At 44.7% G+C, this 54975-nt stretch carries 53 protein-coding genes (1 of these 53 only partly in view); 28 read left to right on the top strand and 25 right to left on the bottom strand.

Going from position 1 to position 54975, the window contains the following annotated elements; genetic code table 11:
• Positions 1 to 26: 26 nt before the first annotated feature.
• A complete protein-coding gene (rodA, locus tag MD588_RS11710; RefSeq protein WP_265697448.1) occupies positions 27 to 1109 on the bottom strand; it encodes a rod shape-determining protein RodA in 1083 nt (360 codons plus the stop codon).
• A 78-nt stretch (positions 1110 to 1187) separates the two neighbouring features.
• Entirely contained in the window at positions 1188 to 1655 is a 468-nt protein-coding gene (locus MD588_RS11705; RefSeq protein WP_265697447.1) for a hypothetical protein, read from the bottom strand.
• A 325-nt stretch (positions 1656 to 1980) separates the two neighbouring features.
• Between MD588_RS11705 and MD588_RS11700 the strand changes: the two genes are divergently transcribed.
• Both MD588_RS11700 and MD588_RS11695 read left to right on the top strand, forming a co-directional pair.
• Positions 1981 to 2406 (top strand): outer membrane lipoprotein, encoded by a 426-nt coding sequence (locus MD588_RS11700; RefSeq protein ID WP_265697446.1) that lies wholly within the window; start codon positions 1981 to 1983, stop codon positions 2404 to 2406.
• 205 nt (positions 2407 to 2611) lie between these two features.
• Positions 2612 to 3274 carry an alpha/beta hydrolase gene (locus tag MD588_RS11695; RefSeq protein ID WP_265697445.1) on the top strand — a complete coding sequence of 221 codons (663 nt, stop codon included), beginning with the start codon at positions 2612 to 2614 and terminating at the stop codon, positions 3272 to 3274.
• Between the two features lie 282 nt (positions 3275 to 3556).
• On the opposite strand, the gene MD588_RS11690 is transcribed toward MD588_RS11695, so the two are convergent.
• Together MD588_RS11690 and MD588_RS11685 are read right to left on the bottom strand one after the other, a co-directional pair.
• A complete protein-coding gene (locus tag MD588_RS11690; protein WP_265697444.1) occupies positions 3557 to 3937 on the bottom strand; it encodes a PH domain-containing protein in 381 nt (126 codons plus the stop codon).
• Positions 3938 to 3982: 45 nt separating this feature from the next.
• Positions 3983 to 4654 carry a 3'-5' exonuclease gene (locus tag MD588_RS11685; protein WP_265697442.1) on the bottom strand — a complete coding sequence of 224 codons (672 nt, stop codon included), beginning with the start codon at positions 4652 to 4654 and terminating at the stop codon, positions 3983 to 3985.
• Between the two features lie 245 nt (positions 4655 to 4899).
• On the opposite strand from MD588_RS11685, the gene MD588_RS11680 reads away from it, so the two are divergent.
• Complete coding sequence (locus tag MD588_RS11680; RefSeq protein WP_265697441.1) at positions 4900 to 8133, top strand: ImpA family metalloprotease; 3234 nt, start codon at positions 4900 to 4902, stop codon at positions 8131 to 8133.
• Between the two features lie 112 nt (positions 8134 to 8245).
• Here MD588_RS11680 and MD588_RS11675 read toward each other — a convergent pair whose 3' ends face one another.
• Together MD588_RS11675 and MD588_RS11670 are read right to left on the bottom strand one after the other, a co-directional pair.
• On the bottom strand, positions 8246 to 8668 hold the full coding sequence (locus MD588_RS11675) for a DUF3859 domain-containing protein (protein WP_265697439.1): 423 nt from the start codon (positions 8666 to 8668) through the stop codon (positions 8246 to 8248).
• Positions 8669 to 8803: 135 nt separating this feature from the next.
• Positions 8804 to 9238, bottom strand: coding sequence for an Hsp20/alpha crystallin family protein (locus MD588_RS11670; protein WP_265697437.1), 435 nt, complete (start codon positions 9236 to 9238; stop codon positions 8804 to 8806).
• Between the two features lie 254 nt (positions 9239 to 9492).
• Between MD588_RS11670 and MD588_RS11665 the strand changes: the two genes are divergently transcribed.
• Together MD588_RS11665 and MD588_RS11660 are read left to right on the top strand one after the other, a co-directional pair.
• A complete protein-coding gene (locus MD588_RS11665; RefSeq protein WP_265697436.1) occupies positions 9493 to 10557 on the top strand; it encodes an ethylbenzene dehydrogenase-related protein in 1065 nt (354 codons plus the stop codon).
• Between the two features lie 96 nt (positions 10558 to 10653).
• Positions 10654 to 11388, top strand: coding sequence for a hypothetical protein (locus MD588_RS11660; protein WP_265697434.1), 735 nt, complete (start codon positions 10654 to 10656; stop codon positions 11386 to 11388).
• 55 nt (positions 11389 to 11443) lie between these two features.
• Here the strand turns inward: MD588_RS11660 and MD588_RS11655 are convergent, their stop codons facing one another.
• Complete coding sequence (locus tag MD588_RS11655; protein ID WP_265697433.1) at positions 11444 to 11599, bottom strand: hypothetical protein; 156 nt, start codon at positions 11597 to 11599, stop codon at positions 11444 to 11446.
• Between the two features lie 218 nt (positions 11600 to 11817).
• On the opposite strand from MD588_RS11655, the gene MD588_RS11650 reads away from it, so the two are divergent.
• Positions 11818 to 12588 (top strand): Mut7-C RNAse domain-containing protein, encoded by a 771-nt coding sequence (locus tag MD588_RS11650; RefSeq protein ID WP_265697432.1) that lies wholly within the window; start codon positions 11818 to 11820, stop codon positions 12586 to 12588.
• A 165-nt stretch (positions 12589 to 12753) separates the two neighbouring features.
• A complete protein-coding gene (locus MD588_RS11645; RefSeq protein ID WP_265697430.1) occupies positions 12754 to 13047 on the top strand; it encodes a DUF3622 domain-containing protein in 294 nt (97 codons plus the stop codon).
• A gap of 152 nt (positions 13048 to 13199) precedes the next feature.
• Here the strand turns inward: MD588_RS11645 and MD588_RS11640 are convergent, their stop codons facing one another.
• The gene (locus MD588_RS11640) at positions 13200 to 14306 is read right to left on the bottom strand and encodes a M20/M25/M40 family metallo-hydrolase (RefSeq protein ID WP_265697429.1); all 1107 of its coding nucleotides are present in this window, start codon (positions 14304 to 14306) and stop codon (positions 13200 to 13202) included.
• Positions 14307 to 14648: 342 nt separating this feature from the next.
• Between MD588_RS11640 and MD588_RS11635 the strand changes: the two genes are divergently transcribed.
• Positions 14649 to 15410 carry a VIT1/CCC1 transporter family protein gene (locus tag MD588_RS11635; protein ID WP_265697428.1) on the top strand — a complete coding sequence of 254 codons (762 nt, stop codon included), beginning with the start codon at positions 14649 to 14651 and terminating at the stop codon, positions 15408 to 15410.
• A gap of 123 nt (positions 15411 to 15533) precedes the next feature.
• On the opposite strand, the gene MD588_RS11630 is transcribed toward MD588_RS11635, so the two are convergent.
• Both MD588_RS11630 and MD588_RS11625 read right to left on the bottom strand, forming a co-directional pair.
• Complete coding sequence (locus tag MD588_RS11630; protein ID WP_265697426.1) at positions 15534 to 18218, bottom strand: alpha-amylase family glycosyl hydrolase; 2685 nt, start codon at positions 18216 to 18218, stop codon at positions 15534 to 15536.
• Between the two features lie 163 nt (positions 18219 to 18381).
• Entirely contained in the window at positions 18382 to 19854 is a 1473-nt protein-coding gene (locus MD588_RS11625) for a helix-turn-helix transcriptional regulator (protein WP_265697425.1), read from the bottom strand.
• Positions 19855 to 20089: 235 nt separating this feature from the next.
• Between MD588_RS11625 and MD588_RS11620 the strand changes: the two genes are divergently transcribed.
• Positions 20090 to 20752, top strand: coding sequence for a DNA-methyltransferase (locus tag MD588_RS11620; RefSeq protein ID WP_265697423.1), 663 nt, complete (start codon positions 20090 to 20092; stop codon positions 20750 to 20752).
• 68 nt (positions 20753 to 20820) lie between these two features.
• Here the strand turns inward: MD588_RS11620 and MD588_RS11615 are convergent, their stop codons facing one another.
• From MD588_RS11615 to MD588_RS11605, 3 genes are all read right to left on the bottom strand, one after another.
• Positions 20821 to 21105, bottom strand: coding sequence for a hypothetical protein (locus MD588_RS11615; protein WP_265697422.1), 285 nt, complete (start codon positions 21103 to 21105; stop codon positions 20821 to 20823).
• 137 nt (positions 21106 to 21242) lie between these two features.
• On the bottom strand, positions 21243 to 21410 hold the full coding sequence (locus MD588_RS11610; RefSeq protein ID WP_265697421.1) for a DUF1737 domain-containing protein: 168 nt from the start codon (positions 21408 to 21410) through the stop codon (positions 21243 to 21245).
• A gap of 365 nt (positions 21411 to 21775) precedes the next feature.
• Positions 21776 to 22012, bottom strand: coding sequence for an RNA recognition motif domain-containing protein (locus MD588_RS11605; RefSeq protein WP_265697420.1), 237 nt, complete (start codon positions 22010 to 22012; stop codon positions 21776 to 21778).
• A 266-nt stretch (positions 22013 to 22278) separates the two neighbouring features.
• Between MD588_RS11605 and MD588_RS11600 the strand changes: the two genes are divergently transcribed.
• The 4 genes from MD588_RS11600 (at position 22279) to MD588_RS11585 (ending at position 27160) form a co-directional block, all read left to right on the top strand.
• A complete protein-coding gene (locus MD588_RS11600) occupies positions 22279 to 22500 on the top strand; it encodes a DUF7661 family protein (protein WP_265697419.1) in 222 nt (73 codons plus the stop codon).
• A 220-nt stretch (positions 22501 to 22720) separates the two neighbouring features.
• A complete protein-coding gene (locus tag MD588_RS11595) occupies positions 22721 to 24937 on the top strand; it encodes a TIM-barrel domain-containing protein (protein WP_265697418.1) in 2217 nt (738 codons plus the stop codon).
• A gap of 262 nt (positions 24938 to 25199) precedes the next feature.
• Complete coding sequence (locus MD588_RS11590) at positions 25200 to 25877, top strand: TIGR00153 family protein (protein ID WP_265697417.1); 678 nt, start codon at positions 25200 to 25202, stop codon at positions 25875 to 25877.
• 17 nt (positions 25878 to 25894) lie between these two features.
• A complete protein-coding gene (locus MD588_RS11585; protein WP_265697415.1) occupies positions 25895 to 27160 on the top strand; it encodes an inorganic phosphate transporter in 1266 nt (421 codons plus the stop codon).
• Between the two features lie 122 nt (positions 27161 to 27282).
• On the opposite strand, the gene MD588_RS11580 is transcribed toward MD588_RS11585, so the two are convergent.
• On the bottom strand, positions 27283 to 27633 hold the full coding sequence (locus MD588_RS11580; protein WP_265697413.1) for a hypothetical protein: 351 nt from the start codon (positions 27631 to 27633) through the stop codon (positions 27283 to 27285).
• Positions 27634 to 27805: 172 nt separating this feature from the next.
• Entirely contained in the window at positions 27806 to 27967 is a 162-nt protein-coding gene (locus MD588_RS11575; protein ID WP_265697412.1) for a CCGSCS motif protein, read from the bottom strand.
• A 175-nt stretch (positions 27968 to 28142) separates the two neighbouring features.
• Between MD588_RS11575 and MD588_RS11570 the strand changes: the two genes are divergently transcribed.
• From MD588_RS11570 to cutA, 4 genes are all read left to right on the top strand, one after another.
• Complete coding sequence (locus tag MD588_RS11570; RefSeq protein WP_265697411.1) at positions 28143 to 28553, top strand: ACT domain-containing protein; 411 nt, start codon at positions 28143 to 28145, stop codon at positions 28551 to 28553.
• Between the two features lie 14 nt (positions 28554 to 28567).
• The gene (locus MD588_RS11565; protein ID WP_265697410.1) at positions 28568 to 29203 is read left to right on the top strand and encodes a LysE family translocator; all 636 of its coding nucleotides are present in this window, start codon (positions 28568 to 28570) and stop codon (positions 29201 to 29203) included.
• 455 nt (positions 29204 to 29658) lie between these two features.
• Positions 29659 to 31680, top strand: coding sequence for an alpha-amylase family glycosyl hydrolase (locus MD588_RS11560; protein ID WP_265697408.1), 2022 nt, complete (start codon positions 29659 to 29661; stop codon positions 31678 to 31680).
• A gap of 118 nt (positions 31681 to 31798) precedes the next feature.
• Entirely contained in the window at positions 31799 to 32125 is a 327-nt protein-coding gene (gene cutA, locus MD588_RS11555; protein WP_265697407.1) for a divalent-cation tolerance protein CutA, read from the top strand.
• A 50-nt stretch (positions 32126 to 32175) separates the two neighbouring features.
• Here cutA and MD588_RS11550 read toward each other — a convergent pair whose 3' ends face one another.
• Positions 32176 to 33822, bottom strand: coding sequence for an electron transfer flavoprotein-ubiquinone oxidoreductase (locus tag MD588_RS11550; RefSeq protein ID WP_265697406.1), 1647 nt, complete (start codon positions 33820 to 33822; stop codon positions 32176 to 32178).
• Between the two features lie 290 nt (positions 33823 to 34112).
• Here MD588_RS11550 and MD588_RS11545 point away from each other — a divergent pair, with 290 nt between their 5' ends.
• Both MD588_RS11545 and MD588_RS11540 read left to right on the top strand, forming a co-directional pair.
• A complete protein-coding gene (locus MD588_RS11545; protein ID WP_265697404.1) occupies positions 34113 to 34862 on the top strand; it encodes an electron transfer flavoprotein subunit beta/FixA family protein in 750 nt (249 codons plus the stop codon).
• Positions 34862 to 35791 carry an electron transfer flavoprotein subunit alpha/FixB family protein gene (locus MD588_RS11540; RefSeq protein ID WP_265697403.1) on the top strand — a complete coding sequence of 310 codons (930 nt, stop codon included), beginning with the start codon at positions 34862 to 34864 and terminating at the stop codon, positions 35789 to 35791. Before MD588_RS11545 ends, MD588_RS11540 begins: the two co-directional genes overlap by 1 nt.
• Before the next feature lie 9 nt (positions 35792 to 35800).
• Here MD588_RS11540 and MD588_RS11535 read toward each other — a convergent pair whose 3' ends face one another.
• The gene (locus MD588_RS11535) at positions 35801 to 36766 is read right to left on the bottom strand and encodes a LysR substrate-binding domain-containing protein (RefSeq protein WP_265697402.1); all 966 of its coding nucleotides are present in this window, start codon (positions 36764 to 36766) and stop codon (positions 35801 to 35803) included.
• Between the two features lie 108 nt (positions 36767 to 36874).
• On the opposite strand from MD588_RS11535, the gene MD588_RS11530 reads away from it, so the two are divergent.
• Positions 36875 to 38260 carry an MATE family efflux transporter gene (locus MD588_RS11530; protein WP_265697401.1) on the top strand — a complete coding sequence of 462 codons (1386 nt, stop codon included), beginning with the start codon at positions 36875 to 36877 and terminating at the stop codon, positions 38258 to 38260.
• An 82-nt stretch (positions 38261 to 38342) separates the two neighbouring features.
• Here the strand turns inward: MD588_RS11530 and MD588_RS11525 are convergent, their stop codons facing one another.
• Positions 38343 to 38747 (bottom strand): SPOR domain-containing protein, encoded by a 405-nt coding sequence (locus MD588_RS11525; protein WP_265697399.1) that lies wholly within the window; start codon positions 38745 to 38747, stop codon positions 38343 to 38345.
• A 253-nt stretch (positions 38748 to 39000) separates the two neighbouring features.
• Here MD588_RS11525 and MD588_RS11520 point away from each other — a divergent pair, with 253 nt between their 5' ends.
• The 4 genes from MD588_RS11520 to MD588_RS11505 all read left to right on the top strand — a co-directional run bounded on the left by MD588_RS11520 (position 39001) and on the right by MD588_RS11505 (position 42093).
• Positions 39001 to 39384 (top strand): LexA family protein, encoded by a 384-nt coding sequence (locus MD588_RS11520; protein WP_265697397.1) that lies wholly within the window; start codon positions 39001 to 39003, stop codon positions 39382 to 39384.
• Between the two features lie 6 nt (positions 39385 to 39390).
• Positions 39391 to 40695, top strand: coding sequence for a Y-family DNA polymerase (locus tag MD588_RS11515; protein WP_265697396.1), 1305 nt, complete (start codon positions 39391 to 39393; stop codon positions 40693 to 40695).
• Between the two features lie 166 nt (positions 40696 to 40861).
• Positions 40862 to 41728 carry an alpha/beta hydrolase family protein gene (locus tag MD588_RS11510; RefSeq protein WP_265697395.1) on the top strand — a complete coding sequence of 289 codons (867 nt, stop codon included), beginning with the start codon at positions 40862 to 40864 and terminating at the stop codon, positions 41726 to 41728.
• 143 nt (positions 41729 to 41871) lie between these two features.
• Positions 41872 to 42093, top strand: a complete 222-nt coding sequence (locus tag MD588_RS11505; protein ID WP_265697394.1) for a hypothetical protein — start codon at positions 41872 to 41874, stop codon at positions 42091 to 42093.
• A gap of 91 nt (positions 42094 to 42184) precedes the next feature.
• On the opposite strand, the gene MD588_RS11500 is transcribed toward MD588_RS11505, so the two are convergent.
• From MD588_RS11500 to MD588_RS11480, 5 genes are all read right to left on the bottom strand, one after another.
• Entirely contained in the window at positions 42185 to 43129 is a 945-nt protein-coding gene (locus MD588_RS11500) for a YeiH family protein (RefSeq protein ID WP_265697456.1), read from the bottom strand.
• Between the two features lie 139 nt (positions 43130 to 43268).
• Positions 43269 to 43592, bottom strand: a complete 324-nt coding sequence (locus MD588_RS11495) for a YdbL family protein (protein ID WP_265697393.1) — start codon at positions 43590 to 43592, stop codon at positions 43269 to 43271.
• 18 nt (positions 43593 to 43610) lie between these two features.
• Entirely contained in the window at positions 43611 to 43826 is a 216-nt protein-coding gene (locus MD588_RS11490; protein ID WP_265697391.1) for a YnbE family lipoprotein, read from the bottom strand.
• Positions 43827 to 43874: 48 nt separating this feature from the next.
• Complete coding sequence (locus MD588_RS11485) at positions 43875 to 47177, bottom strand: intermembrane phospholipid transport protein YdbH family protein (RefSeq protein WP_265697389.1); 3303 nt, start codon at positions 47175 to 47177, stop codon at positions 43875 to 43877.
• 270 nt (positions 47178 to 47447) lie between these two features.
• Positions 47448 to 47795, bottom strand: coding sequence for a hypothetical protein (locus MD588_RS11480; RefSeq protein WP_265697388.1), 348 nt, complete (start codon positions 47793 to 47795; stop codon positions 47448 to 47450).
• A gap of 356 nt (positions 47796 to 48151) precedes the next feature.
• Here MD588_RS11480 and MD588_RS11475 point away from each other — a divergent pair, with 356 nt between their 5' ends.
• The 3 genes from MD588_RS11475 to MD588_RS11465 all read left to right on the top strand — a co-directional run bounded on the left by MD588_RS11475 (position 48152) and on the right by MD588_RS11465 (position 50851).
• Entirely contained in the window at positions 48152 to 48817 is a 666-nt protein-coding gene (locus MD588_RS11475; RefSeq protein WP_265697386.1) for a hypothetical protein, read from the top strand.
• A gap of 240 nt (positions 48818 to 49057) precedes the next feature.
• Positions 49058 to 49840, top strand: a complete 783-nt coding sequence (locus tag MD588_RS11470) for a DUF4344 domain-containing metallopeptidase (protein ID WP_265697385.1) — start codon at positions 49058 to 49060, stop codon at positions 49838 to 49840.
• A 117-nt stretch (positions 49841 to 49957) separates the two neighbouring features.
• Positions 49958 to 50851, top strand: a complete 894-nt coding sequence (locus MD588_RS11465; RefSeq protein ID WP_322784247.1) for a LysR family transcriptional regulator — start codon at positions 49958 to 49960, stop codon at positions 50849 to 50851.
• 148 nt (positions 50852 to 50999) lie between these two features.
• Here the strand turns inward: MD588_RS11465 and MD588_RS11460 are convergent, their stop codons facing one another.
• Together MD588_RS11460 and MD588_RS11455 are read right to left on the bottom strand one after the other, a co-directional pair.
• On the bottom strand, positions 51000 to 53693 hold the full coding sequence (locus MD588_RS11460; protein ID WP_265697382.1) for a bifunctional acetate--CoA ligase family protein/GNAT family N-acetyltransferase: 2694 nt from the start codon (positions 53691 to 53693) through the stop codon (positions 51000 to 51002).
• A 183-nt stretch (positions 53694 to 53876) separates the two neighbouring features.
• Entirely contained in the window at positions 53877 to 54386 is a 510-nt protein-coding gene (locus tag MD588_RS11455; RefSeq protein WP_265697381.1) for a DUF2301 domain-containing membrane protein, read from the bottom strand.
• 150 nt (positions 54387 to 54536) lie between these two features.
• On the opposite strand from MD588_RS11455, the gene MD588_RS11450 reads away from it, so the two are divergent.
• Positions 54537 to 54975, top strand: the 5' portion of a protein-coding gene (locus MD588_RS11450; RefSeq protein ID WP_265697380.1) for an SPOR domain-containing protein. It continues 137 nt past the right edge of the window; only the first 439 of its 576 coding nucleotides appear in the window; its start codon is at positions 54537 to 54539; its stop codon lies off the right edge, out of view.

Below are 54975 nucleotides of genomic sequence, written 5' to 3'. Positions count from 1 at the left end.
GGAGGGTCGCGTTTTTATTTTTGAGGTTATTTTTTCTTGTACGGTTTGTATAGGCACAGCGACATGATGATACCAAAGCACACGCCTTGGGTGATCATCGCGGTCCCCCCGTAGCTGAAGAAAGGTAACGGGCTTCCCATGACAGGTAATCCCCCGCTAACCATGCCCACATTAATAAACGCATACAGGAAGAAGCTGAGTGCCAGTGCACCACTTACCAAGCGAGAAAATGGGGACTCACATTGGCAGGATAACCAAATCACACGACTGGTGATAAATAGGTAAAGCCCAATCAGCAAGATGCTGCCTAAGAATCCCCATTCCTCGGCATATGTTGAAAAGATAAAGTCAGTATGGCTTTCCGGAATGAAACCAAGGTGTCCTTGTGTTGCATTGGTCCAGCCTTTTCCTCTAATCCCACCGGAGCCTATAGCGATCAGAGACTGAATGATTTGATAGCCGGCGCCTAGTGGGTCTGACTCTGGGTTTAGGAACTGAGTGACCCTTTTTTTCTGGTAAGCAGCCATTACAAAGAACCATAAAATAGGAACAGCAGTGGCAATTGCAGCCAGAAATGAAGAGATAATCTTCCAACTCATGCCTGCAAAATAGAGAACAAACAATGCATAGATAACGGTAAAAATTGCGCCATCAAGATCCGGCTGGATGAATATGAGTCCGGCAGGTATGGCTGTAACAAGCAAACAGGTGACGATTTTTTTTAAATCAGGCCGACCTGCGTCAACGACAAGCATCCAGGCAATCATCATTGGTACAGCCACTTTGACAAGTTCAGAGGGTTGGAAGCGGATTGGACCAAGGGCTAGCCATCGCTGGGAACCATTGGTGCTGTCGCCCATTATGATGACGCCGAGTAGTAATACGATGGCGAGGCCGTATAAGTAAGGTGCGGTGTGCTGGTATTTAATTGGGGGAATTGCGGACATGATCACTAAAGCCGATAGGGAGATTAGTGCCCTAATTAGGTGACGTTCCAGCATAGGTTCGCTAAAGCCACTGGCGCTCCAAACCGTGAGGGAGCCGAGTAGAATCAGCAAGGAAATTGCCATTAGCAACGGAAGATCTATCCGAGGTCGAAAGTTATACATAATATGAGTTTCATCAAGTGAGAACAACAAGGGGTCGCAGCATGTAGTGCTGAAATTAGCTATTTACAATGAGGAAACTCAAACGGGATGACTATTCAGAGCTCGGTAAAATGCATCGCTTTCTTTCCAGCCGCTTATTCTGTGGCATGAGACTGAGAAAACCTGGCTTATCGCTGGTAAGCGGCTGACTTTCATTGCTATTTTAACCCAATGAGAGATTAGTACTTTGCGCGTTAGCTCAGTAGCACTTTTCTGTGTTTTGGGGCGATGACTTAATCCTTCAACCAGCCTAGACGGCGGTGGGATAAGTTTACCGTGTAGAAGAGACAGAGCCTCTACTGGATGCCGAGAAAGGGAAAGTAAGTTATCGTCTTCCCGGCTTTCCTCTGTACGGCTGATTTCGTTAATTTCAGAGTGCCAGTCGAAGTGATTTTGAAGCTGGGTATAGCCTGGTAGGAGAGTGTTAGCAACAAAAAGAATGAAAGATAAAAGAGAGAAAGCAATCAATGTTGTCACTAGTTGTGCGTATAGACTTTGCTTTTTCATCTTAAGTAAGTAGTGGTTGCGTATAAGGGGGGTTAAAATAGTGCTTTTGGGATAAAAATCAATTGAAAAGCAACGATATTAATCGTTGTTGCACATAAAACAGCCGACCAATCATTGTGGTGAATGCAAGTAGCCATGGTGTTCTCGATTTCGAAATGTCCTATCAAAGATACCGCTTTCACATCATGTACCTTGCGATTAGTCTTTAGTGTAAGGCTTATTCAAAACGACACTTGCTATACTTATGGCATTGAATAATGTGGACTGAGCTTAGGTTGCAGGTGATCGTGTGAAAAGCTTCTATTTTGTTGTACTTATTCTTTCGATGCTTGGTTTTACTGGATGTTCTAACAACCCTTATGGTGATTCGTATGGTGTGGCCGATACGCGTACAATCCAGCAGGTGCGCTATGGAACGATCATAAAGACTGAACCGGTGAGTATTGAAGGTGAAGGACAGGTCGTCGGTGCTATTGCGGGCGCCGCTGTAGGTGGGATCCTCGGCTCAAAAATTGGTGGCGGATCGGGGTCTGATATCGCGGCAATTGGTGGTGGTGTGCTCGGTGGTGTAGCGGGTAGTAAAGCGGCCGAAGGTATAAGCCGGCGAGATGGTGTCAACCTGACGATTAAAATGGACAGTGGAGAGACCATAGCTATCGTGCAGGAAGTGAACCCGAGTGTGATTTTCCAGGTTGGGCAAAGAGTAAGAGTGAATATTGATGGAAATACTGCAAGGGTTATGCCGGAATAACTGATAACAGACTGATTTTAAAGCTTTTACCTAATTGAATATATGGCTGTTGCTTACCTTCTGAGCAACAGCTTTTTACGGTTTGAAGGTGATTGTTTCCTCCAGTTTCTTACATTTCTTGTCTTATTGTTTAACCATTAGGCTCGCCTACATATGGGCTTTCGGTGTATGGTGAAATTTATCTAACTCTTAGAATTTTATACCCATGACTTATCTATCTTGCGTTGAAGTAGAACCTAACATCAAGGCAACGGCGACAGTAATATGGCTGCATGGCCTTGGTTCTAATGGACATGACTTTGAAGCAATTTTACCTGAATTGAAGTTGCCCGAAGATGCACCGGTTCGTTTTATATTCCCTCACTCACCTTCGATTCCTGTCACAATAAATGGTGGAATGGTGATGCCGGCTTGGTATGACATTCTGGAAATGGGATCTGGGCGCAGGCTAAATACTGAACAACTTCTTTATTCTGCTAAGCAAATTACAGACTTGATCGAGCGGGAAATCGAGCGTGGAATTACAAGTGAACGAATTATTTTGGCCGGTTTTTCACAGGGCGGGGCGGTGGCGTATCATGCGGCACTTAGCTTTCCGCAAAAGTTGGCAGGGCTGTTGGCTCTTTCTACTTATTTCCCGACATCAAACAGTATTACCATTGCTGAGATGAATCGTAAGATACCGCTTGAAGTAATGCATGGCAGCTATGATCCGGTTGTGTTGCCGACTATGGGGGAAGAGGCCGTGAGTGAATTGGTTAAGGCTGGCCTAATGCCTAACTGGCGTACCTACCCAATGGAACATCAGGTTTGTATGCCGCAGATACGAGATATTTCCACCTGGTTGAAATCAACTCTCCAGCTTTAGGCCTGCTATTCGGGAAGTAATACCAATCGGGATAAGTAAGTGTTCAGATAATTGCACAGTGAAAATCACCTAAGACAAGGAAGGGTTTGCAGTAACTAGTGGTTCTAATTACAAAAAAACTAACGCAGTAAGAGGTGATTTTAACCAGCAAGAATGATCAAATACTTATGCTGATTGGTATAAAATGGAAGTGATAAAAAGCCACGTCAGCCTTGATTGTGGCTTTTTTATGCAAGTGTTTTAGAGGATTTGTTCTGTGAGTCAAGCTGCGCTTATTTGAGGCTATTTCCCTGCTATTTTTGCTGCCAATAACCCTTGCATCGTGTAGATGTTGGTCTTGCCATTGAACTCTAGTGCAATAGGAGCAGATTGCCCCGAAACCCATATTTTTAGCTCGGCATCTAAATCGAAGTGACCAGATGTTTCCACTGTATACATAGTGATGGATTTATAAGGCACGGAACGATATTCAATTTTTTTACCCGTAACGCCTTGCTTATCAATCAACAGCAGGCGACGATCTGTTAGTACAATCATATCTCGAATGAGTTTGTAGGCTAACTCTATCTGCTCGTCTGGCCCCAGTATCGTTGCGAGTTCTTCATAGGCATCATCAGAACTCATTTCACCGGCGTTGCCTAGAATGGCGTCGAACAATCCCATCGTTACTCCTTATCGCTTGTTCATTGACATAGTTTATAGTTGAAGTTATCGGTTGGCTTGTTTCCTCAGGTACGACGGTACTGATGCTTTCGCTGTACGCGATAACTTCTGCAAGATTGAAAAATCAGGCATGTCGAGCTGATAGTCTGATTTTAGGTCTTTTAACATTAATAACCAAAGCTTGGCGGTCATTTCAGAATCGGCCAAAGCGCGGTGGAAAACGCCATCGTTGTCGATGTTCTTGTAGTCAACCAAAGTCCCTAGCTTATGATTTGGGGCGTCTTGATACAGGCGTCTGGCAATCAACATCGAGCAGGCGAACTGACCCTGGTAACCCCGGCCAATGCTGTCAAGCTCAGCATCAAGGAAACGTTGATCAAATGAGGCGTTATGAGCGACTAGATTATGCCCTGCAATAAAGTCGGCAAATTGGTCCATAACCTCGCCACAGCCTGGTGCACTCTGTAGCATCTGGTTGGTGATGCCGGTATAGCCTTCGATAAAACTGCTTACTCTGAAGCCAGGATTCATTAGTTGCTGAAAGTGGTCGACAACAACACCGTTGTCAATTTTAACGGCACCGATCTCGATGGCCCGATCGCCCATGTTCGGCGAAAGGCCGGTTGTTTCGAAGTCGAGGACGATAACGGAATTGGCTGCCTGAGAGGTTGTCACGATATAAAGCCTGCTTAAGAAGACGGTAATAATAGAAGCCATTGTAACCGTGTGACATGACTAAGCCAACATAAGACCCGTTGCCCCAGTAAAAGAGGGCCATAAATAACCGATAGTCGGATTTGTACTGATTGTGCTCGTTCAATGCTTGATTTTGTTACGTTTTGTCCGGATTTATAAAAAAAACTTTGACTCAACATATGAGTTGCCGTATCAAGCGTCCAAATGCATTTTTTTGCGCCTATAGCTTAAACAATATAATAAAGAGGTGTTTGATGAGGCCTGTAATGTCTTATCAGCGAATCGTTATGCTGGGGCTGATTAGCTCACTGGCAGCATGCGGTGGCGATAGTTCTAGTGGAAATGAAAACAGTGGTGTAAATGGTGGTAACTTATCGCCAGGTACTACCTTACCTGTGTTTTATAAAGTTTCTGCCCAAAATTCAGTAGGCGGCACCATCACACCTCAAATCCAAGAGGTTAAGCAAGGTCAAAGCTATACTTTTACCGTTTTGCCTGAGCGGGGTTTTACAACGCAGTCAGTCTCGGGCTGTAATGGTACGCTTGATGGCCAGAACTACACGACAGGTGAGGTTACTCAAGATTGTCAAATCACGGCGAGATTCATTACCAACGCTCAGTCAGCGGTTGACCAGGAAGATCATACGCTGGCCTCAGCGGAGGAGCTGATCAAATTTAGCCAGAGTTACCTCAAGCATATCGATCTTGATCGCAGAACCTTAGTTGATACTTTATATCAGAATGTAGGCTCATTGATATCATGGCACCCGAGTCATGACAGTATTACGTTCTCCACGTTCATGCCTGAAAATACGTTTCCGGTATTGCGCTCAACAAAAGATGGCGGTGATAGCCCATCATCAGAAGGTTTGGTGTTCGCAGGACAACAAGGCGAACATCGCTATGCAGCCATGAGCGCAAATATGTTTTCGGTAGACAGATCTGCAGAAACCGATCAGCTGCTAAAAAACTTAATCAATTGGTTAATCGATAGCGACGACTCTACCTATCAACTGAAGATTGTGACATCGCATGTACCGAGTAAAGCTGATAGTTGGTATTTTCCCCATAACGAAAATATTCGCAGCTGGTTAACTAGCCACTATCCTGATCAGCACATGATTAATACTGCCAATAGCTGTGATTACGAGGCTTTGTCGACCTGTATAGACGAACAGCAGCCAGATTTGATTGTGTTTAGTGATATTGACCGACGTAGCCGAGGTTATGAGGCGGTGAGTGCTGCCATCGAAAAGGCGAAGTCACTGCAAATCCCGATTCTTGTAACGAATTACTACCGTGAGGCGAGTCATATGGCCGTGCCTCTGTATCGTTATATGGGGTTGCAAACGAAAGGGAATTACTGGAGTAAGCATCATGCTGATAAGTTGGCGGTGGAAGATCTGAAAACGTCAGATCCAACCTTGCAACAGGTAGAGCTGTTATTGACCCGCCTTAGCAAAGGTGAGTTTGATATAACAGCTTTGGAACAGTGTAACAAGAATTTTATATATTGTACTGATCCTGCGTTTCAGTCTGCGTTTAAGACGGCTGCAGACTGGTATCGTAATACGTCGATAGCATTCGATAGCTATAACCTCAACCCTTTTGATACTGGGTACTATCCGGTTGCTCGGGCAGGTTTATTGCTGGCAGATAAGTATCGCTCCGCGATTGATTATCCAATTGGACAGAGCGAGCCGACAGCGTGGCAGCAAGCGATGTTTGCCGACTGGGTGGTTAGTTATACTCGAGAGCATAACCTTGCCCAACCGGATTTAGGGGAGTATGTTGTCGATCGGTCTCAAGTCGCCAAAGGCAGTAATGCTCACTATGCTTATCCGCCGACAGTAACCGAGAGTCAGGTTATATCCGTGCCGTATTCGAAACAGTGGACAACAACAGGCTGGTACGCTTTGCCGGGGCAAACTATCACGGTAAATCGTACAGACAACAGTGATGCGACTGTCGCGATAAAACTGAACTATCACCGTAGCAATACCAACCGGGCCTACCAGCAAAAGATCTATAGAGGGCCATTAGAGTTAGCTCAACAGCGTATACAGGTTAACGCGGGTGAGACGGTGACTTTTTCTACGCCATACGGAGGGCCGATTTATGTCTATCTTGAGGGAAGTGGCTCTCCTGTACAAACGGCTTTGACCGCTGCCGGAGTGGTAAAACATCCTGCAATTATGGATTTTAGCGATCCTGCCGAGATTTTGCGTTTTAACCAAGCGATTGATAGCACTGAATTGCCGCACGTTGATTTACGAACGGATGGAGCAGAGCAGCACCTGCGAAGAGATCGCTTCCTTAATGCTATCGGTGATGATGTCCCGACGGTGAATGCTTTGCTGAAATCGATTGAAGAAGACCATATTAACAGTGTTTATACATTGGCCGGTTATAAGATTCAGGGTAAATCATTGGCAGAGTCATTGCCTGATGATGTAAAAGCAGTTTGTTCGAAACTGTTTGGTCAGGCAGATTGTTTCAATGAATCTTTCCACACTCGCACGATTATTCAGCACGCGAACTATGACCAAAATGCGCAATGCGGCAGCGGCTGTAGCGGTAATCCATGGGATGCGTCATGGAATATCTCGCCGACAGGCTGGGGAGATAACCATGAGCTGGGCCATAATCTGCAGACTAACAGGTTGAATGTGCAATATGCAGAGGCAGCAGATGCCGATGATTGGACCAAGTATGGTTCGCGGGCTGGGGAAAATTCCAATAATATTTTCCCGTATTATGTGAAATGGAAAGCTCACTATTTGCGTGATGGTAACACGACGACGATTACTGATGGTCATATGAACCATAAAGACTTGTTCTATGTCTTTATGTCAGATGCGGCACAGATCAAAGATGGTTCTGATAATCGTGTTGTGGTTGGTAGCAGTTGTAATGTGATGGATGAGGGAGCAGACCGTTTCATTGTTCCATGGAAGAGCAATGCTTACGCTACACATAATGGCTATCGGATGGCGTTTTATATTCAGATGGCCTTACGTGTCGATCAACAGCCAATGGTAACAGGTGATAAGCTCGAGAACGGCTTTAACGTCTTTACCTTGTTGTACCTGCATAATCGTATCTTTGGCCATTATGCAGCTAATGAGACCGATTGGTTGAATAATCGTGAGAGGCTTGGTTTTAGCTTGTTTCCTTATGATGGCCATGCCGTGTTTGGTGGTAAGAATATTCGTTCAATACCGGGTAACGATTTTATGCTCGTTGCATTGAGTGTGATAACGAATCGAGATTGGCGTCCATATTTTGATATGTTTGGTCTTCGTTACTCAAGCTTGGCAGAAAGTCAGGTGGTTGCGAATGCCAAAGGTGGAGGTGTAGCAACCGGTATGTACGTACTCGAAAAGGATTTGCCACCAGCAAATATGAGCGCAGGATTAGATTTCTTAAATATGTCGCTTAATGACGGGACAACATTGTGGCCTCGTGATAATTCCTCACCGAGAAATTGCTCTTTATAAGTAATCTTAGATAATGCAAAAAGCGGCGCCAGTAACGGTGCCGCTTTTCGTTTAACAAAGCTGGGTTATGCGTAACGAAAAGTATAAGGCCATACATCTAAAATGTTACTTTTTAAAAGCCACGTCGCTTCCAAAACTCGCCTTCATCTCGGGCATACACCTTAAATGTCTTTTCAGCAATGATTTTGCCTTTCATTTCGATAGTCATCCGCCAGTCACCAATCTTGTTTGAAATTGGCTCCCAGATAGTATCACCTAGGTAGAAATCCCAATCGTTGGTTCTTACATGAAGTTCACCATCGAATGGATCCATTACCTCGCCAGATTGGTCGGTTATGTTTGGGTGATAGATGCAGTAGCGGATTTTCTCTCCACGGGCTTTTTTGATGTTGATGGTGAAGCCGAATTCAATATCAATTTCTGCGGGAATATCGGTCGTAAAGGTTTTAATTTTAGGTAAATGCTTAGATTCGGCATCCCAGGTGGTGTGGATGCCATAGGTTTCAATGCTGATGACCGGTTTTGATTTTGCCATAGGGAGATTAAATATTAGTGCAATGAGCAGATTATTATACCCGAAAATAAGGTTTACATTGGTTATCTCATGGGGCTTTTTGTAAGCCCAGACTGATATTGCAATCAGCCTGGGCTTTTGGGGGGAACAATTGTTTTATTTTACTTCGATCTTGGTAGTTTCAGGCTCAGATGGCTCAATTTTTGGTACTTTGATTTTCAGCACACCATCTGTGAACGATGCATCTATATCTTCTTGTCGGACGTTATTGCCTAGGTAGAAGCTGCGCATAAATCTGCCTTCATACCTTTCTTTACGGATTACTTTGCCATCTTGTTTTTCTTCTTTATTTTCCACTGTATTGGCTTCAATTGATAGGTTACCACCAGTGAGGCTAAGTGTAATATCTTCCTTTTTTACCCCTGGGAGATCGGCTGTGATTTCATAGTTGGTATTTGTTTCTATAACGTCAATTCGCGGTGACAGTGACTGTGCATCGAACGAGTGTCGAATTGTCGGGAATAAAGAGTTGTCGAACATACGCCCGAAGTCAAACAAAGAATCCCAGTAGTCACGTGGAACTAAGCTCATATTCGCCTCCTGCTAAATTATCTATTGATGCAATAGTAGTGTAGTTAATTTTCACTGGGTTGAAGGAGAAAATGTGAATGGTTTGATAAAGGTCAAATGCATGTGAGCTTGGTTGATAGTTTTGAATTATATCAGAGGATTACATTTCAATGTGTCGGCGCGATGCGTGTCTGGATATACAGTAACTCGCTGGTATTTGGTGGTTGCACTACATTTATTGGGTATGTGGCACATAACACGGATGGAGAAGAACAATGAACAATCATCTCGGTCATACCATAAAGCCAGTAGTTCTAACTCTTGGCTTATTCACATCGATATCGGTTTTAGCGGAAGACTCATTGACCAGTTTTAAGCTCAATGAAGTTGTTGAGCTTGATGGTATCGCAGAAAGTGTCTGGTTAAAGACGAAACCGTTAACGCTGGTGTTGGATAAAACGCCGTATAAGCCCAATCAATATGAAGGTATCCTCAAGACTAATTTTTCGATTCAATCTCTGTATGATGATGACTTTATCTATTTCTTTGTTCAGTGGGATGATCCCACTAAAAGCCTCGAACGTTACCCTTGGGAAAAGCAACCGGATAACACTTGGAAACGCTTAATGAATAAAGACCAGACTGGTCATGAAAATACCTATTACGAAGACAAAGCCGGTATTTACTGGAACATCAATGCCAAAGGGTTTGAGAAAAAGGGCTGTGATATAGCCTGTCATATGGCGGATGACGAAGGTAAAGTCGCTGATGTAGTACAGGCATCTCCGGGGCGTAAATTTACTCGCCGACAGGGGGAAACTATAGATATGTGGCACTGGAAAGGTGTGCGTACGGGATTAACAGATCAATTCGATGATCAGTTTGTGGACTCAACTATCGACCCTGTTGTGAATAAAAACTGGGGCAGGAAAGGCGACCATAAAACCGGTGGCGGTTACGAAGATAATATTACCGATGATAATCTTGCACCGGCAATGGGAACAAAATTGTTAAATGATACCGATAGCTATGCGGTTGGTCCTGATGATCAGGTGTTGTTCTATGATACCTTTAAAGCAGGCCATCGACTTCCGTCGATACTGGTTTCTCCCTTTACCGGTTCGCGTGGGGACATCAGTTCAAAGGCGGTTTGGAATGATGGCAAATGGTCTTTGGAGTTTAAACGTAAACTCATAACGAAAGGTGAGAATGCCAATATAGAAGATGTTCAGTTCTCCGATTTAGGTAAGACGTATTATTTTGGTGTATCGGTGTTTGATAATTCGCAAATCAACCATGTTTATAGTGACCGCGTTCTGAAAATGAATTTTGAACAATAATGATTATGCTCCGGCATATCTGCCGGAGTATTTCCCGAAGGGGCTCCTAATAGACTCTTGAATTGGTCGTTTTTTGGGTGACATATGGAGGTCGATGTGTATTTTTCATCATTATCGATAGCGCTAAAATTGGCCGTCACGGGATTCTTGTTGACATTGCTATTGGGCTGCCTATCAGTGGCGACGTTAATTGGCTTGATATATTCAGATGCTCATAGTGGTTTTCACTTGCCGGATATTGAAAAAGTTGCCTCAAGATATGGTGAATCTCGCTTAGTGGGGGCGATGAAAACCTCAATGTATGACTATGTTACTGCTGATGAAGACATAGCAACGGTCGAGCGTTGGGTAAAACAAGGTGCACTCAATGATGAGTTGTTTCAGAAGGAGGTCATGACAATCCTTCGCTATGATTGCGAAAGCTGTCATAGTCGGACGTCGACCAAAACCGATGCGATTAACTCAATGCCCCTTAGTGGTTATGACGATGTCCTACAGCATACTCAGCAGGGATATTCCTGGTCCGAAATGGCTAAAGCGGCTCATATTCACCTCTATGGGATTGCTCTGTTACTGTTTGTCGTCACTCTGGCTTTGGCGAAAAGCAGTTGTGCTACCATGCTCAAATATGGGTTGATCACTGTGGGGTGGTTAGCTCTTTGGGTCGATATTGCAAGCTGGTGGCTGGCGAAATACTCGATTGTATTTGCTTATACGTTGGCTGCTGCCGGCGCGATAGAAATTATGATTTTATCGTTTAGTAGTGTATTGATATTAGTGGAAATGTGGTGGAAATTGCCTGATTGGATTATTAAAGTTAAGCAGCGCTGAGGTCAGGAAGTCGACAATGATCATTTCCAAAGCGACTTCCGCCAGTGGTATAAATTTATGACTCCAGATCCTTATCATCTGAAGGTGAGTCATGAGGGTAAAGATCTTGTTTGTCTTTACTAATATCATGTTCCTCTTCACGCTTCTCTACTATGTTGTCGTCTGGTTTTTCTTGCTTGTGAGAAAAGATGTTTTTTAGCCAATCAAACATGGGCCAACCTTAGTATTATCTGTTCTGTGCCAGTTCTATTCGTTCAGAATCTGTCACAGTGTTTAAGACCTTATAAGTTTAGTTGGTTCTTTAATTTTGTAACGCTTTATGGCAACTCAAGGCCAGAGATCACCTGCAGTGCTCTATCGTGTTGCCTCTACATTCGATTTGTTGCTGAGCTATGCTTATGATTTATAGATGCAGATCGAACAAATGTTATGAAGGATGAACAACATGCCCCCCTTACATATTCTGCAAGCTTTCGTTTTTACCAAGAGCTGAATGACTTCTTACCCCAAGATCTTCGCAAGATACCTTTTCCCTACGAGTTTACGAGTAATGCGTCTGTTAAAGACACAATCGAAGCGATAGGCGTACCGCATACCGAAATCGACCTTGTTTTGGTTAATGGAAAGTCGGTGGACTTTGAACATAAGTTACACGGCGGTGAGCATGTTTCTGTATATCCTGTATTTGAGTCATTTAATATCACCCCATTGATCCACTTACGCTCTGAGCCATTACGGGTTACTAAATTCGTCGTTGATGTCAACTTGGGTAAGTTAGCTGTAAAATTACGTTTGTTGGGATTTGATACCTTGTACAGAAATGATTTAGATGACAGGGAAATTGTTGATATATCCGTTTCTCAGCGGCGTATTATCCTAACTCGAGATAAAGGCATATTAAAATATCGAGCGGTAACTCATGGCTATTGGGTACGTAATCATGATCCGAAAAAGCAACTATCAGAAGTGATAAATCGCCTGCAGCTAGAGGACAGCTTTCAACCATTTACTCGCTGTTCTGTCTGTAATGACCTCTTGTTGCCGGTTGATAAAGTGCTGGTCAGGGGGCGGGTTGAGGAGGCGACGTTTCAATGTTTTAGTCGTTTCGTGGAATGCCGAGGGTGTCAGAAAGTTTATTGGTATGGTTCCCATTATGAGCGCATCTGCCATTGGATTGATGAGTTAAAATTAAGCCAATAGGTGTTGGAACTAGCGTTTGAGTGGGGAGATTTAATGAATTCAGTCAACAAACCCTATTAAATGTGTTCTAATGTCGCCCTTACGAAGGGATTACGTTTTTGAGAGCGGGTAACAGATGGACCTGACAAATACGTTCTTTCCCCTGAATCATCCCTAGGAAAAAAAATGGCAAACGGCAAAAAATTTGATTACCGCGTAGTTGAGAAGCGAAATGGCTGGGCGGCGGAAATTATTCGACAGATTTCAGCACGACGTACCACTATTTCTAAGCGCCAGGCAGATTTTGCTACTGAAGCAGAAGCAACTGAGTGGGCTGAGAAAACGCTGGCTGAATTTGTTCAGAATCAAATTGAGCGTAACAAGCGCAAGGCAGTGCAGCGTAAAGAAAATGACGAAGCAAAACTGCTGAAAGCGCAAAAAGAACAAGAAAAAGAAGAAATGGATTTTGACGAAGAGTAAGTCGCTCTGAGTTAATAATCATTCCGATTTTATAGGCCTTAGTCTTCAGACTAGGGCCTTTTTGTATCAGTTGATTGGTCTGAAAAAAGATTGTCGATGACAAAACCGGGGCTGACGCCCCGGTTGATGGTAAATCTAACAACTATTCAATATTAGCGAGTCAGATAGGTATACAAGAACTCAGTGATGCCTACCATATCTTCAATCTTGATGTATTCGTCGGTGGTGTGCACTTTTGCCATACCTGTTGACAGATTGATGGTCTTAATGCCTTTTTCATTGAAGATGTTGGCATCGCTACCACCACCGGTTGATTGTGTTTTTGGCTCTACATTGTTGGCAATGAAGGCTGCTTTTACGGTTTCAACAAATGTGTCATTGTCTTCAATGCAGTAGGCATTATAAGCACGCGTTGATTCGATGTTGATTTCGGCACGGTGTTTTTCAGCTGCATCTTTGAATGTGTTGACCATATGGTCAACTTGGTCGGCAAGCTTATTATCATCTAGTGAGCGCGCCTCAGCTTCCAGATAAAGCTCTGGCATTACAATGTTAGTTGCCTGTCCACCTTTGACAACCCCGATGTTTGCGGTAGTTTCACTATCGATTCGAGATAGCTTCATTTGGTTAATGGCTTCAGCTGCAACGGTTAGGGCATTGATACCGTCTTCTGGTGCCAATCCTGCGTGAGCAGGCTTGCCTTTAATGGAGATTTTCAGGTTCTGCTGGCCAGGAGCTACAGTAATGATGGTGCCGATATCGCCGCCTGAATCTAAAACAATCGCCTGTTGGGATTCAACATAAGACATGTCGAAATTTTTCGAGCCATGCAGGCCACCTTCTTCATAGACAGTGAAGGCAAGTTCGATGGTCTTGTGAGGAAGCTTCTGTGCCAGAATACAGCGTACGGCTTCCATAATTGCGGCAATCCCTGACTTGTCATCACCACCAAGAATTGTGTCGCCTTTAGAGCTGATTACGCCGTCGTTGATCACCGGTTCAATGTCATTACCCGGGGTAACCGTATCCATATGACAGCTTAGTAATACGCTACCATCAAGTTGTCCTGGTAGTTTGGCGTAAATATTGAAGCCGTTAGAAATGTCAGCTGGTACTGGCAATTTGGCAACCTGGAAACCGATTTGACCTAGCTGCTCAGCAAGGCATTCGGCAATGGCCTTTTCATTTCGTGATTCACTGTTGATTTTCACCAGATCAATAAAGTGCTGGATCAGTCTATCTTGGTTGATTGTTGTCATAAGTCACTTTTCTATCGGAACGAGGTAAAACCACTTTAAACAAAACTAGTAAAATTTCAGGTGATTAGGTCAATAAAATGGCCGATTTTTCTCTAAAAACGTCATTTTGGCGGTGGGATATAGCGATACGTGTATGAACGCCAGAATTTTACAGCGCTCTTGTCGTCAGCGATATGAGGCTCAGGCATAAATTGGGTACAGCGCTTTGATGTGCGGACATATTCCGTATTAGAACTTCATTGCTATGCTTAATAACGTCATCCCCAACTTACTTAATCGATTACGATTCTTAACCATGTATCTCAGGTATCTTGCTGGGTATTTTAATTCGGAGATCTTTGAATGAAGAAGGTTAGTATCGAAGAGCTTGCCCGAATGCATCATCCGGAGGTTATTAGGCAGCGATTGCAGCAGGCTCCTAAGTCTCAAAATATTTCAGATGCGGTCCTTGGTGGTATTGATGGGTGCGTAACGACTTTTGCTGTTGTTTCGGCAGCTGTTGGTGCTGGTTTTCCTTCTTTGGTGGCAGTGATCTTGGGTTTTTCTAATCTGATTGCAGATGGTTTTAGCATGGCGATAAGTGCTTATGAGTCTAATAAAGCGAAGCAGGAATATGCTCAGAGCCTGAGGGAAATGGAAGAAGATCATATCGATATAGTTCCGGAAGGGGAACGGGAAGAAATTCGCCAGATATTCAGCAATAAAGGTTTCAAGGGGGAGGTGCTTGAAAAAATCGTAGATATTATATGCGATGACCGGAAATTATGGGTCGAAACAATGATGGTGGAGGAACACGGCATCCATCATCATAATGAGTCAAACCCACTGGGAGCAGCTTGGGCAACTTTTGTCGCTTTCATTGTTATCGGTACTATGCCCTTATTACCATTTCTAGCGACAACGTTACATATGAACCAGCAGTTTGCCATCAGCACAGGCATTGCGGCACTGATGTTTTTTTTAATTGGTATGCTAAAGAGCGTAGTGTTTGGCCAGCCGTTTCTTCTCTCTGGGTTGCGCACTCTTTTGACAGGGGGGACTGCGGCCGGGTTGGCCTTTCTTACCGGATATTTGTTGCGTGAAATGTTTGGGGTTGTTGGTTGAGCATGGAGGCAGGGTAAATCATCTCAGCGCTATTAAGCCCCTGTAGGCAGGGGCTTTTAGCTACTGTCTTTTCACTATTTTTTGCGCAGTAGAGGGCTTAATTACTTAAGCACTTCAGGCAGGTTATTCACTCAGAGTAATCGTCGCAATGTCATCCCAGATTTTTGGTTCGGATGTATCGGTGCCTGCAAAGTTCCAAGGGCCTTTTTCTGTATCTATAGGCCGGTAAGTTGCAGATAAGCCATCAAGATCCCAACTTGTGATATAGAAGCTGATACCATCGAGTGAATCTGGGCGCCCAAGGGCATCACTTGCAAAGTCAAGGAAAATGGCATTGCTTGCTTTATCGACAGTGACACTTGGTGCCGGCGATACGGCCTGTCCCCATGTCTTTGCATCAGCACCGACAGAGTTATAAATAGAGCTTTGCCAACCAAATATCACAGCATTGCGATTCCAAGTGCCAGCTGGCATGGTTGCATTGATCTTAGGTAGTTCTTTTAAACCCTGCTCAGATTCATTTGGCAAACCAATAAAGACAGAAAAGCCGACATGATCAAAGCCATTAGGCGGTAACCAGCTATTGGTGACGTTGTTCATGGTCAATTTTAAGCGAACATTACTGCCGACGGTGTAGATCTCAGCTTTTTCAATCGAGAGCTGATTATTGTCTTTATCAAAAGAGGGGTCTGTTGGTAGTGAGTAAGTACCGTATGGGCCGCCGCTTCCATCTTGGGCATCACCTGCATCGTCAACGACTTGGGCTGGTGTATCAGACCAAGACAGATCAGATGTGAAAGCAATATCTTCAATTCCCGCTTTATCATCTGCATGATAAAGGGTAAAGCGATGCTGTTGTTTGCCAATGGCAAAATGGCGGATAGAGAGCATAGCAGTCCACTCACCGTTGTCATCAACCTGAATGTCCTGTGCTGTTTCCAAGTTGCCGTCTACAACTAGCTTCAATATTACGCCAGGTGTCGCAATACCTGTTATTTCGGTATCTTGCGTGATGGTGGCATCTGACCAGTTACCATTAAGTGTTACACTGGTGCTTGGTGTTGCAACGTCACCTGTACGGGTAGTTTTGAAGTAAATGACCGCAGATTTCGGTGCCAGCTCCAGGCTGATTTTACCTTTGCTATCGGTGACGAGTGATGCCGGTGCATCTTTCCAGTTTGACTGGATCTGTCGTTCAAAAACAGTGCCGGCATTTTGCTCAACATCTAACTGGTTGAGTAGCATCGGGGCAGATGAGGTATTCATGACAACGAGTACCTCATCGTCATCCAGGCTGCGTATGAAACTGAAAATGCCGGCACCTGCATGGTCACTTGCAATGACTTTCAAATCTCCTCGGGTCAGTACCTTATTTTCAGTTCGCAGTTTTGCGAGTGCCTGGATAAAGTGGTACATCTCGCTATCTGTATCGAAGGAATCCACAAATTGCCCATCTTCACGGTAGCCGCCATCGAACATACTGTCCCGGCTATTCACCATTGTCTGCTCTGTGCCTTGATAGATAACAGGAATACCTGGTATTGACATCATGGTGATTAATGCTTGCTGCATATCTTCTTCACTGGCTTGTGACAAAAAGCGTGGCATATCGTGGTTGTCAATAAAGTTAGGCATGATGTAAGGGTTGGGGAACAACTTCATCATTTGTTCAAGACGGTAGCGTAGATAGTCAGTTGGCTGGCCCGATGCAAAGACGCGGGTCATTGTCGTCTGCAGTGGGAAGTTCAGCACCGCCATCAGTTGCTCCGGCGAGCCGTTTTCACCAATGTAGGTTAGCATTTTCTCCTCACCTTCGGTTTGGTAGGGAGTCGATGCTTCAAAGACTTCTCCGAAGGTGAGGAAGTTATTTCTGCCAGTCGCTTTGGCCTGCGCCATAATACCATCTTCGCTATGGAAGAAGTCATTCCAGAAATCATGCTCGACGAACTTGGCGGTATCAACTCGAAAAGCATCGACACCAACATCTTTGATCCATTTGCGATAGCTGGCTTTAAGGTAGGCTCTGACTACCGGGTCGGATGTATTCAGATCATCCAGGTCTGAGAGTTGCCAGGTTTTCTCTTGTTCCGGGTTATTGTGATCTGTGATGCTAGGTGTCCAGTGATAGGCACCGCTGCCATCTTCCTTACATTGGTTTTGATTGAGAGGATAGGGTAGCTCTTGAGCGGGTGCTAAAGCTTTTGTAATAAGGCGGAAGCCATCGCAAGGGCTCGATGGATCGTAATCGTACGGATTATCGTAGGTGAAAAAGTTGCCGACATGGTTGGTGACAATGTCCTGGATCAGGTACATATCTCGGCTATGTAGCTCGTTTGCCAAACTCTGGTAAGTTTCTAGATCACCAAAGTGCTCATCCACTTTTTGAAAGTCTCTAGCCCAGTAGCCATGGTAGCCACCATAGTTTTGCTCTGCATCCCACCATTGGTTGGCCACGGGAGGAGTGATCCAGACTGATGTTGCCCCAAGATTCTGGATATAGCTGAGCTGGTCAGTTATCCCCTGAAGATCCCCTCCGCTGAATTTTTTGTCGGATGTCGGGTCGTATTCGTTTTGTTCCTGATCGTTAATTTGGCTATTGCCGTCATTGAAGCGATCAATCATCAGGAAGTAGATAATTTGATCTTGCCAGTCAGGCGATACGGTTTGCTCTTCTCGGTCAGAAGGCGACATGCTATTGTCCGCTATCGCAACCGGATCATTGTCAGAGTTACAGCCACTTAGGGCCAATGCAATTGATAATGATAAAATATTTAATTTATTCAGCGTCTTATATTTATTTTTTGCCACGTCTTTGTCTCTTGTTCACGAATGTGCGTAAACAATAATTGATAAAGAAGCAGAAAAGAGTGTCACTTTGCGCCAAAATACTGGTTGTTGAGTGACACATTTTTATCCGTTTGAGCTATCTGACATTTTTGATTGTTATGCCAAGAGCCACACTCAAAGAAAATTACGTTAACGTCCGAGCAAATCGGTAACCATGTTGATAATTGTCGCAGTGGAACTCATTGCCCTGCTGATTAAACAAGGTAAATGAGCACTGTTGCGGTATCGTGGTCAGCAAAGCCGAGAGTGTCCACGACGAGTAATCATGATGCTGGCTGGTTTTGGTCATCGTCCAGACAACATCTTCTTGGTCATCGATAACGCAGGTAATAGCTTCGGTATCGGGTACTCGACAGGCAAGCTCTATGACCGCCCGAAAATTGCCCGCTTCAGGGATGGTAGCCCGTGTAGGGACGACAATTAGAGGGTGACCAAGCAGGATTTGATTGCTAACCACATAGTTGTGGCCAAGGTTGTCATCGATAAACTTTTGACCGTCGACCTCATAGCATAGGCGGAAACTTAAGGGGCTGGCGACAGGAAGGTTGGCGGTTGACCATAACTCGACGCCTTCGCTAAGAAAGTCATCAAAAAATGCAGGGTAGTTGCGCCAGACCCCATCTCTATCTTTGCATTCGACCGTTACATTCTTTTCAAAGGCAATATTGTCTACCTCGATCCACACTCGACCTTCTCTTGGATGGCCGTCATCGTCTGATTCGACAATGCCTTTGGCGTAATGGAGACGGATTGGTTTTGCCTGCTGTATTGCCCGGTTGTTACGGCATTGTTCCCGATACTTTTGTGGGGTGAATGGATACCATTTGCGAAAGGCTCGGTGGAAGTTGGATGGATCATCGTACCCAAGCCGGTTGGCGATAGTGGTTGTGCTAAGCTGTGTATCGGCAAGCAACTGAAGGGCAATTGCTTTTTTCTCCTCATCCACAAGGGCGCTGAAGCTGAGGTGCTGATCACGCAGGCGCCGCTGAAGGGTTCTGGGTGATAAGCCGAGTTTGATGGCTTGTTCAGGTAGGCGTATTGGTGAACTGATATTGTCGCGGATTACTTTTTTAAGTCTTGAAACTAAATCTTCCTTCTCGATGTTTTCATGTTGGAGAAGCAATAACACTTGCTTGGAAAGCGTAAATAGTCTTGGTTCAGGCGTTGCTATCCCTCCAATTTCATGTGAGTCAAAGTGGATTTTTAAACATTGACCATATTCATTGCGGATTTGAGGGTAGGAGCAAGTATTTGTCTGGAGCCACGAGTGGTTAAGTGTCGTGAACTGAGCAACTTGTTTCAGTAGAGCTTCGGTAAGGTAGTGCACCCATATTGGCAGTGCTGAATTTGTGCGAGATTTAATATGCAGAGATAGAAAACCGCTGTTGTTTTCTGGTTCCACATAGATATGACGGTCAAAAAGCGATATTGCTTTGCACCACCAAAGTAAGCCTTCTTTTAGTGACGGCGCATGTATTAGCAATAACTGTTGCAGAGTAATCAGCTCGTCGGTGTGCCAGTGTTCGCTACCGATCCGAAAATAAGTACTCCCCAATGCCAGGGATAACTTATCGGAAAACAGTACTTTGGGATCCATTACTTTTCTCTATCCGTTAGATCGCGCTTCATTTTAACGAAGAAGCTGTTTTGTGCTAAGTCATCAATTATGCGCGAGATCAAAATGTTTTCTATCTATATTCTTAAAGATTTGGTAAAACACCACCTCGCTGAATGTCAGACAGTTCAGATAGTGTTCGGAGATCTTCACTAAGTGTTGAGCTGAACTGTCATACTTGGTTAATTTTTAAAATGTGAGCAAAATTAGGTTATTAATGCGGCTATATAAACAAGATGCTGTCGAATGGTTGTCTTCGCTACCTGACGGGAGCGTGGATTTACTTATTACAGATCCCCCTTACGAATCACTCGAAAAACATCGTGCTGTTGGAACGACGACTCGTTTGAAGGCTAGTAAAAGTTCAAGTAATCAATGGTTTGAGATTTTTCGTAACGAACGATTCGAAGAGCTGTTGTCACAGGTATATCGGGTCCTAAAAAATAACAGCCATTTCTACTTATTTTGTGATCAAGAAACGATGTTCTATATAAAACCTATTGCTGAGCAGGTAGGTTTTAAGTTCTGGAAACCGATTGTCTGGGACAAAGTGGCTATCGGCATGGGCTACCACTATAGAGCCAGGTATGAGTTCATTTTGTTTTTTGAAAAAGGCAAAAGAAAGCTTAATAACCTTGGTATTCCTGACGTTTTGGCGGAAAAGAGAGTTTATCGAGGTTATCCAACCGAAAAACCAGTACCACTGCTTGAGACATTGATTGATCAGAGTAGCTCTGTCGGTGATTTGGTTGTTGATCCTTTCTTTGGTTCAGGCTCAACATTGGTTGCAGCCAGCAATTTGAATCGAATTCCTTGTGGGAGTGATATCTCAGATGATGCGCATGCTTATCTCAAACAGCGTGTCACTGAATTAGCATAGTTAAGAACGGCTATCGACACTTAGGTTGATAGCTCAAACGCTACGGTACACAAGAAACAGTATGCTACTTAAGAATTGTCAGTTAGTTCTGTTTTGATCAGGTGCAAAACGGCCAGGTCATGCCCTACAGCAAAGGTTAAATTCCACACGTTGACGAGTTGTTTAACCGGTGACGGCATTTGACCTTCTAGGCTTTTCAATATAGGTTCGGCGTTATCGAGGGGAAAACCGTCTATAGCACAGACATCCAATTCATCTGTCCAGGCGATTAAAGCTTCTGTTTCATTACAGGCTTCCACCTGTGTCATGTAGGTTGCACCATCGTACTCCAACACCAGGGTAAATACAGACATAGGTAAACTCTCGAGTTAATACCAATCAGCATAAGAATTTGCTCATTCTTGCTGGTTAAAATCATCTGAACACTTACTTATCCCGATTGGTATAAGGGCTGAATAACCTGATTCTCCAGGTATTGCAGTCACATGAATTATTCGTCTTTAATCATCGATTGAGTGTACCAGCATGTTAGGTCTTTATCTGAAGTAACCAGGTTAACGACAATCTCACCGTAGAGTTTCCACCCTTCATCAAGAAGACTGTTTACTTTGTTTTCAAATTCAAATTCGTGTTTATCGCAGACAATCTTGTATTTCATCATATACCTCCAACTGCTGTCACAAATGCAAGCAAAAGAATAGTCGTTAGTCTTCATGCTGTTTCGCTGCACCCTTAGCGCTAAGTCGATGCTCTTGTCGACAATTAAACGACTGGCATATTAATAATAGTTAGGATTTATCAGCCTGTTGCTTTCAATCTGACACTTGGCGAAGAATTCCTAGCTTTCTATCAGGACAAGTATCCGTCATCTGGTTGGCGGTGTTGGTAATGACTTACAGGAAGGTTCTCAGCGAAGTGGATAAAAAATTCGACAATAGAGAATTGATGATGCGAGTGAAGTAGAAATCAAATAGGTCAGATGTATGGGCGCTCCGACCTATCAGTAAGCTTCGTAAAATGTGGTTACTCGGCTTCTTTTACTCGCACTTTACTTTTTGCAATCTTGGTACCATTTAGTGCGGCAATTGCGGCGTTTGCTTCAGCTTCTTCAGGCATTTCAATGAAAGCAAAGCCCTTAGATTTTCCTGTTTCCTGATCGAGAACCAGGTTGCAAGATACAACTTCGCCATGAGCTTCAAACATTGCTTTAAGTTCAGCTTCAGTTGTTGTGCGAGCAAGATTTCTTACAAGTAATTTCATAGTGGGTCGCTTTATGTAATGAATAATGAGTATTCGAAGTTGTGATTATCACAGAACACATAATGTAAACCAAGCAATGGCTGCAATGGTTATATTCGTTGCTAGCATTGTGCTCTTTATGGACATAAAGAATACAGGGCGAGTTTACTAACTGAGAGGATAGTTATATCAGTGATTTTATTGGCTGCCGTCTGACTTATTTTTGTGAGTAAGAAGATATAGTGAGATATTGGAGCGAGCACTAAGATTAGTCGATAGGTAGGAATATGTTCATTAAGTTTGATGTATTCGGCAAGCTGATGTCAGTACAGAGAAAAAACGAGGAATGGTTACTATTCATGGAGTCAGATACATCGATGCGTGTCCGTATATACGATGTAGCTATTCCCGCTGAACTGGATGAAAGTGAACTGGCTGGCTACCTGGCTGATATTTTCCATGAAAATGTGCAAAGCCCTCATCTGATTGTTGAGCGACTAGCTCCTTGAGTGATTACTTTCAACATTGGTCAGGCAGATCAAAGTAGATGTAATCGAATATTTTAAACCAAGCCAGTTCTCGCACTCTGTGATCTGAATGCGTTCAGGCTTGCACGATTAGTGACGTGGTTTGCATAAATAATTTATTGATATTTAGGCTTTTTAAGCAGTTTTTTCTTGCAGTATATTGGCGACCTTCTGTTTTTACGGATAATACAGTGAGGTTAAAGTGGCATTCTCAATCCAACGTTTTAGTGCATCGGTTACCGCCTTCGTTTTTGGACATCCTTTTCCAACTGAAGCGGTTGTTGCTAAGCCTCTACAGGGGCAAGAACTTGAACAAGTTTTTGGTTCAAGCTCTCAACAAGTCGCAGGCAGCTCCATACCTTCCCAGTATGTGTCGATAACCGAAGCGGATGACGGTATCTATATTCGTTATTCACTGGCAGAAGGTGATGCTATATATGGGGTGGGCCAAAATATGGGCAGGCTGAATAAGTGTGGTCAGCTTTTTAAAACCTGGTGTAGCGATGAATTTCGTCATTTGCCAGATAAAGCCTCCTTGTATGGTGCTCACCCTTTTCTGGTGATAAAAGGTGAGAACAATTTTGCCCTGTTTATTGATTACCCCGGCGAAATGACACTGGATCTCGGTTTTTCTGATCCCAGCCAGATCTCTATTCATATACCGACACATCATGTACGGATCTTTGAATTTACGGCAGCGAATGCCAAACAGCAGGTGCGTGACTTTCGCAGCTTAATTGGTCAACCCTACATTCCTCCACGCTGGGCGTTTGGTTATCAGCAGTGTCGCTGGTCATATTATGATAAAAACGCCGTAAACGAGGTGGTTGAAAAACTTCGCCACTTTGATATTCCCTGTGATTCGGTTTATCTCGATATTGATTATATGGAGGAGTTCAAAGACTTCACTCTGGATCCGCATCGTTTCTCGGACTTTTCCAACTGGGTTGCACAACTTCGGCAGCAAGGTATTCGCTTAATCCCGATTATTGATGCTGGGGTTAAAGTTGCGGATAACTACAGCGTTTATCAAGAGGGGCACGAAAAGGGGTATTTCTGCAAAACGGAAACCGGTGATGAGTTTCAGGCGGCTGTATGGCCGGGATTATGTGCTTTCCCGGATTTCTTCCAACCCGAAGTGCGTCAGTGGTGGGGGAAGCAATATCAGTTTCTTACCGATCAGGGCATTGACGGCTTCTGGAATGATATGAATGAACCTGCGCTGTTTTATTCTCCGCAAGGGTTGCAGCAGGCCATTTCACATGCTGAACAATGCAAAGATAAAAATATCGGTGTGCATGAGTTTTTTCAACTTAAAGGGGCGTTTGAGAACCTGTCGAATCGCCGTGAAGACTATCAGGCGATTTGGCACCAATTGGAAGATGGCAACCGTATCAATCATGAACAGGTTCATAATCTGTATGGCCAAAAAATGACTCAGGCCGCGGATGAAGGCTTTAAGCAACTGAATCCCGATAAGCGCTATTTAATGTTTTCTCGTGCTTCAGCTATTAGCGGTCATCGCTACGGGGGAATTTGGCTGGGGGATAACCATAGCTGGTGGGAGCACCTAAAGCTCAATGTTGCCATGATGCCCGGGGTAAACATGTGCGGTTACCTCTATTCCGGGGCTGATGTTGGCGGCTTTGCCGGTAATGCAACGAGCGAACTCCTATGTCGCTGGATACAGTTTGCGGTCTTTACTCCTTTGTTACGTAATCATTCCTGTATGGGGACTCGCGACCAGGAACCATATGCTTTTGATGAGAATGCGCTGACTATAATGCGACAGCATATTAAATTGCGCTACCGATTGATCCCTTACCTCTATTCGGAGTTTATGCAGGCAGCTAAAAATAATGAGAACTTGTTCTGGCCGCTGCCGTTGGAATACGCAGATCCGGATGCGCAGAATGTGGAGGATCAATTGTTGGTCGGACGTGCTTTAATGTGCGCGCCAGTGCTCGAACAGAATGCTTCCGGTCGCTATGTTTATCTGCCAGAAAACATGTTGCTGTGGAAGGTGAGGCAGCATGACAAATTTGACTTAAAGATCATGCCGCAAGGCCATCATTATCTGCCCTTGGAACTGGCTGAAATGGCGCTCTTTCTGCGTCCGGATTCAATATTGCCTTTGGTGGACTCTGCCCATCATGTCGAAGCACAAGATCTCAGCTCATTAGAGTGCCTTGTCTATCTGCACAGTAGTGCTGAATACGTTTTGTATCATGATGACGGTGTCACTCATAACTGGCAGCATGGTGCGCAGGCAAGCCTGAAAGTTAAGGTCTTTTATGACGCGGAGAACAAGATCCAACAGGATGTGACTATAGAGGGAGACTTACCGTACCGACAAGTTAAATTGACCATTATCGATCAGTTTGAGCAAGTGGTCGTACGTCATATACCAATAGCATAATTTTATGATTGTTGAATCGTGGGCGTGTACTTTCTGATGATGAACATTGGGGGTTACGCCCACACCCAGAAAATTATCTCACCGTGCTAGTTTTACCCTGAATTATTTCTTAAGTTTAACAGTTTACGAGCAAGTTTAAGATCTGGTTAAGAAAGTCATCCAGCCTATTACTACTGGTCTAGAATGTATATTTACAATGACCATTTTTATCACGAAACAGCCTTGCACTAAACTTGAGGCAAATACTTCGTTGGATTATGTTATGGCCGGAAATTTAATACTGGATATATTTGCTAAATCCCCATTAAAACCATTAGAGCAGCATATTCGGCTGGTAGCTAAATGTAGCAATCAATTGAAACCGTTTTTCCAAGCTTGTACCGAAAATGAGTGGGAAAAGGCGGAAGAAATTCGCAAGCAGATTTCTCAGCTGGAAAAAGATGCCGATCAGCTAAAGCGCGAAATTCGTCTCGAACTGCCAAACAGCATTTTCATGCCTGTACAACGTACAGATGTGCTCGAACTACTTAGTCAGCAGGACAAGATTGCCAATAAAGCCAAAGATATCGCAGGGCGAGTCATAGGGCGAGAGTTACAAATCCCTGATGAATTATCAAAACCATTCTTTGAATACTTAAACCTCTGTCTTGATGCTACCGAAAAAGCCGCGGATGCAATTAATGAACTTGATGATTTGCTAGAAACCGGGTTTAAAGGTCGTGAAGTTGATCTGGTTGAAAAGATGATCAATCAACTCGATAAAATTGAAGACGGCACGGATTCTATGCAAATTAAATTGCGTCGCTCTCTGTTGTCGATTGAGAAAGATTTGAATCCTGTCGATGTTGTCTTTTTATACCAAATCATTGAGTGGGTCGGTGATCTTGCCGATTTGGCTGAACGTGTAGGTGCCCGCCTGGAAATCATGTTGGCTCGATAATACAAGGTAAAGGCTGAATGGACATACTAACTAGTTACGGAACCATACTGGTTTTGTTTGCCGCGGCAGTCGGCTTTTTTATGGCCTGGGGCATTGGAGCTAACGATGTTGCCAATGCGATGGGGACGTCGGTCGGTTCCAAAGCCCTGACGATTAAGCAGGCCATTATCATTGCGATGATCTTTGAGTTTGCCGGCGCTTATCTTGCGGGAGGAGAAGTAACCTCGACGATTCGTAAAGGTATTGTTGACGCAGGTTATTTTGCGAATACCCCCGAGCTGCTGGTCTTTGGCATGATTGCTGCGTTACTGGCTGCTGGGGTGTGGTTGTTGGTAGCCTCATATCTGGGCTGGCCCGTATCGACTACTCACTCTATTGTCGGCGCTATTGTTGGTTTTGCCGTCGTGGCCGCAGGGACCGATGCGATCTCATGGAACAAAGTGGGGGCGATTGTCGGTAGCTGGATCATTACTCCGCTCATTGCCGGGGTCATCGCCATGATTATTTTTAACAGTGCCCAGAAACTCATTTTTGATACCGATAAACCGCTTGAGGCGGCCAAACGCCATGTTCCGATATATATGCTGCTGGCTGGTTTTGTCTTATCGTTGGTAACCATCAAGAAAGGGTTAAAGCATATTGGATTAGATCTAGGTGTCGCAGAAGGTTATTTATGGGCTGTTGGTGTCGCGGTGGTTGTTGCAATAATTGGCAAATTCTTTATTAATCGTATCCGTTTTAGTGATGATGCCGATAAAGACATGCATTATGCCAATGTTGAAAAAGTCTTTGCTATTTTAATGGTGATCACTGCCTGCTGTATGGCGTTTGCCCATGGTTCTAATGACGTAGCCAACGCTATCGGTCCATTGGCAGCAGTGGTCAGCGTGGTATCAAGTGGTGGTGAAATTGCCAAGAAAGCAGCGCTTGCCTGGTGGATACTACCGCTAGGCGGTGTGGGTATTGTTATCGGCCTTGCAGTATTTGGTCAGCGGGTTATGGCGACGATAGGTACTGGCATTACTCATTTAACGCCTAGTCGTGGCTTTGCTGCCGAGCTGGCGGCCGCCTGTACAGTGGTTATCGCCTCTGGCACCGGTTTACCAATATCAACGACGCAGACATTAGTCGGGGCGGTATTGGGGGTGGGGATGGCGCGTGGTATTGCCGCTATTAACATGAGTGTCGTGCGAAGTATTATTCTTTCCTGGGTGATTACGTTGCCCGTTGGTGCTGGTCTTGCGATTATCTTCTACTGGATCATCAAAGGAGTGTTTACATAGCCGTCGGCTATCGAGGAATGGTTATAATCGAGCTTCTTGGTGAAGGTGCTGAGTTTAGCATGACAGTATTAAGTACAAATAAAAATGCCAGTGATATCACTGGCATTTAAATGTTTTGAGGATTAGTTTCTCTTTGGCTGCTGATAGGTGCGGCCAGCGGCTTGGTAGACGTCTTTTTGCTTCATATCGAACATGTCATAGAAGAACCAGGCAATAAATTTAATGACATCATCGCCTTCGTTCATGATCCACTCAGCGTATTCTTGTTCTTCGCCTTCGTCATTCTCTTGCATCGAAACGTGATAGATGCGCTTCTCGCCGTCGATTTCAGCCAGCTTGAACTGACCTGTCAGTGATGCTGCTGCTTCTGCGATCTCTTGTTCTTCACTTGCTTTTAGTGCTTCTAGAACTTGAGGCAGGCTGTCTTTTTCACAAAGTGACTTTACTAAGGTTTCAAATTGATCTTGTTGCATTTTTACTCAACCTATAATGTTAATCGTGCCATTGTAGCAGTGAGTTGCGTATTTGATAAAACCTCTTTTAGGTATTTTTCGTTATTACCTTGCAGTCATCGTTGTCATAGTAAAAACATTCAATTTCATTGCACTATGCTTTGAAACTCCCATTTTCATGTATGCACACACTTTATTGTGAGCATGAACCGCAGCAGAATCCTGGCTCACCGTGTTTGCCTTTCTTCTCTTTGTCTGATTTCTCTTGTTGTGTTGCTTCAGCACTTTTTCCTTTGCCAATTTTGGTCTGTTCATCGTCTGTTTTTTTGAAGAACTTGTTGAATGAGATAGCCATGGATAATCACTCTTCTTTAATGTGCATTTCGAATGCATGTTATAATTTGTGACTGTTTTAGTCAACTACCTTGCCGTTTATGTTCTGACGTTGAAAGTTACCTCTGATGGTAGCGCAAGCTAAGTGTGTCAATGTATTCTATACCCTCTAAAACTCGAACAGTCAGGGATATGATATGTCAGGGATTACCGATCTAGATGTACTACTACAAAATATGGAACCCCAATTACGAGTGGGAGAATTTGTTTTTTGTACCATTAAATCATCAAGCTATGAGGTTATTCCCAAGCTCAAACCAATTGCCTGCTTTCTTGAAGATGAGGGCATGACATTGGTACTGAATAAAAAGATGGCTGAGCTTGAGGGCTTTGATTGCACATCGGTTTTTAAGGCGATTACATTGACCGTCCATTCCAGTTTAGATGCTGTCGGCCTAACTGCTGCCGTGTCTAATAAATTGGCCTGTCGGGGTATTAGTGCTAATGTGATTGCTGCTTATTATCACGATCACATTTTTGTGCAGGTTGAAAAAGCAGATCAAGCGTTAGCTGCCTTGAGGGAGTTTGGGGATAAAGTAAAGCGATAGGATAAAAAATACTGATGGAACTGCACACAATTTTACTGTTTATCATTGCCTCGTTGACGCTCAATCTGATCCCCGGACCTGATGTAATTTATATCATCTCCAATACCATGAGGGGAAAGGCATTTGCTGGTACGCAAGCAGCCCTGGGTCTGGGCGTTGGTTATATTTTCCATACTATTGCTGCCGTATTTGGTTTGTCAGCACTGATCTTAAGTTCAGCTTATGCTTTTTTGGTAGTGAAGTTTTTTGGGGCGGCTTATTTGCTATACCTTGGAATCTCTTCGCTGAGAAGTTTCCTGAAAGGACAGTCTAAACTGACATTCTCCGATCAGGGGAAGGAACCAGAAAATGTGTTTCGTCAGGGGATTATCGTCAGTATCCTGAATCCTAAAGTGGCAATGTTCTTTTTGTCTTTCCTGCCTCAGTTCATTGATACCTCCTTGTCTTCGAGTTCTTATCAACTGTTAGTACTTGGCCTGCTATTTTGTGGTCTCGCAACGGTCGTCAATGCAACCTATGCGATGTTAGGTGCTTGGGTTGTTAATAGTTCAAAGGCCTCGCGGTTCAGTCATATTATCGAAGGCGTTTCTGGCTTGTTACTGATTGGGCTTGCGGCCAAGGTTGCATTCAGTAAGGCCGATATGTCTTAGTAACTGCTTTACCATACGTCGACAACATTCATGCCGAGAGTGCTGCTAGATTAGCGGTAGCATAATAAAGCCAGCATCAAGCTGGCTTTATTATTATCATTGTTCCCCTAAATTGATTAAGCCTTGGGTATAGAATCAAGATCTAATCGATAAATTACTTGAAATGTGGGTGCTGTCACGGATGTGCTTTTGATCGGTTTTGGTAACTATATATCTGATCTAAATAACAGTTTGTTCAGTTTTTAAGTGGTAGGTCTGTGAATAAAATCAGGTGTAAGCTCACGTTTTGGTTGGGTGTTTAACTTTTTTTGAGTCAATTAATTCAAGGTAACTTTTATTTTTATCTACTCCCCCCATCTACGCCGTTAAAAGATATTGAGGGGATGGTCTCAGAAATTTGTGATTAATCAATAATCGCAATGTACCCCGAATAAAAATAATTCAAGGAGACCATCGTGATAACAAGGAACATCAAATCCTGTCTTGCGCTAGCCATTGCAGCGTCACTTTCTGCATGCGGAAGTTCCAGCTCATTGCCATCAGCAAGCACACCGGCTTATACGTGTGATGCTGAGATGATGACCAAAGCTGATGATTTGCGTATGTATCAGATCATGGTGGAAAGCTTTGTTAATGGTGATGACACTATCGGTCATGGTACCGGTTATGGTACCAGCCACCATAAAGGCGATCTACAGGGGGTGATTGATTCACTCGATTATATCGAATCACTAGGAGTGAATGCGATTTGGCTGACTCCAATTTTTGATTCTGTGCCGGTTGAAGGGCAGGACCATTGGGCAGATCGTTTGGATGCGACGGGTTATTTCACCAGTAATTACTTTGCTATTGACCCGCATTTCGGGACGATGGAAAAAGCGCGTGAATTGGTAGATAAAGCGCATGAGAAAGGTTTATATGTGTTCTTTGATGGTGTCTTCGGCCATCACAAAGGCAATGTTGTCCCATCACCGGAAGGCCGTTTGCCGCAGGGCGAAAACAATCCGGTAAGCTACCCGGAAAGTCTGGCTTTCTATCAGGAAGTCGCGACTTACTGGATTAAAGAGCTGAAAATCGACGGCTGGCGTTTAGATCAAGCCTACCAGGTGCCGACTGAAGCATGGAAGGAAATTCGTAAGAGTGTTGATGAGGCATCCAAGTCTGTTACCTATACCAATGCTAAAGGTGAAACCGTCAATCCGCTGGGTTATATGGTGGCGGAAATTTGGAATAATCAAAACTACATCAATGAAACTGGCTATGGTAAACAAGGTGATCCGGCGCTGTGTTCCGCATTTGATTTCCCTATGCGTTATCGTGTCGTCGAGACCTTTGCCGTTAATGAAAACAGTGTTGGTGGCAAGGGCGGTGAATGGTTAGCTGAAGGAATGGATCTTCACAAACTCAACCCGGATCACGCTAAGCCAAACCTGATGCTGGGTAACCACGACTTGGTCAGATTGGGGGATTTACTGCAGCGCGGCAATATTGCTTCCCCGGATGATGCCGAATATTGGTTACGCCATAAAGCGGCCATTTCCTTCCAGGCTGCATATACCGGCCCTATTACCATGTATTACGGTGAAGAAATCGGTGATCAGCTAGATGGCTATGCAGCTAAGAATACTGATGATAACTGTGCTATCCGCGGTTTGTGTGATGACCATGTTGCGCGTACCAGTGCAACCGTTAACGGGGTGACAGGGTCACTTAACAAGCGTCAGGCCGATCTGCGAGACTATGTCTCAGAGGTTATGACATTGAGGGCTAACCATCCGGCATTGTCGAGTGGCAAGCGTACTAATGTGATGGCTAACGATGCGATTTATGTTGATCATAAGCAGGGTGAAAATGAAGCATTGCTTTATATGGTAAGCACGACATCGAGAGCAGATATTGTGCGCCTTGACGGTGTCGATGTTGGCTCTGAAGGAGTGTTGGTTGACTTGATGTCGGGTGATCGCTTTAAGATGCAAGACGGTAAATACTACATTCCGATGACGGCATTTGAAGCGCGTTTCCTATCTATTGAAAAGCCATCTGCAGCGGGTGTCAAAGTGAAAGCGGCGGCGGCTGTGTCACTGGTGGGTGAAGGCTTTATGGCCCAGTGTGATAACCCGACTGTGGCCGAGGAAGGACCGATAAGTGAAACCCTGTATGTCGTGGGTGACTTTGCTGACTCGAATTGGAAGCATAAGCCGCGTCGTGCCTTCCAGTATAAAGGCGATAATGTCTATCAGGTTGTTAAGGATGAAAAACCGGGAGCCTACCGCATGCAGTATGCGAGCAGAGATTGGTCTCCGCAGTTTACTGCTGACGAGTTGGCACTGAAGCCAGGTATTAAGGGCAAGCTTAAAGGCGGTGGTTATGGACAAGATACAGCGGTCACTATTCCAGAAGAAGGTCGCTATGTGTGGAGTCTAGAATTCAGTGCGGAAGGCAGGCCGCAGCAGATCATGGTTTCTAAGTGTGAGTAAAGTACTCGGCTTCGGTTAACCGTTGTTCTAACCTGCTGAAAATGAACTAGAAGGGAGCCGTGAGGCTCCCTTTTTTGCTATTATTGAGTGCAATAAAGAATAGTGACTTGAGATAACAATGACTACGGAACCAGAATACTGTGTTGTGATGACGACCTTTGCTAATGAAGAGGTCGGTAAGAAGATCATTCATTCACTGATTGAAAAGCGCCTGGCTGCCTGTGTTCAAGTTCAGGCGATTGAGAGCTACTATCACTGGGATGGGAAAGTGAACCAGGATCAGGAAAAGCTGGTAATGATCAAAACCACGGTTGCACTTTATGGCGAAGTTGAGGCCGAGATTTTGGCCAATCATGATTACGATACTCCGGAGATTGTTCAACTGCCCGTGACTGCAGGGTTTGCTGATTACCTGAACTGGATCAAGGCCGAGTGTAAGTCATAGGCATTGTACCTTGCCCATTCTCTTTTAAGCCGAACTTAGAGCCTGACGCTTTACATATTGGGGTAATTGGGCCCGCCGCCTCCCTCCGGTGCGACCCAGGTAATATTCTGTGAAGGATCTTTAATATCGCAGGCTTTACAGTGGATGCAGTTGACGGCATTGATTTGAAATTTGGGCTTGCCTTCAATGGTAACGATTTCATAGACACCAGCCGGACAGTAACGCTGACTGGGCTCATCGTAGAGGGGAAGATGACTGGTGACTGGAATATTCGGATCACCGAGCTTCAAATGGCAAGGTTGGTTTTCTTCATGCTGGGTTGCCGATAGATAGACCGATGACGGTTTATCGAAACTTAGCATGCCGTCAGGCTTCGGGTAGTCGATGGGTTTGCACTTTGCGATAGCATGCAGACATTCATGATCAGCCTGCTGGTTGTTGACAGCCAGGGAGTATCGGCCTTTGAGCCAGTTATGCTCGATGGTTGTTAGCGCGCCGCCGACAACGTTGCCAAACTTCTGGATTTGTCCATTAAAGTTCCGGCTATCGTAAAGTTCTTGGTATAGCCAGGATTCTCGGAACAAGCGCTCGTATCCCGGTATTGTTTGGTGGAAGCCCTGGCGAATCTCCGTAAATACCGCTTCGGCAGCGAGCATGCCAGATTTCATCGCTGTATGGCTTCCTTTAATTTTGGCAAAGTTGAGCGTACCGGCATCGCATCCGATGAGAACCCCGCCAGGAAACTGTTGCCGAGGCAATGAAGATAGTCCCCCTTTGTTGATCGCGCGAGCCCCATAGGCGACTCGGTGCCCTCCAATCAGGTAACGTCTAAATAATGGATGGTGCTTCATGCGCTGAAACTCATCAAACGGACTGAGATACGGGTTGTGGTAATTCAGGTCGACAATGAGTCCAACCGCGACCTGATTGTCAGCAAGGTGGTATAAAAAACTGCCACCTGTGGCATCGGACTGGCTAAGTGGCCAGCCGACACCGTGGATAACCAATCCGGGGTGGTGCAACTCCGGCTGAACGTTCCATAGTTCTTTGATCCCCAAAGCAAAGTGCTGAGGCTGTTTATCATAATCAAGGTGGAAGCGATTGATCAGTTGCTTGCCGAGGTGGCCACGTGCTCCTTCGGCAAAAAGGGTATATTTGGCCCTAAGTTCGATGCCGGGTTCAAAATTGTTTTTTGGCTCCCCGTTTTTGTCGATCCCCATATCTGAGGTGAGCACCCCGGTAACCGCGCCTTGTTTGTTATAGAGAATGTCGGCTGCCGCAAAGCCCGGAAAGATCTCCACACCGGCGTCTTCCGCTTGTTCCCCAAGCCAGCGACAGAAGTTTGCCAAGCTAATCACAAAGTTTGCGTCATTTTTCATTGGTGCAGGCGTCAAGCTTTCAGGAACAGCTAAGAAGTTGTTTTGGTTGGTTAGGTAGCAGAGCTTATCTTCCGATACGGCAGTGTGAAGAGGGGCGTTCAGGCGTTCCCAGTCAGGAAATAATTCATCGAGAGCCTTATGTTCGAATATCGCCCCGGACAAGATATGGGCGCCAACCTCGGCTCCTTTCTCGATCACACAGACTGAAAGTGGCCGATCATGCTCTTGGGATAATTGCATGATCCGGCAGGCGGCAGATAGGCCTGCAGGGCCTGCACCAACGATTACCACGTCGAACTCCATGCATTCTCTTTCCATTATTACCTTCCTGAAACAGAACTCAGCTGCATTAGTTTGGTATAAATATAGTCCAGTTGACGTAAACGTAAATTCAACTAGGCTCAAAGAGTGCTTGGTCAAGTGCATGTTTTTCGCTGACAGACAATTGTTTAGTGCATGGTAAGTGTTATCAACACCGCCTGTTTTCCTTACATAGCGAGTCATTTATTTATATAAGTTCAGGTGTAGGTTGTTATTTTTACATGCTTATTTATTCGTGGGCATTTTGACGTTACTGGGCAAAGTCTCTATTTGAAAAGGAAAGCGTTGTGAAAGTACTGGTTGCAATAAAGCGAGTGATTGATCCTTACGTTAAGGTCAGGGTGAAAAGTGACGATACCGGTGTTGAAACCAATAACGTCAAAATGGCCATGAATCCTTTTTGCGAGATTGCGGTAGAAGAAGCGGTCAGGTTGAAGGAATCGGGCAAAGCACAAGAAGTCATCGTTGTTTCGGCCGGTGAAGAAAACTGCCAGGAACAATTGAGAACAGCCTTGGCTCTTGGGGCGGATCGCGCCATTCATATTGACACCGAAATCAACCTTGAGCCATTAACCGTTGCCAAATTACTCCAGTCGGTGATGGAGAAAGAGCTGCCGGGTTTAGTCTTGCTGGGTAAGCAGTCTATTGATTCTGATAATAATCAGGTAGCCCAAATGCTGGCAGCCCTGACAAAGCGTCCCCAAGGTACCTTTGCCTCAGAAGTTAATATTGAAGGTGACACCGTCACGGTGGTGCGCGAAGTCGATGGTGGATTAGAAACTCTGAAACTTACGTTACCTGCGATTATTAGTACCGATTTGCGGTTAAATGAACCGCGCTATGCATCGTTGCCTAATATTATGAAAGCTAAGAAAAAGCCCATGGAGTCAATAACGCCGTCCGAGCTGGGTGTCGAGGTGGTTTGGCATCAGCAAATATTGGAGGTTACGTCACCACCGGAAAGGCAAGGGGGAACCCAAGTTACTTCTGTTGCTGAGTTGGTTGATAAACTGAAAAATGAAGCGAAGGTGATCTGATGGCGACGTTAATTATTGCAGAACATGACAATCAGCGGGTTGCACCGGAGACCCTGAAAACGATAAACGCGGCGATGGCAATTTCACCCTCGGTATCGGTTGTGGTTGCCGGCGCAAATTGTCGTTCGGTGGCCGTGGAAATCAGCAAGGTGGCGGCGGTTGAGCAAGTACTGTTGGCTGATGATGCCGTCTATGAAGCCCAGCTAGCCGAGAATATTTCTGCGCTTGTGGCAGAAATTGCTGATCAGTACACCCATGTTTTAGCTCCGGCAACGACATTTGGTAAGAACTTGATGCCGCGTATTGCTGCTTTGCTGGATGTGGCGCAGCTCTCTGATGTAATTCAAATCGAAAGTGATGATACTGTGATTCGCCCCATTTATGCCGGTAATGCGTTGGCGAGAGTGAAGTCCAATGATCCTATCAAAGTCATGACTGTTCGTTGTGCAGCTTTTGAACCGGCACCGGTCGGTGAGGCTGGTGCCAAAGTGACAGAACTGGATATTGTTATACCTTGTGATTTATCTCAGTTTATCAGCAAGCAGGCAGTAGAAAGTGAGCGGCCTGAACTGGCGGCTGCACGGGTTGTCGTTTCTGGTGGGCGAGGGCTGGGGGATAAGGAAAGCTTCGCCTTGGTAGAGAAGCTGGCCGATAAACTGGGTGGTGCAATTGGTGCCTCGCGTGCTGCGGTTGATGCTGGTTTTGTGTCGAATGATCTGCAAGTCGGCCAGACCGGAAAGGTCGTTGCTCCAGAGCTGTATATTGCTGTTGGCATTTCTGGTGCTATACAGCACCTTGCCGGAATGAAAGACTCCAAAGTGATTGTCGCAATCAACAGTGATCCTGATGCCCCGATTTTTCAAATTGCCGATTATGGATTGGTAGGCGATTTGTTCGAGTTGCTTCCCGAGCTGATTGAATCGCTCTAGGGACACACCTTAGAGCTCGTTATCAATAATTTGCCAACCATGTTCTTGGGCCATATCAAATAGCTCGGCTTGCTCAATGGCGAGCTGGTTGGTTAACCAGCGAATAAATTGCGTGACAGCGTCATTATTTGCTTGGCTGTAATAATAATATTGCCACGGGCTGCCAATGATAGTGGCTGATTGGGGGAGTTGCAGGTAGCCCTGCTTAATCTCATGAACCACTAGCATCAAATCTGTCATGGCTACGCCTTGCCCGGCAAAGCAGGAGGTTAGTGCCATATCCAGGGTATCGAATGTCAGACCGGAATTATTCATGAGGTGAGACTTTTGATTTCTCTTTAACCATTGGCGCCAGTCTGTGCGATCTGGCGTGGGGTGAAGCCGGGTATATGTTAGCAGTTGATCGATACCCACTGGTTGGTCTGTCTTGGTTAATAGTTTCGAGTAAACCGGAGCTAAATACTCCTTTCTTAGGAAATTTTTTTGATACGGATTTTTCGTTTCTTTAGGCATTCCGTAAATGGCGATATCGTAGTCGTCATCATCTAGCCGGAGCTCTTCACTGTTATGTCCCATGGTTGATGACAGGATAATATCTAACTGTGGGTATTGTTCCTTAAAGGAATGTAAACGAGGGATGAGCCAACGTACCCCAAAACTCATAGCGACCTTGACCCGCAGGGTATTACCTTCTCTCAATTTCAGTTGACGAATAGTGCCGTTAAGCTCGCTATATTGACGAGTAAGTAGCAGGGCAATCTCTTTACCTTCACCGGTAAGTTCCAATGCCCTGTGATGACGAATAAATAGAGAAAAACCAAAGTGTTCTTCCAACTGGCGGATTTGACGGCTAACGGCACTTTGAGTCACATTGAGTTCTGAAGCGGCAAGGGTAAAGCTCAAGTGTCGGGCTGCCGCCTCAAATACTCGTAAACCATTTAGAGAGGGGGGAAGCAATGTATGTCTTTTCTTCATAACGCCGTCAAATTTAGCATGAGTTATATGAATGCCAGCGTGCCATAAAAGTCGCTTGAAACTCAACCCGAATAGCCATAAATTACCCTCATAATAAGAGGGGAGTATATGAAAAAATTGATCAGCCTAGCTGTACCACTCATCATTTCGCAGCTGGTTGCACAATTACTGGTATTTACCGATGTTTGGATGATGGCTCAACTGAGTATTATGGCGATTGCCGGCGGCGGTTTAGGCGCTGCTGTATATTCGATTGTTTTTATTATTGCGGGCAGTACCGTAGGCTGTGTCGCGAACTTGATTGCGATAGCTTATGGCAAGCGGATCAGCCAAAGAGAAGCGGGCGATGCGGAAGTAAGCTCTTCGCTCAAGGGCGGTATCCTTTTAGCAACCATTATGACGCTAGCCCTGCAGCCAGTCTTTTTTATGATGAACGATCTTTTATTGATGGCTAAGCAGGATCCGCAGGCGGTAGTCTTAGCTATGGATTATCTGGATGCGTTGAAATGGTCGATGTTCCCCACCTTAATTTTGCTGGTGTTGCGTAGCTTGGTGAGTGCATTTGGCGATACGCGTTCGGTGATGATTATGTCAGTGGCAACTGTGGTACTCAATGTGCCGCTAAGCTATCTGTTCGCTTTCCAGTGGGGAATGGGACTGGCTGGTTTGGGATATGGTACATCATTGGCTGCACTGCTCATTATGGCGGGTTACGGTTATTGGGTTTTCAGTCGCTCGAAGTATCGCCAGTATAATCCGCTGCACAATCTCCGTGAGTATCGGCTGGGTACCATGGTTCCGCTGTTGGGGATTGGCGTGCCGATCATGATTGCAACGCTGTTGGAGCATGCTTTGTTTTCGGGGGCGGCTTTGTTGGCTGGTACTTTAGGCGCGGTGTCGTTGGCCATTCACCAAATTGCGCTGCAATGCCTTAACTTGTCATGGAATATTGCGTTTGGCTTTTCTCAGGCAGCATCAATTTTGGTTGGCCAGCATGTGGGCAGTAAAGAGCCTGAACTTGTTCGTCGCTATGCCAAGCTTGGTCTGTTTATGGTGACGGCGACCAGTGCCGTGATTGGGATATTTGTCAGTGTGTGGCCGGAGTTTTTGACTCAGGTGTTCAGTGTCGAAGGTGATGAACTGGCCTCCGAGTTAGTTGCGGCCCTGCCGAGTGTGATGATTATGGTGGCCATGTGTTTTGTGGTTGATGCCTGGCAGTTGGCTGCTATTAGCATTCTCCGTGGAATGAAAGTCGTGGTTGCTCCGACAATCTCGACAGTGATTGGCTATTGGGTTATTGGTCTACCTGCGGCTTGGATACTCATGAAGTTGATGGGATTAGAAGGTGTCTGGGCTGGTTTAGGCATTGGATTGGCTGCCACAGGGGTGATGCTAGTTATTTTGTTGTTCAGAAGTTTGGCTCATTTTGATCGCTCGGTCGAGAAAAGTCGTGATGAACCTGCAGAACAAGAGCACTCTGTATTGCTGACATAAACACCGATTAGTGTATCTCTAGTCCCAAAAAAGCCGGAAGAAATTCCGGCTTTTTTGTGCGTGTTGTTCAGTGTGCTGGGTATTAGCGCATACGGAAAACATCAGTTTGCTTGTCATTTTGTACCTCAGCGAAACTGCGGACAAACGGTCCTTGCTGGCGGATACGAGGAGACAAACCTTCAATCACTCGCTTGGCTTCTTCTTTGGTCGCAAAGTCACCGTAGATGACGGCATACCAACGATTGCCCAGGCTGTGCTTCCAGTTAACCCAGATTGGGTCCTGTCCTTTAATTTCACGGATATAGTCACGAATATCACGCTCTTCACTCAGTGCCAGTACCTGAATAGTAAAGCGGTTAGGATCGAGGTGCCCGTAGGCTTCCTGTGTGGTCATGGCACCGACACACTGGCTCTCGGTGTGAGTGGTTTTTGTTGTTGAACAGCCCGCAAGAAATAGCAGCGCGACCAAGGCAAAAATCTTATGCATTCAATGTCTCCCAATAAGGTTCCATAGTTCTTAAGCGGCAAGTCTACCAAGATGATAAATAATTGATGCACAAAACTAAAAGGAGCCGTTTGATTGCTGTTTTTTACATCACTTCCGGTATGAAACATCATCACTTTCTGAGGCTTGCCTAAATACTGTGCATTTATACAGAAAATACACACCCTAATAGTGACTATTTTATCTATTTTTGATTAAACTGTATATGTATACAGTACTGTTGGCGAGTGAATATATGACGGTGTTACCTGTCTTTATGGAACCGGTAAAATGCGGATTTCCGTCCCCGGCGGATGGGCATCAGGAACAATTGGATCTGGATGATTACCTGATCCGTAATCCGAATGCGACTTTTCTGCTACGAGCGTCTGGTGAGTCGATGATTGGGGCGGGTATTTATGATGGCGACTTGTTGGTTGTTGACCGGGCTGAACCTGTGGTTCCCGGGCGTATTGTCATTGCGCGTATTTATGATGAATTTACCTGTAAACGTTTAGTTCGGCATGAAAATGCCTGGTGGTTGAAGGCAGAAAACGCAAATTTCAAACCGTTTCCAATGCCTGAGGATTCTGAAATCTTTGGTGTTGTAACTCGCAATATTCATGATTTGCTGGGCTAATTGGCGATGAGTAATGATTTCGCAGGCTATCAGAATCAGATATGGGCTTTGGTTGATGCCAAAAGTTTCTATTCTAGCTGCGAGCAGTTGTTTGATCCCTCATTGGCAAATAAGCCAGTCGTTGTGTTGTCGAATAATGATGGTTGCTGTGTCGCCCTGTCTCAACAGGCGAAAGCATTGGGGATCAAGCGCGGGGCTCCCTGGTTTAAGATTGAACGTGAAGCGCGAAAATTAGGTGTGGAAGTCAGAAGTTCCAACTACACCCTATATGCCGACATGAGTCGGCGTTTTATCGAAGAGCTTTATCGTTTTTCTCCTCATGTTGAGCAATACTCCATAGACGAAGCATTTATACGTTTAGATGGCTTCAAATTGGATGGGTTAACGAGTTATGGCAAAGAGATCCGAAATATAATTGAACGTCATATTGGTTTATCTGTTCGTGTGGGTATCGGAACAACCCCCACGTTGGCAAAACTTGGCAATCAGGCAGCAAAACAGTTTGAGAAGCGTGTTGGTGGCGTTATTGAGATAGATACTGACCATAAGCGGCGTTGGTTGCTGGAGCGGACAGATATTCAGGATATCTGGGGGATTGGTGCCAAAACGGCGACTCGCTTGCGTACGACAGGGATCACCAATGCCCTCCAATTGGCTGACAAAGACTCGGCGGATATGCGTCGCCTGTGGAATGTCGGTCTGGCTCGCACGGTATTGGAGCTACAGGGAACCGCCTGTATTGCACCAGGTGATATTGATGAAAAGCGAAAGCAGATACTGTCCAGCCGAAGTTTTGGTGTTGGGATCTCCAAGCTCGATGAACTGAAGTCGGCATTGGCATTCCATTGTCAGCGGGCTGGGGAGAAATTACGAAACCAGGGTAGCCAGGCCAATGTCGTTGGAGTCTTTCTACGAACCAACCGTTTTAAGGAATTACCGCAGCATAACAAGAGCAGCGTTCGGACACTGGTGTGCCCAAGTCAGGATTCCTATAAGTTTTTGGCATCGGCTCTAGAGCAACTTGATAAGATTTATCGACCGGGATTTGAATACCAAAAGATTGGAGTGATCCTGGATGATCTCAGTGATGCGCAGAATGATCATTTTCAGCTTGATATGTTTGATACCAGTGCCTTAGATGAAATCAAGCGTCGGGATTTGATGACAGTTACTGATCAACTGAATGCTCGTTTCAAAAATGGCATAAAGCCAGCCTCAGTGATTGGCTCGACAAACTGGCATATGCGACAGGCATTCCGTTCAAACCGTTGGACCACCTGCCTGGCCGAGCTACAAGTGGCAAAATGCTAGTAATTTATCAGTAAGAAATGATGAGAAGCTATGTACATTTTGTCGGTTAATTTTGTGGTCTGTCGAGGATTTACTTATTAACCATCAAGCCCTGCCGTAAATTGATTGAGTCAGTAAATAGAACAGGTTAGCGTCAGATAGCCCTATTAATCTGTCAGTTAAGCGTATGATAAAATCAATCTTTTGGCTGGTGCTAACCAGTTTTCTGCTCGTGCAAGGTTGTACCTCGCACGTCACATCAGATGAATACCTTACTCATAAAGTCCGGGATCCGGTTTACTTGCAACCTTTTGAAAATGCCAAGTGGTTCCGGCCCGATAAGCACAGGCTTTCTGAAATTCGTATTCAGCACGACGATTTACAGGTGAGCAAAGGGGTTCATCTAACGGTTGAAGGAGCCTTGAATACTGTGCTGTATTTCGGCGGTTACCCATTCAGTTCGACCGTTGATGAGGTCACCGTTGCAGGGCAATTTGCGTTATTGGGCGTTAATTTTATTTCGGTGAAGAATCGAGGGCTTGATAGTGATGGTAATTGGCCGACAGTGAGGCGGTTGCAGCATGATACGATCAATATTTATGATCAGGTCAGTGCTATGCATCCAGAAGACTTTATTATTCTTCACGGTTCATCTGTCAGTACTTTTTTCGTAGCGGAATTGGCCAGAACAAGGGATGTTGATGCCATTGTCCTGGAAGGAGCGTTGACTCGTATTGATGAGGCCGTACAGGTGTCGAGGCTCTGGTCATTACCTTGGCTGTTACCCTGGCAAAATGATATCCAGATTGAGCCTCAGCTTGCAGCCTTGGATAACTATCCGACCTTGCTAGAGTATCGTGGCCCCTTATTGCTGTTAGTCGGAGAAGCGGATAATCAGGCGCCGCCGGCGTTAACCCAGTTGCTCTATCAAGCTTCACCTTCCGTGAACAAGTCAATTGCCGTGGTACAGGGCGCTGAACAGGGCGATGTGATCAGCCAGGATAAAGCACTCGAAGCGTATATGATGTTCATTCATCGGTATGCGATGGAGTAATCCTTCTTATAATCAAACGGTGCGCAAATTAAATTCTTTATAACTATTATGAATTTCATAGAGATAAAGGGTATTTTTATTTCTACTGTGAGCTTTCCGATAATGTAGCAAGATGATGGCTGCCAAATAGGAAAGATGAGCTGATGGTCAAATGGATAGGCTTAGTTCTCATATTGGTGGGATTATCGGTTATGACATCAGGCTTGATAAGTGCCCTGATGGACTTGGCGGCGTTTCTGGTCCTGCTCTGTGTTGTAGCCAGAAAGGCGATGAATAAGCGCCTGATGTCCACCGTGGATGAACATTTTGAAAGTTTGCCTGAGGGTGATACTGAGAACAAAGATAAAATTGATATCTCGCCATAAAAATGAAGCGAGTAATACCTGTCAACACCTGACTGGATTGGTATTACTCGCTTTTTTCTTCAGTCTATCTACATTGTCTATCTGGTTGTATCTAGGTTAGCTGGATATATGTTAGCGAGCCGAGCCCAATACTAATCCAGAGCAGAATACCGAGTAACAGAGGTTGAAATCCAGAAGCGCGTAGTTTCTGAATGGTGATCCCGGAGCCAATTAAAAATAGGCAAACAACCAGAACACGCTTGGAAGCGTTAAAGATCTGATCGTATATCGGTTGTAGATCCGGGATGAAATGGGCAATTAAAATGGCGACGCAGTAGAAAACAATAAAGTAAGGGATCCCGATTTTCTTACTGTCACCTTTAAACATCAATGCGCTGATGAATGCGATCGGAATGATCCATAGTGCGCGTGCCAGTTTTAGAGTTGTCGCGGTTTTTAATGCCTCGTCACCATAGGCACCGGCAGCACCGACAACTGATGAGGTATCGTGAATCGCGATGGCTGCCCAAGTGCCAAAGGCGTGCTGGCTCATCTCCAGAAGGTGGCCAAGCGCAGGAAAGACAAACAGAGCGATGGAGTTGAGAACAAAGACGGTTGCGAGAGCGAGGGAAGTTTGATCATCTCTGGCATTGATAGCCGGTGCGACAGCTGCAATAGCACTTCCACCACAAATAGCGGTGCCTGAAGCAATCAGGTGGCCAGTTTTCTGTTCGATGCGAAGTAGCTTTGTCAGAAGGTAGCCAATGATCAGAGTAAAGAAGATAGAAGCAACAATCAGCCCCAAGCCTTGCTTGCTAGCCTCAATCGCTTGATCAAGGTGAATACCAAAACCAAGCCCAATGATGGAATAAGAAAGCAATTTTTTTGTCAGTGCAGCAAGGTTGAATTGAGTTGGGACAAGCCCAAGACTGGCGAGCGAAAAGCCTAAGATAAGGGCAACAGGTGAACTGATAAAAGGAAGCAGGCAGACCAAAGCGACGATAAAGAAAAAATAATCAGACGACTGACATTTTTTAAGGGAGTTGGAAAGCGACATCATTAGTGAGTAATTTTTTGATTAAAAAGCATAAAGATGTCGGGAGTATACGCTGATTTGCAGGTTAGATAGATTTAAATAAATTGAAGCTAGGGTTAAATATAACTGAACGTGACGTTTAGAGTTATCTATACGCAGTTTACTTTTTCAACCACTTGCCCGCTGCGTTTTGGTAGTAGTTACCGGGTTCCGTTTTTTCTATTGCTCTTTTATGTGCGAGTCGGCCAACTTCCGTTGTGGTCAAACCATGGGAAACGGCGATTTTTTTATAACGTTCTTTACGGTGGTTGTTCACTTTGGCGATGAGCTGGCGAACTTCGCCTGAGACATTGGACGTAACAGCGGCAATATAGCCGGTGTTTGCTTCTCCGATAAGGCCCTGATCCTTTGCTTGTTGAAGATCCAAAGCATAGGCATTGGCTGATATGAAAATAGCAAAAAATAAGACTAGAAAATTCTTCATGGCATTCTCCCTGCCGTATCAGAATACATCGTCATCACTGAATAAGTCATCAATTTCCTTGTCAACTTTTATTCGAATCTCATGCTCGATCTTAACGTTCAGGTTTACTTCAATTGGTTTGTCTGAGGCTGTAACCTGTACGGTCGGAGTACAGCCAGAGGTACCAATAACACTTAACATTGCCGTCAGTGCAAGGATTGTGAGTACGCAGGAAAGTTTAAGCTGAATATCCATGGGCTACGACCTTTCTTAGCCATCATCTTTAACACAAGCGCAATTATGCTACTCATCCAAACCAAGCTGCTTTAAAAATAAGCTCTCCAGCTTTGTAGAATTAATGACATTCAATGTCTTTATTAATGCCGGAATATTGTCTTCAATGTTCAGGTTTACGTAGACAGGCTGGCCATTTTGAAAATCTGGATTGTAGCCTTTAAACCGTGAACTGGCGTTTAATTGTCCTTCTTTAGAATAGTCTATATCAATAGACAGCGAGTCGTATTTATAATTTTTGAGAATTTGGCTCACTACCATCAAACTATTTTCTCCCGCGGCCTCGACATTTTCACCGATTGATGAACCCTCTTTATACCTGAGTACCCCGCCAGGATAGCGGGAATGGAGTTTGCCATTTCGAATTACCGGCATACCGTCGACTATCGACATCGGAAAATTACCGTCTAAGACTCCAGTGAGAACAATATCTTTTGCATCAATGGCTTGAATCAACTTCTCCAAATCCAGACGATGGATGATTACAGGGATGTCAGGGATGTAAGTTAACGCGCTACTGCTAACGTCATGGGTGCTAACTGAGCCACCAAATGCATAAGCACTAGCGCGATCAAGCCTATAGTGCTTTTTCTCGGTATCGAACTCAACAAGTGCAAAAATATTTTCGAGTAACACGCCAGCATGTAGCAGTCCCACCTGAAGACTAATAGGATACTTAGATTTGATACCATTCGGCGTAACTGAGGCAGTAAAGGAAGCATTGAGATCTGCAAAATGAAATCCGTGTATATTGCCACTTAAACTGTCAGCAAAAACGCCGAACTCGCCGGTAAGCTGCTCTTTGTGTAGTCTTAAATCGGCGTTAAAACTGATCGTTCCGTTATTTAGGTCATAGTCAATCGGTAAGTGAGGCATGTAATGCTTTTTTAAAGAACGTTTAGGATTAAAGCTAATATCATTACGGTGTAACTTTATCCGGGATGTTTGCTGATTTAGATCAGAATCCACGGTAAATTGAATCAACAGGGCTTGCTTCATGTTATTTACGGTTCCAGCAATATTGATGCTATCAGGCGTGAAGCTTATGTTTCCCTGACTACTGAAGGGAGGTAACCGTTGTTCATTTTGCTTCAGACTAAGGGTTGTTTGGTAGTGGGTATCAAGCTTTAACAGGCGGCCTGATTGTGTCAATGAGGCATTGGATAATGCGAGCTCTAGTTTTCCATTGTATTTTTGTACTGGGACCGACTTTTTATCTTGTATTAATAGTTGTCGCTGTTGCTCCGTGGTATGGGGATCACTGATCAGTTTTTCGCCATAAAAGTGACTGCTAAAGGTAATATCCGTGTCTGAAGAAATTTGTAATTTGGGCTGTTCTGGCAGTGTACTGCTTGTTGTTTGCAGTAGGTTGATATGACCAGTTTTCAGAACAATGTCGGTAGCATGAGACTTGATGAAACCAGGATGGACTGAAAGCTGTGCGCGGTCGATGCTTAATTCGTTATTTTGGGCTTGCATATCCAATTTGCTATCAGACCATTTCAGGCTGATATCGCTTGCTAAAGAAACAGTATTAAGCTCAGTATCGTTTGCCGGAAAAAGTTGATGAACCTTTGCCTGTAAGGTCGACTGGGAGTGACATTGTAACGAACTAGGCGACCTGAACTGATCTAATCGGATGGCGCACTCTAGCTTTTTGATAAGCAAAGAAAAGAAGCTTTGATGTTCAATGCTTTCCAGCATAAGCCGTTCACTTGGCTCAGAAAGTACGACCTTGAGCTTGTTGTTTTTATATAACGCATCGAGAGCTAATGTGCCATCTGTCGTAAATGAGACCTGTGATACCGGGTTTATATTACTATTCGTCGGTGACAGGATCGGGTGCTCAAAAGCAAACTGATTTAACGCCAGGCCAATCTTACCGGGTAGCTTTAAGTCGACTTGGTAACTGGCTTGAGTAATGTCATTTAAATTGGTTGGTAACTGAGTTGGCTGATTGCTGGGTATTGAACTGGAGTCAGGACCAGAATTGATGGCGTATTTGTCTGTTTCTCGAAGGAGTGAGGTTTGAGTTGCGGTAAAAACTAAGGGCTCACTGAGTGTTGCATTTGGGATATCGTAGAGCTTGAGCCGGTCAGTTAAGTCTTTGGTATTCGCAAAGTTGGCATTGCAGGTGAGTGATTCCGGTAGCGGGCTGACAAAATGGAGGTTGGCTTTACATTGTAGTGCGTTGCCTTTGGGGCCAATTATTTGCCCGGAGAAATGGGCATCGTTGTCATTTAGGTGTTTGAGCAGCACATCAATGTCATAGGGATCTGGGCCAAGGGCCTTTCCGGTTAACCTGAGCTTGGTATTTTTATCTGGCTTGTTCAGACGTTTTTTGGGGGTTTCTAACACCAGGAGAGAATGGATGATTAGCTCTCCGTAGTTAAAGTCATGGATCTTGAGTTTGCGTACCGGCAGTAGAGAGAGGTTGGCAATGGCACGGCCAAGATGGAGCCCCTGGTTGGTGTTATCTGGCTTTTCGATAAACTCGGGAAGTTGGCTCGGTTGATCAAGCCACAGTTGCTCAGCTGTCAGCTTGACACTTTCTGTGGCCTGATTGAGATCCAGCTGCAGATCAATGTTCTTTCCTGACTGGATATAGCCTTCGGTTATTGTCGGCCATTTAGGCTCTAGGGTTTCAATATGCACAGACAGGGGGGTTCTAGCTGGCTGCCAACTGATAGAAAAATTGGCATTATCGAAATTGAATGGATAACGGGTCGAGGCACGGTCACCGGGAATTATCACGTTTAGGGCGCCGTGCTGAATAAAGCCGCTGATGGCTAACGATGGCTGGGTCGTTAAGACTAAATCGATGTTTTCGATGCGTTGCTTAATGGCGTCATCCCCACCGTCAACATTCTTGCTGTCAAACAGTAAAGTTTCAATTTGGCGGACATGGGCACTAAAGACATAGGGCTCTGAGAGGTCGGTAAAATTAAAAGCCGTATCTGCAAAGGTCAAATTGCTAAGTCTGATCCCTTGTTGGTTTAGTCGGTTCTTGACAGTGGGCGAAAGGCTAACCGTAGTGTGTTGGGCAAACAGCCGCCATGAGGCATTTGAAATAGTGCTGTCTTTGTCGACAAAATGCTCCAAAGAGAGTTTTCTGAAGGTTAGGGCATTTCTGTCAATTGCAATAGAAACCTCATCAATGGCTAGTCCTTCCTCAAAGCTGATTCCAGAGATAGCATTGATTTCAATCCCCTTAGATGCGAGCCATGGCGGGATGATAATAGCTGGAATAATCAGTAAACAAAGCAGAATAAACAGGCCATAAAGGAAAAGGCGCTTCCTTCGACTACGCACTTTTCCTTTCTTGGGAGCTGTGGATTCCGGTCTCTTCTTTGCTTCATTCATGAATTATTAATACTGCCATTGTTCGGAAGTTAAATCATTGAATCTACTTCTTAAGCATAAACCGGAAACAAAAAACAGGGAGGGGAAATAATGACGGGAGCGATACGGCTATTAGAGAAAGATATAACAGGTTACATAATGGCTAAGGTAGAACAAGCCGGAACTGGTTAGGGCTTTCTACAGTTACCGGCAAGATTCCATTTGACTATATTGCAATGATCAACCTGCAAGAGCGGGATCACAAGCAACTTTATCAAGTTTACGGTTAGTATCTAATGTCGGGACTGTCAGTTCACTGTTTAATCGGTGGATAGCGGCGGTCAACGCTTCCTTGATTATTGTTTTGTCATCACCGTCTAGAGCTAAGAGTGCGCGAAAAAGATCTTTTTGAATGCGAGATACTTGTTTAGAGGCATGCTCAAGTTCTAGATATTCGATAGAGGCAATTTCATGAATCCGTTGCGCTGAAATATTGATTGGAGAAACAGCTCGGTTGGTCATGAGTTGTGATGAACAGTGCTTAAGATATGAAATGGATTGTGAAAGCGATTGTGAGGGTTGTTCCATGGTAAATAATCCTTACTCTTTGATTTTAAATCAATTTGTGTCATCCCGGTCACTTAAGGCCACTTTAGAACAAAAAAAAGGTATCAATATTAATGCAGATCAATTAATTGCTTATTCTTTTTGGTATATGGGGCTTCTCTCGTTCATGTTGTTTCTGTTTCTGTTTCTGTTTCTGTTTCTGTTTCTGATTTGTGTCAGTGGCGAACATTACTATCTGCTGGTTAATTTGACCAAAGCTAGATTTATAGATTTACCAAGGTGAAGTTAAGTTATTGAAAATAATAATTTAATAATTTGGCATGTTACCTGCTTAAGAACTGAGCATGAATCCCTTATCGTTAGTCAGAGGAATTGACATGAAGAAAGGACTAGGCTTAGTAATTATTTTTATTGCGTTGTTATCGTTAAGTAATTTTGTGATAGCTAAAGGCACACGCTCATTCTCAGGAGAGGTAGGACTTGCATCGAACGGAGCAGCGGCCCTGAATATGCTGGCATTGGATGTACCGACGGGGATGATTGATATTAATGTTGTAGACGGTGAGGTTGTCAGATACCAGGTGGATGTTGAAGATAAGTCCAATAACTGGTTTCTGTTTGCAACTGATCTTGAATCATTGGTACTGACAGAGCAGATCATTGATCAGGTACTTTATCTTAATATTGATGAGAAAGGTGTAACTCAGAAATGGACACTGGAGGTGCCGCGAGATCTGGCGCTGCAACTTAATATCGGAGTCGGTAGTATTGATTTAGATTCATTCAGTCAGTCACTTTCTGCAGATATTGGCGTTGGCTCAGCCTGGGTTGGAATAGCTAGTGCTGATTATCATCATGTTCGTGCCGCTGTTGGCGTGGGGGAAATCCAAGCTCAGGGATTTGAGCAAGGTAGCCTGCAGCAAGAGCGAGTAATTGTGTCAGATCAACTGACTTATAACGGTACCGGTACACACAACATTGACATCAAAATTGGTGTTGGAGATGTGAACCTTAGTCAGGATTTAATCAATAAGAGAGGATAGTTTTGGTTGAATGGTCTCTGTATAAAAGTGAATAGTTGAATATAACGCTATTCACTTGTTTGAATAAATTTCCGTGGGTGTTGGAAAATTCTCGGGGTAAATACTTTCATTTGTGAATGGTTATTCCTATAAGTGACTGACAAGTAAGTGCTTGAACATGACTGGTTAGCAAAATCAAAGCCTTTACTTGGGTTTAGATAAGTTATTATATGTTCTTATACCTTCTCACAAGGATTTGAAATGAAATCACTTCTTGTCTCGTTGAGCCTAAGCTCTCTGCTTGCAGGCTTTGCTGTAGCTGCACAAAACAATATTTCAATTGAGTACCTGCCCGCAAAAGATAAAGAGGAAAGGTCGGCACAGCAATTGATAGCTAATAGTGGTGTCAATGCCATTCTGACAGGGCTTTCCGATGCTCACTTCGCGTTTAATCAGACTTTGACCATTCAGTATGGTGCTGAAGACGGGCCAATGTATGATCCTGAAGCTCATACTGTCTATATGCCTTATTCATTTGTTGCGGAATCTCTGCAATATTTCAGGGACAACGACTACCAAGAAAAATTTGGCAAGGAGCCGCAACTCGGGGCCATTGATACAATCCTTCATACCTTGCTTCATGAGGCTGGTCATGCGTTTGTTGCCGATCAAAATATTCCGGTCTTAGGAAAAGAAGAGGATGCAGTTGATAACTTCGCCACTCTGATGATGATTAACTATGTCGAGGGCGGAGATGATGCTGCCATTAGTGCCGCAGACATGTTTGCTTTTGAATCTGATAACAGACCCGATTACTACGATTTCGGTGAGTATATTGATGAACATAGCTTTGATCTTCAGCGATATTTCTCCACGCTCTGTTTAGTTTACGGAAGCGATCCTGAGAAGCATCAAAACCTGCTTGAGGAAGTTGAGAAAGACTACCTTTCAGAACGCAAAGATTTTTGTATCGATAACTTTGATCAGCTAGATCAAAGTTGGCATCAGTACCTTTCTTCGAAGAAGCCAGAAAATGCCAAATGAATACCTTGCTCAGTAAATGTGTCTATTAACAGAAACGGCTTAGTATATTCATAGGTATAGGGCGTAAAACTGTGGTACAACGTTATCAGGATGACAGCTTCACGACTGGGAGTGGATGTGAATAAATTATTGTCTTTTGAAGCGCTGTTAGTGCTTGATGCAATTGAACGTCGAGGAAGCTTTGCGGCTGCTTCAGAAGAGCTAGGACGGGCACCATCATCGCTGAGTTATCAGGTACAAAAATTGGAACAAGATCTGGACCTGGTGATTTTTGACCGTTCTGGCCATAAAGCGGCATTTACTAAAGCCGGACACTTATTGCTAGAGCGGGGGCGACTTTTGCTAACGGCAGCAGATGAAATGATCTCAGATGCCAGTGCACTTGCTCATGGCTGGGAGCTGGATATTACGATAGCGTATGATGGCTTAGTTAAGCTTGATAATATGCTGCCGCTGGTGGATGGCTTAGCCAAGCAGAGCAAAACTCGTATTCGCTTTCAAGAAGAAATTTTGGCCGGTTGCTGGGAGTCATTGGCACAGGATCGCGCGGATCTTTTGATCGCTCCGGCCCCCAGTGTGGCACCGCCTGAAGTAAAAATTCAGCCAATCGGTAAGCTTGATACAATATGGGTTGCCCACCCGGATCATCCGATCCATAAGCACAAGAATCCGTTGGACCCTCTTGTAAGGCAGCAATACCGTGGTATTGCAGTGGCTGATACCGCGCGAAATCTACCGCCACTGACTCATAATATTCTTGATGAGCAACCATTGCTGACCGTGAGCTCAATGTACGACAAGTTTGTTGCGTTGAAAGCGGGGATGGGTATTGCAACGATGTCGACCTGTTATGCCGAGGAAGCGATTAAAAACGGTGAGCTGTCAGTGATTGGCGACGATCCTGTTTATGAACTGGATATGGTGCTGGCCTGGAACCGCAGCAGGATGGGTAAAGCCAAAACGTGGTGTATTCAGCATATAGAGAGTCTGTGGAAAAACCAGTTTAATTAATAACGCTGGTGGCTGTTAGTAAACGTGAGCGAGGTGACGTTTACAACAATGCAACCCGTAGAATGGTTTCGTCGCTTTTTATAATGTTCAATGCTTGAAGGTAACAGGGGGCAACTTGCCCCCTGTTGTTTTACTGGGTGCTTTAAGATTATTTCAATGGCAGTAGCATCTCAACGATACCGTCTTCCATCTGAATATCAATTTCAAAGCCTACTTTTTGTGCTAGCATGATCATTCCTCGGTTTGACGGCATTGTCATACCAGTTATTCGCTGTAGTCCACGCTGTTTGCAATAGCGAATAATTTTGTTCATCAAGATGTTACCCAGACCGACACCTTTTAAATCAGAACGAACGAGTATTGCAAACTCGGCTTCCTCATTGTCTGGATCTGACAGAGCGCGGGTAACGCCAATGATCACTTCTTCTGTTTCGCCGTTTTCATCAGTGATTTCACGCGTGGCGACAAATGCCATTTCCCTGTCGTAGTCTATTTGGGTAAGGTTGGCCAATGCTTCATGGTTGAACTCACCGACATCAGAGAAAAATCGTCGGTACAAATCATCGACCGATACGTTAGAGATAAATGCTTTATGCTTGGGTTCATCTTCTGGCAGGATCGGGCGAAGCAGGATTGGGCTGCCATCTTTGAGGGCAACGTGTTCTTCATGTTCCTTAGGGTACGGGCGTATAGCTAACCGAACCTGCTTGTCACCATCGAATTGCTTGATAGTCATCGAGGCGTCTATTACGGTCATCTCATCACCAGAGGCCAATAACGGATGAATGTCGAAACTCACGATTTCCGGGCAGTCGATAATTAACTGTGAGATTTTTACCAACAAATTGCACAGGGCTGGTATATCAATACGCTCGGGTAAACTGCGCTGTTTGATTTTTCCCGTTTTGATGGCATTAATTACCATATAACGAGCCAGAGCCATATTGAGCGGTGGAATTGCGACGGCCGCATCTTTGTGAATATCCCACTCGGCAGCGTCTTCACCCATCAAAATAACCGGACCAAAAACCGAATCATGGTGAACAGATATCCGTAACTCTTGAGCACCAGATCGGTTAGCCATCCGTTGAACCAACAAACCATCAATTTGGGCACTTGGATAGTTTAAGGAAACACGGTCTAAAATGGCTTGTGCGCTATTAGCAACTTCAGCGGCGTTACGTAAATGCAGCATGACGCCATGTACTTCTGATTTGTGCCGAATATCCGGAGAGCGAAGTTTAACTGCGACAGGATAGCCGATCTGGTCGGCGATATGCGTCGCCTCTGCCGGATCTGTCGCAATCCAGGTTGGTAATGTCTTGAAGCCATAGCTTTCAAGTACCGGACGAACTTCATGAGTCTCAAGCTCTGAGACACCTTGGGCAAGGAGGTGATTTAACACATCATGTACGTGCCGGGGGTTGGCTTGAACCTCACCGTAAGACACCGGGGTTTCCATTAACTGTTTTTGGTTACGACGGTACTCAACTAAGTGCATGTAGGCAGATACAGCACTTTCAGGTGTCCGGTAAGCGGGAAAACCCGCTTCGGTAAAGATTTGTCGAGAAACAATGGCCTCATTTTCACCTGCCCAGTTACTCAATATATTGAATCGCTTGGTGCGAGGATGAGATTGCAGAAGCTCGGCCAGTCGTTTTGCTGTTTCATTTCCCGGCGCGATAGCAGAAGGAGAGTGCATGATGAGCAGTGCATCAAAATCATCGCTGTCTAGCAATATACGAATGGCCTTCTCATACCGATTAATATCGGCATCACCAATAATGTCGATAGGGTTTGCATGAGACCAGCAGGTTGGCAGTATTTCAGACAGCTTTTCAATCGTGTCGTTACTGAGTGTGGCCAGCTTTCCTCCGCGCTCAGACAAAGCATCAACGGCCATAATGGCAGGGCCGCCGCCGTTTGTAATAATGGCTAGGCGCTCTCCCCGAAGCGGAACGGAATGGGCGAGTGTTTCAACCGCCGCAAATAACTCGTGGGTGTTATGAACTCGCAACATGCCCGAACGACGTATGGCTGCATCATAAACAGCATCAAGGCCAATTTCACCGCCGGTATGAAGATGCGCAGCAGCACTACCGGCTTCGGTTCTACCGCTTTTTAAAACGAGGATCCGCCGGTTGCGGGCAGCGGCTCTTGCGGCCGACATAAAACGCCGGGCATCTTTTATTGAGTCAATATATAAGAGAATGGCCTCTGTTTTACTATCGCGACAAAGGTAATCAAGCAGTTCAGCAAAATTAATGTCACAGGCATCACCCAGTGAGAGAAAGGTCGAGAAACCGATGCTTTTGTTTTTGGCCCAATCAAGAATCGTGGTACAAACCGCAGCCGATTGCGAAATAAACGCGATATTACCTTTATTGGCCGCAATGGGAGAAAAAGAGGCATTGAGATTTAGCCATGGCAAGATGATCCCCATACTATTGGGGCCGACAATACGCATGTTATATTGCTTTGCCATTGCATACATGCGGGCTTCTTCTGTTTCGCCCGTCGAGTTGAAATCGCTATTCATGCCAGCAGCGAGAACAACGGCAACTTTGACGCCTTTTTCCCCCAATTGCCGGATAATCTCGACATTGCGGTGGGCATTGGTACACACAATTGCTAAATCAGGCACTCGGGGTAAGCTATCAATGGTTGGATAGGCCAGTACACCAGCTACCGCATCATATTTCGGGGTTACTGGCATGATTGGGCCATGGAAACTACCGGATAGCAGGTTTTTTATAACAACGTTTCCTGCTCGGTTGGGGCTGTCTGATGCCCCAATCACGGTGATTGACTTCGGTTTGAGTAGTTTGTCCAGTCCATCCATAACTTCACCCGACTTTATTTTTTAGTTTGAGATAAGTCTAACGGATGGAGGGGGGAGTTTCTGACTAAAGTGCGTGAGCTGTGATCAAAACCAAGTTGTTTGATTCAGAAGAATTTTGTTGAAGGTAGATAAGATAAAATTGCGATAGCTCCCTATAGCTATAGGTAGCTATCGCAGTCTTTACTAGACCTGATAGCGGCTCTTATCGCCAATATCAAAGTGAACAGGCATTCGCCATTTAGAGAAAGCAGCGACAGCGAGCAGGATAGAGCCCGTCATACTGAAGGCAATACTGATTTGATCTTGCCCAAAGACCTGGCAGAACCAGAATCCAGCTAAAGCCAGCGGAGTCAGCATCAGTACTTTGAGCTGAAAACAGAAATACTCCTTAATTGCCAGTGCACTGAACGTGAACAGTGCGGCTCCTAACGCCAGTGGATTCCACAAGCCCATCATCAGCCATACGGCAGCAAATAAGCCACTACCGACAATGAGCAACCTAAAGCGCTTGTCGTAAATATGTACCGTAGTTGCGGCGATAAGAGCGGCAATAACCATAGCCTGGGTAGCAAAGCTTGCTTCCCAGGCTATGACTGACATGAATGCTGCCGAAGAAGTAAGCGCACAGCGGTATAGGATAACAGTTAGCTTATCGAGGTAGTCTAAATCGCTCTGAATATGAGGATCGGCCATTTGAAACTCCAAAAAAGGAAGAATTGGATAGTTTACAACGGAATCATGTGACGAATGGCTGATAGTTATTGATCTAAAGTAAAGTTAGGGTTGATTGGGTTAAAAAGCAACGGCAGAATGATAGCAGAGTTTTGATTTGGCAGAGTTATAATGAAGAAAGTCGCTGTATTGGCCGTGGTTGCGGCATTGGCTGGGTGTGCCTCAGATAGTGATAATATGCAAATTATCACTTCTTCTTCCGAAGAAACTTATACTGAAGAGCAGCTTAGTTCAATGGAGCAAATTCGAGAAGCAAAAGAAACACAACCTGTGGTTGCTTTGAAAGAAGAGGTTGTTGAACCTCAGCCAGTAAAACAAGTCGTAAAACAGGAACCTAAAAAGCAACCGCCGAAGCAGCAACTTAAGCAACAGCCTAAAAAGCCTGCGTATAAGTATGCGAAAACTGCTTCTGAGGGATACACCATTCAGGTACTGGCCTTAAGTCACAATAAAGGCTTTACACCGTATATCAATAAGCTACCGTCTGATCAGCCAGTATGGATGAATAAGAAAGAGCTTCAGGGCTTGCCTTGGTATACGCTGTTGTTTG

It is taken from the genome of Photobacterium obscurum, from assembly GCF_026191635.1.
GTDB lineage: Bacteria > Pseudomonadota > Gammaproteobacteria > Enterobacterales > Vibrionaceae > Photobacterium > Photobacterium obscurum.
This window is presented reverse-complemented; position numbering and strand designations above follow the sequence as displayed.

Excerpts from the sequence above, each read along its gene's own strand:
- rodA (WP_265697448.1), bottom strand. The coding sequence starts at position 1,109 with ATGTATAACTTTCGACCTCGGATAGATCTTCCGTTGCTAATGGCAATT.
- MD588_RS11705 (WP_265697447.1), bottom strand. The coding sequence starts at position 1,655 with ATGAAAAAGCAAAGTCTATACGCACAACTAGTGACAACATTGATTGCT.
- MD588_RS11700 (WP_265697446.1), top strand. The coding sequence starts at position 1,981 with ATGCTTGGTTTTACTGGATGTTCTAACAACCCTTATGGTGATTCGTAT.
- MD588_RS11695 (WP_265697445.1), top strand. The coding sequence starts at position 2,612 with ATGACTTATCTATCTTGCGTTGAAGTAGAACCTAACATCAAGGCAACG.
- MD588_RS11690 (WP_265697444.1), bottom strand. The coding sequence starts at position 3,937 with ATGGGATTGTTCGACGCCATTCTAGGCAACGCCGGTGAAATGAGTTCT.
- MD588_RS11685 (WP_265697442.1), bottom strand. The coding sequence starts at position 4,654 with ATGGCTTCTATTATTACCGTCTTCTTAAGCAGGCTTTATATCGTGACA.
- MD588_RS11680 (WP_265697441.1), top strand. The coding sequence starts at position 4,900 with ATGTCTTATCAGCGAATCGTTATGCTGGGGCTGATTAGCTCACTGGCA.
- MD588_RS11675 (WP_265697439.1), bottom strand. The coding sequence starts at position 8,668 with ATGGCAAAATCAAAACCGGTCATCAGCATTGAAACCTATGGCATCCAC.
- MD588_RS11670 (WP_265697437.1), bottom strand. The coding sequence starts at position 9,238 with ATGAGCTTAGTTCCACGTGACTACTGGGATTCTTTGTTTGACTTCGGG.
- MD588_RS11665 (WP_265697436.1), top strand. The coding sequence starts at position 9,493 with ATGAACAATCATCTCGGTCATACCATAAAGCCAGTAGTTCTAACTCTT.
- MD588_RS11655 (WP_265697433.1), bottom strand. The coding sequence starts at position 11,599 with ATGTTTGATTGGCTAAAAAACATCTTTTCTCACAAGCAAGAAAAACCA.
- MD588_RS11650 (WP_265697432.1), top strand. The coding sequence starts at position 11,818 with ATGAAGGATGAACAACATGCCCCCCTTACATATTCTGCAAGCTTTCGT.
- MD588_RS11645 (WP_265697430.1), top strand. The coding sequence starts at position 12,754 with ATGGCAAACGGCAAAAAATTTGATTACCGCGTAGTTGAGAAGCGAAAT.
- MD588_RS11640 (WP_265697429.1), bottom strand. The coding sequence starts at position 14,306 with ATGACAACAATCAACCAAGATAGACTGATCCAGCACTTTATTGATCTG.
- MD588_RS11635 (WP_265697428.1), top strand. The coding sequence starts at position 14,649 with ATGAAGAAGGTTAGTATCGAAGAGCTTGCCCGAATGCATCATCCGGAG.
- MD588_RS11625 (WP_265697425.1), bottom strand. The coding sequence starts at position 19,854 with ATGGATCCCAAAGTACTGTTTTCCGATAAGTTATCCCTGGCATTGGGG.
- MD588_RS11620 (WP_265697423.1), top strand. The coding sequence starts at position 20,090 with ATGCGGCTATATAAACAAGATGCTGTCGAATGGTTGTCTTCGCTACCT.
- MD588_RS11615 (WP_265697422.1), bottom strand. The coding sequence starts at position 21,105 with ATGTCTGTATTTACCCTGGTGTTGGAGTACGATGGTGCAACCTACATG.
- MD588_RS11610 (WP_265697421.1), bottom strand. The coding sequence starts at position 21,410 with ATGAAATACAAGATTGTCTGCGATAAACACGAATTTGAATTTGAAAAC.
- MD588_RS11605 (WP_265697420.1), bottom strand. The coding sequence starts at position 22,012 with ATGAAATTACTTGTAAGAAATCTTGCTCGCACAACAACTGAAGCTGAA.
- MD588_RS11600 (WP_265697419.1), top strand. The coding sequence starts at position 22,279 with ATGTTCATTAAGTTTGATGTATTCGGCAAGCTGATGTCAGTACAGAGA.
- MD588_RS11590 (WP_265697417.1), top strand. The coding sequence starts at position 25,200 with ATGGCCGGAAATTTAATACTGGATATATTTGCTAAATCCCCATTAAAA.
- MD588_RS11585 (WP_265697415.1), top strand. The coding sequence starts at position 25,895 with ATGGACATACTAACTAGTTACGGAACCATACTGGTTTTGTTTGCCGCG.
- MD588_RS11580 (WP_265697413.1), bottom strand. The coding sequence starts at position 27,633 with ATGCAACAAGATCAATTTGAAACCTTAGTAAAGTCACTTTGTGAAAAA.
- MD588_RS11575 (WP_265697412.1), bottom strand. The coding sequence starts at position 27,967 with ATGGCTATCTCATTCAACAAGTTCTTCAAAAAAACAGACGATGAACAG.
- MD588_RS11570 (WP_265697411.1), top strand. The coding sequence starts at position 28,143 with ATGTCAGGGATTACCGATCTAGATGTACTACTACAAAATATGGAACCC.
- MD588_RS11565 (WP_265697410.1), top strand. The coding sequence starts at position 28,568 with ATGGAACTGCACACAATTTTACTGTTTATCATTGCCTCGTTGACGCTC.
- cutA (WP_265697407.1), top strand. The coding sequence starts at position 31,799 with ATGACTACGGAACCAGAATACTGTGTTGTGATGACGACCTTTGCTAAT.
- MD588_RS11550 (WP_265697406.1), bottom strand. The coding sequence starts at position 33,822 with ATGGAAAGAGAATGCATGGAGTTCGACGTGGTAATCGTTGGTGCAGGC.
- MD588_RS11540 (WP_265697403.1), top strand. The coding sequence starts at position 34,862 with ATGGCGACGTTAATTATTGCAGAACATGACAATCAGCGGGTTGCACCG.
- MD588_RS11535 (WP_265697402.1), bottom strand. The coding sequence starts at position 36,766 with ATGAAGAAAAGACATACATTGCTTCCCCCCTCTCTAAATGGTTTACGA.
- MD588_RS11530 (WP_265697401.1), top strand. The coding sequence starts at position 36,875 with ATGAAAAAATTGATCAGCCTAGCTGTACCACTCATCATTTCGCAGCTG.
- MD588_RS11525 (WP_265697399.1), bottom strand. The coding sequence starts at position 38,747 with ATGCATAAGATTTTTGCCTTGGTCGCGCTGCTATTTCTTGCGGGCTGT.
- MD588_RS11520 (WP_265697397.1), top strand. The coding sequence starts at position 39,001 with ATGACGGTGTTACCTGTCTTTATGGAACCGGTAAAATGCGGATTTCCG.
- MD588_RS11515 (WP_265697396.1), top strand. The coding sequence starts at position 39,391 with ATGAGTAATGATTTCGCAGGCTATCAGAATCAGATATGGGCTTTGGTT.
- MD588_RS11510 (WP_265697395.1), top strand. The coding sequence starts at position 40,862 with ATGATAAAATCAATCTTTTGGCTGGTGCTAACCAGTTTTCTGCTCGTG.
- MD588_RS11505 (WP_265697394.1), top strand. The coding sequence starts at position 41,872 with ATGGTCAAATGGATAGGCTTAGTTCTCATATTGGTGGGATTATCGGTT.
- MD588_RS11500 (WP_265697456.1), bottom strand. The coding sequence starts at position 43,129 with ATGTCGCTTTCCAACTCCCTTAAAAAATGTCAGTCGTCTGATTATTTT.
- MD588_RS11495 (WP_265697393.1), bottom strand. The coding sequence starts at position 43,592 with ATGAAGAATTTTCTAGTCTTATTTTTTGCTATTTTCATATCAGCCAAT.
- MD588_RS11490 (WP_265697391.1), bottom strand. The coding sequence starts at position 43,826 with ATGGATATTCAGCTTAAACTTTCCTGCGTACTCACAATCCTTGCACTG.
- MD588_RS11480 (WP_265697388.1), bottom strand. The coding sequence starts at position 47,795 with ATGGAACAACCCTCACAATCGCTTTCACAATCCATTTCATATCTTAAG.
- MD588_RS11475 (WP_265697386.1), top strand. The coding sequence starts at position 48,152 with ATGAAGAAAGGACTAGGCTTAGTAATTATTTTTATTGCGTTGTTATCG.
- MD588_RS11470 (WP_265697385.1), top strand. The coding sequence starts at position 49,058 with ATGAAATCACTTCTTGTCTCGTTGAGCCTAAGCTCTCTGCTTGCAGGC.
- MD588_RS11460 (WP_265697382.1), bottom strand. The coding sequence starts at position 53,693 with ATGGATGGACTGGACAAACTACTCAAACCGAAGTCAATCACCGTGATT.
- MD588_RS11455 (WP_265697381.1), bottom strand. The coding sequence starts at position 54,386 with ATGGCCGATCCTCATATTCAGAGCGATTTAGACTACCTCGATAAGCTA.